Source organism: Chryseobacterium defluvii, from assembly GCF_014204415.1.
Lineage (GTDB): Bacteria > Bacteroidota > Bacteroidia > Flavobacteriales > Weeksellaceae > Chryseobacterium > Chryseobacterium defluvii_A.
Genome location: NZ_JACHLE010000001.1, coordinates 1,787,815 through 1,841,232 on the forward strand (window position 1 = coordinate 1,787,815; position 53,418 = coordinate 1,841,232).

51 protein-coding genes, 1 tRNA gene and 1 riboswitch (1 of these 53 only partly in view) are annotated in these 53,418 nt (G+C 38.0%); of the genes, 23 read left to right on the forward strand and 29 right to left on the reverse strand.

The window, feature by feature from the left end:
- The 6 genes from HNP38_RS08165 to dusB form a co-directional block, all read left to right on the forward strand.
- A protein-coding gene (locus HNP38_RS08165; RefSeq protein ID WP_228460985.1) for a hypothetical protein crosses the window boundary here: on the forward strand, positions 1 to 1,411 show its final stretch. It extends 1,835 nt beyond the left edge of the window; only the last 1,411 of its 3,246 coding nucleotides appear in the window; its start codon lies beyond the left edge, outside the window; it ends in the stop codon at positions 1,409 to 1,411.
- Between the two features lie 21 nt (positions 1,412 to 1,432).
- A riboswitch (TPP riboswitch) is annotated at positions 1,433 to 1,521 on the forward strand.
- Between the two features lie 73 nt (positions 1,522 to 1,594).
- Positions 1,595 to 2,320, forward strand: coding sequence for a class I SAM-dependent methyltransferase (locus HNP38_RS08170; RefSeq protein ID WP_184187316.1), 726 nt, complete (start codon positions 1,595 to 1,597; stop codon positions 2,318 to 2,320).
- Positions 2,317 to 3,366, forward strand: a complete 1,050-nt coding sequence (locus HNP38_RS08175; RefSeq protein WP_184187318.1) for an AIR synthase family protein — start codon at positions 2,317 to 2,319, stop codon at positions 3,364 to 3,366. The genes HNP38_RS08170 and HNP38_RS08175 overlap by 4 nt, the downstream gene beginning before the upstream one ends.
- A complete protein-coding gene (locus HNP38_RS08180) occupies positions 3,366 to 3,995 on the forward strand; it encodes a thiamine phosphate synthase (protein ID WP_184187321.1) in 630 nt (209 codons plus the stop codon). Before HNP38_RS08175 ends, HNP38_RS08180 begins: the two co-directional genes overlap by 1 nt.
- Positions 3,996 to 3,997: 2 nt before the next feature.
- Positions 3,998 to 4,264 (forward strand): Trm112 family protein, encoded by a 267-nt coding sequence (locus HNP38_RS08185; protein ID WP_184187324.1) that lies wholly within the window; start codon positions 3,998 to 4,000, stop codon positions 4,262 to 4,264.
- 62 nt (positions 4,265 to 4,326) lie between these two features.
- Entirely contained in the window at positions 4,327 to 5,325 is a 999-nt protein-coding gene (gene dusB, locus HNP38_RS08190; RefSeq protein ID WP_184187327.1) for a tRNA dihydrouridine synthase DusB, read from the forward strand.
- A gap of 50 nt (positions 5,326 to 5,375) precedes the next feature.
- Here the strand turns inward: dusB and deoC are convergent, their stop codons facing one another.
- The 5 genes from deoC to HNP38_RS08215 all read right to left on the reverse strand — a co-directional run bounded on the left by deoC (position 5,376) and on the right by HNP38_RS08215 (position 9,876).
- Positions 5,376 to 6,122, reverse strand: coding sequence for a deoxyribose-phosphate aldolase (deoC, locus tag HNP38_RS08195; protein WP_184187692.1), 747 nt, complete (start codon positions 6,120 to 6,122; stop codon positions 5,376 to 5,378).
- Between the two features lie 3 nt (positions 6,123 to 6,125).
- Positions 6,126 to 6,596, reverse strand: a complete 471-nt coding sequence (locus HNP38_RS08200; RefSeq protein ID WP_184187329.1) for an Lrp/AsnC family transcriptional regulator — start codon at positions 6,594 to 6,596, stop codon at positions 6,126 to 6,128.
- A 36-nt stretch (positions 6,597 to 6,632) separates the two neighbouring features.
- Positions 6,633 to 7,565 carry an endonuclease gene (locus HNP38_RS08205; protein ID WP_184187332.1) on the reverse strand — a complete coding sequence of 311 codons (933 nt, stop codon included), beginning with the start codon at positions 7,563 to 7,565 and terminating at the stop codon, positions 6,633 to 6,635.
- 380 nt (positions 7,566 to 7,945) lie between these two features.
- Positions 7,946 to 8,617: a tRNA (guanosine(37)-N1)-methyltransferase TrmD gene (gene trmD / locus HNP38_RS08210; RefSeq protein WP_184187335.1), complete on the reverse strand. Its 672-nt coding sequence runs from the start codon at positions 8,615 to 8,617 to the stop codon at positions 7,946 to 7,948.
- Positions 8,614 to 9,876 (reverse strand): NAD(P)/FAD-dependent oxidoreductase, encoded by a 1,263-nt coding sequence (locus tag HNP38_RS08215; RefSeq protein ID WP_184187338.1) that lies wholly within the window; start codon positions 9,874 to 9,876, stop codon positions 8,614 to 8,616. Before HNP38_RS08215 ends, trmD begins: the two co-directional genes overlap by 4 nt.
- Positions 9,877 to 9,941: 65 nt before the next feature.
- Here HNP38_RS08215 and HNP38_RS08220 point away from each other — a divergent pair, with 65 nt between their 5' ends.
- Positions 9,942 to 10,805 (forward strand): glycoside hydrolase family 25 protein, encoded by an 864-nt coding sequence (locus HNP38_RS08220; protein WP_184187341.1) that lies wholly within the window; start codon positions 9,942 to 9,944, stop codon positions 10,803 to 10,805.
- Here the strand turns inward: HNP38_RS08220 and HNP38_RS08225 are convergent, their stop codons facing one another.
- The 3 genes from HNP38_RS08225 to HNP38_RS08235 form a co-directional block, all read right to left on the reverse strand.
- On the reverse strand, positions 10,806 to 11,936 hold the full coding sequence (locus HNP38_RS08225) for an 8-amino-7-oxononanoate synthase (protein ID WP_184187344.1): 1,131 nt from the start codon (positions 11,934 to 11,936) through the stop codon (positions 10,806 to 10,808).
- A 45-nt stretch (positions 11,937 to 11,981) separates the two neighbouring features.
- Positions 11,982 to 12,500, reverse strand: a complete 519-nt coding sequence (locus tag HNP38_RS08230) for a DUF1761 domain-containing protein (RefSeq protein WP_317166713.1) — start codon at positions 12,498 to 12,500, stop codon at positions 11,982 to 11,984.
- 152 nt (positions 12,501 to 12,652) lie between these two features.
- On the reverse strand, positions 12,653 to 13,279 hold the full coding sequence (locus HNP38_RS08235) for a hypothetical protein (RefSeq protein ID WP_184187347.1): 627 nt from the start codon (positions 13,277 to 13,279) through the stop codon (positions 12,653 to 12,655).
- Between the two features lie 108 nt (positions 13,280 to 13,387).
- Between HNP38_RS08235 and HNP38_RS08240 the strand changes: the two genes are divergently transcribed.
- Positions 13,388 to 15,286 carry an ABC-F family ATP-binding cassette domain-containing protein gene (locus HNP38_RS08240; protein WP_184187350.1) on the forward strand — a complete coding sequence of 633 codons (1,899 nt, stop codon included), beginning with the start codon at positions 13,388 to 13,390 and terminating at the stop codon, positions 15,284 to 15,286.
- Between the two features lie 178 nt (positions 15,287 to 15,464).
- Here the strand turns inward: HNP38_RS08240 and HNP38_RS08245 are convergent, their stop codons facing one another.
- Positions 15,465 to 16,523: a Gfo/Idh/MocA family oxidoreductase gene (locus HNP38_RS08245; RefSeq protein WP_184187353.1), complete on the reverse strand. Its 1,059-nt coding sequence runs from the start codon at positions 16,521 to 16,523 to the stop codon at positions 15,465 to 15,467.
- A 185-nt stretch (positions 16,524 to 16,708) separates the two neighbouring features.
- Between HNP38_RS08245 and HNP38_RS08250 the strand changes: the two genes are divergently transcribed.
- From HNP38_RS08250 to HNP38_RS08260, 3 genes are all read left to right on the forward strand, one after another.
- Entirely contained in the window at positions 16,709 to 19,033 is a 2,325-nt protein-coding gene (locus tag HNP38_RS08250; RefSeq protein ID WP_184187356.1) for a TonB-dependent siderophore receptor, read from the forward strand.
- A gap of 86 nt (positions 19,034 to 19,119) precedes the next feature.
- On the forward strand, positions 19,120 to 19,635 hold the full coding sequence (locus HNP38_RS08255) for a hypothetical protein (RefSeq protein ID WP_184187359.1): 516 nt from the start codon (positions 19,120 to 19,122) through the stop codon (positions 19,633 to 19,635).
- Positions 19,636 to 19,798: 163 nt separating this feature from the next.
- Entirely contained in the window at positions 19,799 to 20,389 is a 591-nt protein-coding gene (locus tag HNP38_RS08260) for a hypothetical protein (RefSeq protein ID WP_184187362.1), read from the forward strand.
- A 94-nt stretch (positions 20,390 to 20,483) separates the two neighbouring features.
- Here HNP38_RS08260 and HNP38_RS08265 read toward each other — a convergent pair whose 3' ends face one another.
- Positions 20,484 to 21,119 carry a peroxiredoxin gene (locus HNP38_RS08265; RefSeq protein ID WP_184187365.1) on the reverse strand — a complete coding sequence of 212 codons (636 nt, stop codon included), beginning with the start codon at positions 21,117 to 21,119 and terminating at the stop codon, positions 20,484 to 20,486.
- Between the two features lie 101 nt (positions 21,120 to 21,220).
- On the opposite strand from HNP38_RS08265, the gene HNP38_RS08270 reads away from it, so the two are divergent.
- Positions 21,221 to 22,105 (forward strand): mechanosensitive ion channel family protein, encoded by an 885-nt coding sequence (locus HNP38_RS08270; RefSeq protein ID WP_184187368.1) that lies wholly within the window; start codon positions 21,221 to 21,223, stop codon positions 22,103 to 22,105.
- A 36-nt stretch (positions 22,106 to 22,141) separates the two neighbouring features.
- On the opposite strand, the gene HNP38_RS08275 is transcribed toward HNP38_RS08270, so the two are convergent.
- The 5 genes from HNP38_RS08275 to HNP38_RS08295 all read right to left on the reverse strand — a co-directional run bounded on the left by HNP38_RS08275 (position 22,142) and on the right by HNP38_RS08295 (position 26,793).
- Positions 22,142 to 22,639 carry a hypothetical protein gene (locus HNP38_RS08275; protein WP_184187371.1) on the reverse strand — a complete coding sequence of 166 codons (498 nt, stop codon included), beginning with the start codon at positions 22,637 to 22,639 and terminating at the stop codon, positions 22,142 to 22,144.
- Between the two features lie 268 nt (positions 22,640 to 22,907).
- Positions 22,908 to 24,098, reverse strand: a complete 1,191-nt coding sequence (sucC, locus tag HNP38_RS08280; RefSeq protein ID WP_184187374.1) for an ADP-forming succinate--CoA ligase subunit beta — start codon at positions 24,096 to 24,098, stop codon at positions 22,908 to 22,910.
- A gap of 246 nt (positions 24,099 to 24,344) precedes the next feature.
- Complete coding sequence (locus HNP38_RS08285; RefSeq protein ID WP_184187377.1) at positions 24,345 to 24,731, reverse strand: DUF423 domain-containing protein; 387 nt, start codon at positions 24,729 to 24,731, stop codon at positions 24,345 to 24,347.
- 1 nt (position 24,732) lies between these two features.
- On the reverse strand, positions 24,733 to 25,446 hold the full coding sequence (locus tag HNP38_RS08290) for a hypothetical protein (RefSeq protein WP_184187380.1): 714 nt from the start codon (positions 25,444 to 25,446) through the stop codon (positions 24,733 to 24,735).
- 18 nt (positions 25,447 to 25,464) lie between these two features.
- Positions 25,465 to 26,793 carry a hydroxymethylglutaryl-CoA reductase, degradative gene (locus HNP38_RS08295; RefSeq protein ID WP_184187384.1) on the reverse strand — a complete coding sequence of 443 codons (1,329 nt, stop codon included), beginning with the start codon at positions 26,791 to 26,793 and terminating at the stop codon, positions 25,465 to 25,467.
- A gap of 182 nt (positions 26,794 to 26,975) precedes the next feature.
- Here HNP38_RS08295 and HNP38_RS08300 point away from each other — a divergent pair, with 182 nt between their 5' ends.
- The 6 genes from HNP38_RS08300 (at position 26,976) to recA (ending at position 33,419) form a co-directional block, all read left to right on the forward strand.
- Positions 26,976 to 27,854, forward strand: a complete 879-nt coding sequence (locus tag HNP38_RS08300; protein ID WP_184187387.1) for a DUF4846 domain-containing protein — start codon at positions 26,976 to 26,978, stop codon at positions 27,852 to 27,854.
- An 81-nt stretch (positions 27,855 to 27,935) separates the two neighbouring features.
- Positions 27,936 to 28,922: a 6-phosphofructokinase gene (gene pfkA / locus HNP38_RS08305; RefSeq protein ID WP_184187390.1), complete on the forward strand. Its 987-nt coding sequence runs from the start codon at positions 27,936 to 27,938 to the stop codon at positions 28,920 to 28,922.
- Positions 28,923 to 28,953: 31 nt separating this feature from the next.
- Entirely contained in the window at positions 28,954 to 29,958 is a 1,005-nt protein-coding gene (gene gap / locus HNP38_RS08310; RefSeq protein ID WP_184187408.1) for a type I glyceraldehyde-3-phosphate dehydrogenase, read from the forward strand.
- Positions 29,959 to 30,319: 361 nt separating this feature from the next.
- Entirely contained in the window at positions 30,320 to 31,096 is a 777-nt protein-coding gene (locus tag HNP38_RS08315) for a response regulator transcription factor (protein WP_184187411.1), read from the forward strand.
- 59 nt (positions 31,097 to 31,155) lie between these two features.
- Positions 31,156 to 32,352 carry an oxygenase MpaB family protein gene (locus HNP38_RS08320; RefSeq protein ID WP_194299334.1) on the forward strand — a complete coding sequence of 399 codons (1,197 nt, stop codon included), beginning with the start codon at positions 31,156 to 31,158 and terminating at the stop codon, positions 32,350 to 32,352.
- A gap of 68 nt (positions 32,353 to 32,420) precedes the next feature.
- Positions 32,421 to 33,419: a recombinase RecA gene (gene recA / locus HNP38_RS08325; protein WP_184187414.1), complete on the forward strand. Its 999-nt coding sequence runs from the start codon at positions 32,421 to 32,423 to the stop codon at positions 33,417 to 33,419.
- 73 nt (positions 33,420 to 33,492) lie between these two features.
- Here recA and HNP38_RS08330 read toward each other — a convergent pair whose 3' ends face one another.
- Entirely contained in the window at positions 33,493 to 33,804 is a 312-nt protein-coding gene (locus HNP38_RS08330) for a hypothetical protein (RefSeq protein WP_184187417.1), read from the reverse strand.
- Positions 33,805 to 33,813: 9 nt separating this feature from the next.
- Positions 33,814 to 34,512, reverse strand: a complete 699-nt coding sequence (locus HNP38_RS08335) for a hypothetical protein (RefSeq protein ID WP_184187420.1) — start codon at positions 34,510 to 34,512, stop codon at positions 33,814 to 33,816.
- Between the two features lie 148 nt (positions 34,513 to 34,660).
- On the opposite strand from HNP38_RS08335, the gene HNP38_RS08340 reads away from it, so the two are divergent.
- Positions 34,661 to 35,041: a helix-turn-helix transcriptional regulator gene (locus HNP38_RS08340; RefSeq protein ID WP_184187423.1), complete on the forward strand. Its 381-nt coding sequence runs from the start codon at positions 34,661 to 34,663 to the stop codon at positions 35,039 to 35,041.
- Positions 35,042 to 35,044: 3 nt separating this feature from the next.
- Here the strand turns inward: HNP38_RS08340 and HNP38_RS08345 are convergent, their stop codons facing one another.
- Positions 35,045 to 35,341, reverse strand: coding sequence for an MGMT family protein (locus tag HNP38_RS08345; RefSeq protein ID WP_184187426.1), 297 nt, complete (start codon positions 35,339 to 35,341; stop codon positions 35,045 to 35,047).
- Between the two features lie 100 nt (positions 35,342 to 35,441).
- Between HNP38_RS08345 and HNP38_RS08350 the strand changes: the two genes are divergently transcribed.
- Entirely contained in the window at positions 35,442 to 35,588 is a 147-nt protein-coding gene (locus tag HNP38_RS08350) for a hypothetical protein (protein ID WP_184187429.1), read from the forward strand.
- Positions 35,589 to 35,822: 234 nt separating this feature from the next.
- Here the strand turns inward: HNP38_RS08350 and HNP38_RS08355 are convergent, their stop codons facing one another.
- The 4 genes from HNP38_RS08355 to HNP38_RS08370 are packed head-to-tail and all read right to left on the reverse strand — an operon-like array spanning position 35,823 to position 38,936.
- On the reverse strand, positions 35,823 to 36,797 hold the full coding sequence (locus HNP38_RS08355) for a deoxyhypusine synthase family protein (protein ID WP_184187432.1): 975 nt from the start codon (positions 36,795 to 36,797) through the stop codon (positions 35,823 to 35,825).
- Positions 36,798 to 36,825: 28 nt separating this feature from the next.
- Positions 36,826 to 37,470 (reverse strand): hypothetical protein, encoded by a 645-nt coding sequence (locus HNP38_RS08360; protein WP_184187435.1) that lies wholly within the window; start codon positions 37,468 to 37,470, stop codon positions 36,826 to 36,828.
- Positions 37,471 to 37,516: 46 nt separating this feature from the next.
- The gene (gene arfB, locus HNP38_RS08365; RefSeq protein ID WP_184187438.1) at positions 37,517 to 37,909 is read right to left on the reverse strand and encodes an alternative ribosome rescue aminoacyl-tRNA hydrolase ArfB; all 393 of its coding nucleotides are present in this window, start codon (positions 37,907 to 37,909) and stop codon (positions 37,517 to 37,519) included.
- Positions 37,910 to 37,919: 10 nt separating this feature from the next.
- The gene (locus HNP38_RS08370) at positions 37,920 to 38,936 is read right to left on the reverse strand and encodes an AMP-binding protein (protein ID WP_184187441.1); all 1,017 of its coding nucleotides are present in this window, start codon (positions 38,934 to 38,936) and stop codon (positions 37,920 to 37,922) included.
- A 100-nt stretch (positions 38,937 to 39,036) separates the two neighbouring features.
- Here HNP38_RS08370 and HNP38_RS08375 point away from each other — a divergent pair.
- A tRNA-Gln gene (locus HNP38_RS08375) sits at positions 39,037 to 39,107 on the forward strand.
- A 139-nt stretch (positions 39,108 to 39,246) separates the two neighbouring features.
- Here the strand turns inward: HNP38_RS08375 and HNP38_RS08380 are convergent.
- The 3 genes from HNP38_RS08380 to HNP38_RS08390 all read right to left on the reverse strand — a co-directional run bounded on the left by HNP38_RS08380 (position 39,247) and on the right by HNP38_RS08390 (position 41,116).
- A complete protein-coding gene (locus tag HNP38_RS08380) occupies positions 39,247 to 39,570 on the reverse strand; it encodes a hypothetical protein (protein ID WP_184187444.1) in 324 nt (107 codons plus the stop codon).
- Between the two features lie 43 nt (positions 39,571 to 39,613).
- Positions 39,614 to 40,411 carry a GLPGLI family protein gene (locus HNP38_RS08385; protein WP_184187447.1) on the reverse strand — a complete coding sequence of 266 codons (798 nt, stop codon included), beginning with the start codon at positions 40,409 to 40,411 and terminating at the stop codon, positions 39,614 to 39,616.
- Between the two features lie 408 nt (positions 40,412 to 40,819).
- Positions 40,820 to 41,116: a helix-turn-helix domain-containing protein gene (locus tag HNP38_RS08390; protein WP_184187450.1), complete on the reverse strand. Its 297-nt coding sequence runs from the start codon at positions 41,114 to 41,116 to the stop codon at positions 40,820 to 40,822.
- 195 nt (positions 41,117 to 41,311) lie between these two features.
- Here HNP38_RS08390 and ccoN point away from each other — a divergent pair, with 195 nt between their 5' ends.
- Both ccoN and HNP38_RS08400 read left to right on the forward strand, forming a co-directional pair.
- Positions 41,312 to 43,591, forward strand: coding sequence for a cytochrome-c oxidase, cbb3-type subunit I (gene ccoN, locus HNP38_RS08395; protein WP_184187453.1), 2,280 nt, complete (start codon positions 41,312 to 41,314; stop codon positions 43,589 to 43,591).
- A gap of 18 nt (positions 43,592 to 43,609) precedes the next feature.
- Positions 43,610 to 44,497, forward strand: a complete 888-nt coding sequence (locus tag HNP38_RS08400; RefSeq protein ID WP_184187456.1) for a c-type cytochrome — start codon at positions 43,610 to 43,612, stop codon at positions 44,495 to 44,497.
- Between the two features lie 1,024 nt (positions 44,498 to 45,521).
- Here the strand turns inward: HNP38_RS08400 and HNP38_RS08405 are convergent.
- The 4 genes from HNP38_RS08405 to HNP38_RS08420 form a co-directional block, all read right to left on the reverse strand.
- Complete coding sequence (locus HNP38_RS08405) at positions 45,522 to 49,034, reverse strand: DUF6443 domain-containing protein (RefSeq protein ID WP_184187459.1); 3,513 nt, start codon at positions 49,032 to 49,034, stop codon at positions 45,522 to 45,524.
- Between the two features lie 10 nt (positions 49,035 to 49,044).
- Entirely contained in the window at positions 49,045 to 50,016 is a 972-nt protein-coding gene (locus HNP38_RS08410; protein ID WP_184187461.1) for a hypothetical protein, read from the reverse strand.
- A 12-nt stretch (positions 50,017 to 50,028) separates the two neighbouring features.
- On the reverse strand, positions 50,029 to 53,127 hold the full coding sequence (locus HNP38_RS08415) for a hypothetical protein (RefSeq protein ID WP_184187464.1): 3,099 nt from the start codon (positions 53,125 to 53,127) through the stop codon (positions 50,029 to 50,031).
- 12 nt (positions 53,128 to 53,139) lie between these two features.
- Positions 53,140 to 53,418: T9SS type A sorting domain-containing protein (locus HNP38_RS08420; protein ID WP_184187468.1), on the reverse strand; the 279-nt coding region annotated here is incomplete at its 5' end.

Below are 53,418 nucleotides of genomic sequence, written 5' to 3' on the forward strand. Positions count from 1 at the left end.
TAAAAAAGGAAGCTGGGCCATTGGCGGAAGTATGGAGCACAATGAAAAGAAATACAATGACACTCAATTGATGGACGTCACCAGTTTCAGCTGGAAAGAAGTGTTTGTACAAAAGAAGATCGGTGACAGTACCAGAACCAAATTACTGGCTAAGGTTTATATGCGGGATAATGACTCCGTACGTGACAACAGGCTTCAGAATATGAATAATATCCTGGGGATCATGGCAGAAAGCCAGATCATCAAAACTGAAAAAACCACTTTAAATGCCTTGGTACATTACAGGAAGTTCTTTTATCAGAATACTGATGCAGACCTGAACAGGAATAATGATTTTGTAGTCGGAAACATCCTTTATAACCAGCAGCTTTTCCGAAACGGGATGCGTTTGCAGGCGTTCTATGAATTAGGGAACGGGCAGGAAGCCCAAAGAGAATTCCAGTACATTAAGGTTACGGACGGACTGGGTGTTTATAAATGGACCGATTATAATGGTGACGGAATTCAGCAGATCGATGAATTTGAGATTGCAGAATATTCGGATCTGGCCCAGTATATAAGAGTTTATACTAACTCTGTACGCTATCTTCCTTCCAATAAAAATAAATTGCAACTGGCCTTATTTGTAAACCCGTCAATCGTTTTCAATTCTGAAAATGCATTTTTAAAGCGATGGAATTTCAATATATCATTAAATTCACAAAATTCCTTCTTCAAAAAAGATAAAGTTCTGGTCATCAATCCTTTTGAGAAAAACGAAGACCAGATCCTTAAAAACCAGAACATTTTAGCTTCTGTACAGTTCAGTCCTACCGAAAAATCCGGATGGAACGGGAATTACCGGTTCATTGCCAATGACAACCTTATCAATGCCAATTTCAGTAATGAAGAAAGGGAACAGACTTCCCATTTCCTGAATGTCGGATACTGGTTTAATAAAGAATTCAGGATAGACTGGGAAAATTCTGTTCATGATATTCAAAACTCATCACAACTATTCCAGACAAGGGATTACCGCTTAAGTAATTTTGAAACCAAACCAAAAGCCACCTATAAGTTCACAGATGCCATTCAGGCGGAGCTTTCTTCCGCATATCGTATGAAGCAAAGAACAGACGGAGAGGAACGCCTTAAAGCGTTTGATATCACAGGAACCATCCAATGGGAACGTAAAAAAACTTCCATCAGGGGGAATTTTTCATTCATCAATAACGATTTCACTGGAAATAATTTCAGCATTGTAGGGAACCAGATGCTCGACGGTCTGAAACCCGGAAAAAACCAGGTATGGAGCGTGTTCATCCAGCAGGCCATCAATTCTTTCCTGCAACTGAATTTAAATTATGAAGGAAGGAATTCCGGGGACAGGACGATAAATATCGGCAGCATGCAGGTGAAGGCCAGCTTCTAAATTTTTCTTATATTTGTAATGAATTAATACACGGGGTGCCGAAAGGCTGAGATCATACCCGATGACCTGATTTGGATAATGCCAACGTAGGGATGTTCGCTTAAAATGCTTTCATTTTATGCTTTATTCGTTGGGCTGTATACCTATGGTCAACATTGAATAATCTGATAAATGCATATAAAAATGAAAGTACAGAAATTTTCCGGAGAACTTATCCCCCAACAACAGCAGAACTGGCAGGGAAGACCCGAATGGTTCTTCAACAGGGAGCATACCGACACCTATGAATTATGGTATGAAGGCCGGTACAAGCGTGCCGAGATCTGGCAGAAAAAAGTGATGGAACAGCTTGTTTCCGGAGACAAACGGGTAAAAACATTATTGGAATTCGGCTGTGGCACCACCCGGTTTACGAGATGGTGGAAAAATATAGGAATAGAAGCGACAGGCGGAGACATCTCCCCTCTTATGCTTTCCCAGGCTATTCATTTGTTTGATGGCGACCTGGTGATGGCAGATTCACACTTCATGCCTTTCAAAGATCATACTTTTGACTCACTGGCATTCATTACCACATTTGAATACTATAAAGATCCTGTAAAAGTGATCAGGGAGGCAGCCCGTGTTGCCAGATATGGGATAGCCATGGGAATGATGAACAGGAATTCTCCTAAAGTGGCCAGAAGAAGGGTTCAGCAGCTATTCGGAAAAAATCCTTTTTATGTCACCGCAACTTTTTACACCCCAAAAATGCTCACGGAAATCATTGAAAAAGCATTAGCGGGAAGACAGTATACTATTGAGTGGACCTGCACCGGACTTCCGAAATGGTTTCCGGTACAGCAATGGAATGTTCCAATCGGGGATTTCTTCGGTTTATATATCCAATTAAATGATGTAGAGTCATGAGCAACCCATTAGGAAAAATCGGGCACTCGGTGGTTGAACGGTTTATTCAGGAGAAATGCGGCAGAAAAAGAAAAGAGGTAAGCACAGGCCCACAGTTCGGGGTAGATGTTTCCGTCGTAGACCTACCTAACGGGCACGCGATGGTTTTAACCAGTGATCCCTTATCACTGATCCCATCTCTTGGCCTGGAAGAATCCGCATGGCTTTCCGTTCATCTGATAGCCAATGATATGGCAACAACAGGTTTTGCACCCATGTATGGCCAGTTTATATTAAATCTTCCTACCTGGTTATCTGAAAATGATTTTAAGATCTATTGGAGTTACATTCACAAATTCTGTAAAGACATCGGAGTGAGCATTACGGGCGGACATACAGGTTTTATTGAAGGTCAGAACTCAACAATTGCCGGAGGCGGAACTTTTATTACCATTGCTCCCAAAGATAAGATCCTGATCTCAAAGCTGGCAAAACCGGGTAACTCCATTCTCGTTACAAAAGAATGTGCCATATCTTCCACAGCCATTTTAGCCATGAGCTTTCCTGAAACGGTAAAGAACGAAACAGGAAAAGAATTATATGAATCTGCCTGTTCTTCTTTTTATCGGACATCATCTTTGAAAGACGCATTAATAGCCGCACAGGAAGACAATTCCGGAGTTACGGCGATGCATGATGTGACAGAGGGTGGTGTCTTGGGGGCAATTTATGAATTGGTTACTGCCTCCGGCCACGGTGCCGTTATTGATAATGGAAAGCTTCCGGTGGGTGAGGTTCAGTCCGCGGTATGCCATCTGTTTTCTTTAGACCCAAGATACTGCATTGGGGCAGGTTCTATGATCATAAGCTGTGAAAAAGAAAAAGCTCCGGAAATCATTTCCCGATTGGCTCAAAATAATATTCCTTGTACGGAAGTCGGAAAGATCACCGAAAAAGATCAGGGAATAAAACTGGTGAGTGAAGAAAAAGTAAATGATCTGATGTATAGAAAAGAAGATCCTTACTGGAAGGCTTTCTTTAATGCATACCGCAAAGGCTGGAAATAATGAGAACACCTGCTATACAACCCGGCATTTATCTGATCATTGATCCATCGATGAATGAAGACGTGCTATTCAATAAATTAGAAGTAATAGTCAAAGAAAATATTTCTGCCATACAAGTTTGGGATCATTTTCAAGATGAGCAATCCGTTGAAGGATTTCTTTTAAAAATTTGTCAGATAGCCCGGCCTTTTGATATTCCTGTCCTTATCAACAATCAATGGAAATATTTAACGAAGATGCCTTTGCATGGGGTACATTTTGATGAAGCTCCGGAAAATTATGAGGACATAAGGAAGATGATTAACAGGGCCTTTATTACGGGGCTTACCTGCAATAATCATTTATCCCAGATCCGGTGGGCATCGGAAAATAATTTCGATTATATTTCTTTTTGCTCCCTGTTTCCTTCTGCTACGGCCAACAGCTGTGAGTTGGTAAACTTTGAAACGGTACAGCAGGCTAAAACTGTCTTTAAAGGCTCTGTCTTCTTAGCCGGAGGAATCATTCCTGGCAATATGCCATTGCTGGAGGAACTGGATTATGACGGGATCGCCATCGTATCCGGAATCATGGGTTCGGAAAACCCTGCTGAGGCAATTAGAAATTACATACAACAATTAAAAAAGTAAAAATGAGAATTAAAACCATAGAAAAATTATGCTGTCCGTTCGACAGATCGGATTTAGAATTAACCATCATCTCAAAGGATGTAACGGAAAATATTACTGAAGGGCTGCTCATCTGTACTTGCTGCAACAGGGTATATCCCATTATGAGAGGAATTCCGGTAATGTCCCCTGATGAATACCGGGAATTTAAACTTGAAAAACCGATTCTTGAGCGCTGGCAAAAGTACCTGAATGGCAAAAAGGTGGAAAATTTCAGGCTTATTTCTTAGCAGATAACCACAATAGAAAATATCAGTCTGATCAAAAGTTTAGAAATTCGTAAATTTGCACCATGATAAAAATAGGCAATATAGAACTGCCGGAATTTCCGCTTTTGCTGGCTCCCATGGAAGATGTAAGCGATCCTCCGTTCAGGCGCCTGTGCAAGATGCATGGTGCAGATCTGATGTATTCGGAATTTATTTCTTCTGAAGGGCTGATCCGTGATGCGATCAAAAGCCGAAAAAAATTAGATATTTTCGATTATGAACGACCTGTCGGGATCCAGATCTTTGGTGGAGATGAGGAAGCGATGGCCATGTCTGCAAGAATTGTGGAGACTGTAAATCCTGACCTGGTAGACATCAATTTCGGGTGTCCTGTAAAAAAAGTGGTTTGCAAAGGGGCCGGAGCCGGAGTTTTAAAGGATATTGATCTTATGGTACGCCTTACGAAAGCTGTTGTAAGCTCTACTCATTTACCTGTAACGGTGAAAACCCGTCTGGGATGGGACACCAATTCCATTAATATTGATGAAGTAGCTGAACGTCTGCAGGAAACAGGGATCAAAGCTTTAACTATCCATGCCAGAACACGTTCTCAGATGTATAAAGGTGAAGCGGATTGGGAACATATATCCAGAATCAAGCAAAATCCCAATATTGAGATCCCGATCTTCGGGAACGGAGATATAGATTCTCCTGAAAAAGCATTGAAGTATAAACAAAAGTATGCGTGTGACGGTATTATGATCGGCCGTGCGGCTATAGGATATCCTTGGATCTTTAATGAGATCAAGCATTTCTTTGAGACCGGAGAGCATCTGCCGGAACCGGTTATCTCAGACAGATTATTGGCAGTTCGCCAGCATGCCGAATGGAGTGCCGAATGGAAAGGGGAAAGACTGGGCTTAATTGAAATGAGACAGCATTACAGCAATTATTTCCGGGGAGTTCCGCATTTTAAGGAATTCAGGAAAAAATTCCTGGAAGTTTTTACGCTGCAAGAGATGGATGCCCTGATCACCGAAACCCAGGAATTTTACAACGAATATCAGCAGGAACAAGTATAAAAATAGCCATCAGATCTGATGGCTATTTTCTTTATGATTACATATCGTTTTTAATATTCTTCTGAAGAAGACTGTTTTTTGATCAAGGCTAATGCAGAGGAAGTTCCTATTCTTTTAACTCCCATATTGACCATTTTTTCTGCATCTTCGGGAGTTCTTACTCCTCCTGCCGCTTTTACGGGAAGTTTCCCGGCATTATCCAACATGATCTTTATACCTTCAAATGTTGCTCCGTTAGGTTTTCCACCGACAGTTTCAAAAAAGCCAGTTGAAGATTTCACAAAAATACGGGACAATTCATTTTCTGAAAAATGTTTTTCTGCCCATCCTGATATATTTTTGGTAATATCAGCAATTTGTTCATCGGCAAGGGCAGCAATTTCAATGATCCATTTGGCAACCTTATCATTTTGCATACATAGCTGTGTACATTTCACAAATTCTTCTTGCACTGTATCCAGATTTCCTTTGAGGTAAGCCTGATAATTGATCACAAAATCCAGCTCATCAGCTCCGTCTTCAATTGCTTTTGAAGCTTCTGCCAGTTTTTGATCAACAGTATAGGTTCCTTCATGAAATCCTATAACAGTACCTACTGCAACATCTGATTTTTTTTCCTGAAGATACTTTTTAATTTCGGATACATAATCCGGACGGATCATTACTGCAAAAACACCATTCTCAATAGCTTCCTGAGCAAGTTCCTTATCTTTTTGTAAAGTTTCTCCTTCTGAAAGACCTGATTGTAAAGGTGTTTTCAAATAGGTTGAATCCAGATATCGAGCAATATTCATGATGTTTTATACTTTCAGCTGTCTGTTAATGCCTTGCTCCAAAGATATGAAAGTTTCTGTTCTCGTCACTCCTTTTAATTTCTGAAGTTTATTAAGTATCTGCATCAGGTGATCATTATCCTTACAAAGAACTTTCAGAAAAATAGTATAATTTCCTGTTGTGTAATGAGCTTCAACTACTTCGTTGATCTCTTTCAATGATTTTACCACATCCGAGTAATGGCTGGGCTGATCCAGAAATACTCCAATGTATGACGTGACCTTATATCCTATCTTTTTCGGATTCAGAAAAGAAATTGAATTTTCTATAACTCCTGCATGTTCCAGTTTCTTTATCCTCTGGTGAACAGCTGTAGTTGAAATTCCGACGTTCTTTGAGATGTGAGCTAAAGAGGTTTTGGCATTATCCATAAGCATATAGATAATCTCCTTGTCAATCGAATCTAAATGATAGTAAGTGTTACTTGAATTTTTCATCTTCTACTTTTTTAATTATTCATGTTTTTACATTTTCTATAAACTTTTAAATTTTACAAAAACCGGAAAATGATCGCTGTAACCTCCCAAATACCGGGTACCGGCATAAGTTCTGAAAGGCCTGCCTTCGAATTTCCTGTTCCGGCTGCTGATTTTTTCAGAATTAAATACCTGAGCATTCTGAAAAGACAAATGCATATTATCAAATAACGACCTTGATAATATAATTTGGTCAAACAGCAGTCCAGATTTGTAATGAAAAGTAGAATATTTCCTTGTAGAAAACAACTCCTGGAAAGGGTTCTCTAAAACCTTCCGGCGGTTATCGTCGTAGAGAATTTTTACTAAATTTTCATCATCTGGGTTTTCGTTGAAATCACCACACAAGATAACATGTTCTTTATCTCCATTGACAATATTCAAAATTTTACCCCGAATTTCTTCGAGTATAAAGGCTCTTTTTGGCTTATTAACATCTTTTTCTCGCTTAGAGGGAAGATGGGCGATAAAGACATTAATAATTTCCCCTTTATATTTTACTTTTGAATAGAGTATATCCCTAGTTGTATCGTAATTTTCTATATTTTCATCTATGATCTCGAAAAAGAAGGTAATAGTTTCTGAACTTATTACTTCTATCTTATTCCTGTCATATAACATTGCAACATCTACCTTTCTTTCATCCATAGAACTATAATGAATAATTCCATACTCTGAATTAAAAGGTTCCATGCTAACCAGCTCTTCCAAAACTTTCCTTCCGGATACTTCGGACAACCCGATCATAAATGGCAGAACTCCATTTTCCTCCTTCATCAATTGAAAAACGTGTGAAATCTTAAAAAGCTTGTTCTTATATTTTCTCTCATCCCAATTTCTCAGCCCCGAAATGGCAGGGTCTAATTTATGAATTGGTTTTGGATCCGGCAAAAATAAATTTTCAACATTGTAAAAACTGAACAGCTCCATTAATTACACAATTCTATACTAAAATTCACATTATAATTTCAGAATGTAAATTTATTATTTTTTTTTTAATATGATTAGTTTATTTACAATATATTGAAGTTAATTTTATATTCAATATATACATGTTTTATTAACAATAATAGTTAAATTCATTTAGGAAATTAATATTTTAAATAGTTTCAGCATACAATATATCAACCTTAAATTAAAAATAAAACATAAAAAATGAAATTATCTAAAAAAAAAACATTAAAATAAATTTTAATAGTCAAATTTTAATATTTTTCTTAAAACACCACAATTATCACTCTCTATTTAAAAATTATTCTCCAAAATGGGAAGAAAAAAAATACGACCTAATTAAATAGTCTCAATAAAATTTAAAGTAAATCGGGACGCTTTTCTCTGGTAATCCTTACAGCCTCATCATGACGCCATTCTTCAATTTGTGCAAAATTTCCGCTTAGTAATACTTTAGGTACCTCCAATCCTTTATAACTTTCCGGTCTCGTATAAATAGGGGGAGATAAAAGGTCGTCCTGAAAACTGTCCGTCAGGGCACTTTGCTCATCATTCAAAACTCCCGGGATCAGCCTGATCACACTGTCTGCCAGCACACATGCCGCCAATTCTCCGCCTGTAAGTACATAATCCCCTATGGATATTTCTCTGGTAATATGAAGTTCCCTTACTCTCTGGTCAATTCCTTTATAATGTCCGCATAAAAAGATCAGATTATTTTTTATGGAAAGGGTATTTGCTATTTTTTGATTCAAAGTAACTCCGTCCGGGGTCAGATAGATCACCTCATCATAATCTCTGTGGGATTTGAGCTCAGAAATACAGCGATCCAGCGGTTCTACCATCATAACCATTCCCGCCCCACCTCCATAGGGTTCATCATCCACCTGTCTGTGCTTGTTGATCGCCCAGTCTCTCAGGTGGTGAAAATGCACTTCCGCCAGCCCCTTATCCATTGCTCTTTTTAAAATAGAGGTTTTGAACGGACTTTCCATCAGCTCCGGCAATACACTTATTATATCAATTCTCATTGTAATGTTCCGTTTTTCTTATTAGGTAAAATAATCAATCGCAAAGATGAATCTTTATTAAAATAGCTCCACATCCAATTGAAAAAAATGGCAAGCTTGTTTCTTACGCTCAGAATAAGCATCAGGTGTAAGAACATCCAGAAATACCACGCCAGAAAGCCCTGAAATTTAAAGAACGGAAGATCTACAACCGCCCGGTGTTTCCCGATAGTGGCCAGAGACCCTTTATCATCATATTCATACTCCATCCACTCACCCATACTTTTCTTCAGGAGGTTTCTCCCCAGATTTTTGGCCTGATTGATCGCCACGTTGGCTACCTGCGGATGTCCCTGCGGATATTTCGGGGTCTCCATATAGGCAATATCCCCCACAGCAAAAATATTATCGTATCCTTTTACTTTATTATACCGGTCTACAATATACCGGTTCTTCATTAATTTTTCTTCAGAAAAACCATCTACAACATTTCCGGTAACTCCTGCTGCCCAGATCACATTATTGGAAGGAATTCCTTTTCCGCTTTTCATATATACCCTGTCTCCGTCATAATCCGTTACATATTCCCCACTCAAAAAGGTCACACCCAGCTCTTTGAGGTATTTTTCGGATTTTTCCTGAGCTTCAGGACTCATTACGGCAAGAGGTTTTTCTGTAGAGCTTACCAGGATTATTTTTAGATGGTCAAAATTCATATACGGATAATCCCTCGGCAGGATCTCTTTTTTCATTTCCGCGAAAGCCCCTGCCAGCTCCACACCGGTAGGCCCGCTTCCTACAATTACAATATTCCAGTTACCATCATCACTTCGGCTTTTTTCAATAATCAGCTTTTCAAAGGTCATCAAAACGTGATTCCTGATGCTTATGGCTTCCTGGGTATTTTTCATTCCGAAAGCCCGTCCTTCAAGATCCCGGTTGCCAAAGAAGTTCGTTTTACATCCTGTAGCAATCACCAGCTTGTCATAGCTAAACTCTGCATCATCGGTAATCACTTTATTATGAACGGGATCAATTTCCTTAACCTCTGTAAGCCGAAACTGCGTGTTCCTTGAACGCTGAAAGATTTTCCTGAACGGGAAGGATATATTGGAAGGTTCGATCCTTCCGCACGCTACCTGGTAAAAAAGAGGCTGGAACATATGGTGGTTAACCCTATCGAGAAGTATTACCTTTTTATTCTTGTTATTCAATGTTTTTGCCAGCTGTAACCCGGCAAAACCACCTCCTATAATAATAATTTTTTCACGTGTTTCCATATTACACAAATTTACTGAATTTATTTAGCATTTTAGTTCCTAAAAAGCTAGTTTTGCAAAACTTTATGACGAAAAAAAAGTACTCCAAAGGAACAGCCAGAAGCATCCATCAGAACAGGCGGAAGAATTATTTTTTCCGTCGGAAAGTGGTATTGGCAGTTTTAATTATCGCCCTTATCGGAACTGGCTTATATTTAAGACAATCTATAAGTTATTATTACGCATTATACTTCAATAAATTCACCCATAAAAAACTTCATAATTCTGAAAAGGAAGCACTCAGAATTCAAAAGATACTTTCTGCCAACCTGGATAAAACCTATGGTCTTGATATCTCCCATTATCAAAACAAAGAAGATATTAAATGGGACAGCCTAAGCATAGGCAACAAAACCATCTCTTTAAAGTTTGTTGTTATGCGAGCCACCATGGGAAACCGGAGCGCAGACAAACATTTTGATGATTTCTGGAAACAGGCAAAAAAGCACAACCTGATCAGGGGTGCCTATCATTTCTACCGGGCCGATGAAGATCCGGTGATGCAGGCCAATAATTTTCTGGAAAATGTAAAACTGGAGAGCGGCGACCTGCCTCCCGTTCTGGATATTGAAAAGATCCCGAAAAGAAAAACCAATAAAAAATTAATTGAAGACCTGAAGATCTGGTGTAAGATCATTGAGGAAACTTACGGTGAGAAACCTATCATTTATACTTATTATCATTATTACAATGATTATTTAAAAGGGGAATTTGAAGGTTACCCTCTCTGGCTGGCCAATTATAATGATGTACCGTCCCCTACCCCCGATGATCGCTGGAGCTTCTGGCAGTTTACTGAAAACGGAATTGTACACGGGATCAATACTAAGGTAGACCTGAATATTTACAATGGAAATTCGTGGTCTTTAAAAAGACTGACCTTGGATTAATCATTTAAAAGGCTTTCTTTGTATCCATTCCGTTTTTGGGTTCAATGACGGGAATATCCTGTCCATAAACCGATTCAACAATCCGTTTTTATGTCTGATCAATCCGAAAATGTCAACAGGTTCGGCACCTATCGTGGATTTGATTTCCAATGCTGTTCTCCCGAAAATAATTCTCCTGAAACGATGATCAATCCCAAATCGTACTATATCCAGAAGCATATTCAGATACAACTGCTTTTCCTTTTGCAACTCTTTATTATATCCTAAAAAATAGGTATCGATGTCATCATTATTAAGGATCAAGGTATAAAAACCGGTAAGCTTTCCATTCAGGAAATATCCGAAGACTTTAAAATTCTGATCCAGGTTCTCTTTCATCTTTTCAAAATGATTTTCGGCCAGGAAAAATGTATTAAAAGGGGCATTTTCAGCCACATTCTGATACAGGATATTAATTTCTTTATGATATTTCCTGATCTCATCAAGCTGCAGCTCTTGCTTCTCAATTCCTTCTGATTTTTTCCTTGCTGACTTTGCCCGGGTCCTGTATTTGGTAGAAAAAGCATCCAGATAATCATTAAAACCTACCCAGCTTTCTTTTAAATTCAAAATCATATTGGGCTGAACAGAAAATCTGAAATAAGAATGGTAATTCCTTCCCTTAAAATGATTGACAAAATCAGCCTGATAATCTTTATAGATGATCAATGCTGTTTTCCTTACCTCCTTTTGCATTTTATACACCGCATCATCTAAAAGAACAAGGATCTGCTCCCTGGTAGCTTTTGACGGATCAAAATAAAACCCGTTTTGCCCGGTCAGCATATTATTTCCCAGGATCATAACATCTCCACTGAATTTTCTTGCTAAAAAATTCCGCATACTACACCAAACCTGATTCTTTTGAAAAGTCGAATGATACTGAAAATCCAGATACTGAAATAATGCTCCGCCTATTAATTTCTCATCTTCAAAAAAAGCGGCATAACAGCAACGCATATTATCCGGTGCAGACCTTTCTAAAGCATCAAAATACTCTCTGGACAGCATGATGTTATGGTCCCCGATGACAGTATTCCAATTTAAGGGTAAGCTGGAAGCACTGTTATATATCTTTATTCTGTACAACATAAAAAAGGCTACAAATGTAGCCTTATCTGTTTAAATTATCAGTATTTATTTCTGTGTTACCCAATGAAAGCCATTCATTTCATACCAACCGCAAACAATACCTCCCATGATCGTTAATGAGATTGCCCAGTAAGCAACATTAATAAAAATATATTTCCATGACCTTCTTTCGAATAAGGAATTAATGGTGAATAAGGGAAAAACAAGGAAAAGTGCAGTAATGAAACCATGCAAGGCACCATGCCCGAAAGAGCGGTATGCCATCCCGTAATCTTTCATGAATTCAAAATAAGACTGTTTTGCATTAGCATCGTCTCCACCTATCATCCCTGAAGCTCCATACTGGTGTATGGTTACAAACTGCATGAAAAAAGCAATCAAAAAAGATAAGATGATCGTGAAAACGAAGATCATTCCTACATTTGCTCCCTTCATTTTATCTTCCGTCATCCCGGATTCTCTCATCCAGGCACTTCCTAAAAATTTTGGATTATACCAAACGAACCCTATGACAAGGGGAACTAAAGCGGCTACAAAAATAGCCAGAAAATTAAATTGCAACATAGTTTAATTATTTATAACAAGCATGCCAAATCTACATTAAAAAATATTACAAAACGTATAAAAACACAATTTTTATACTTCATTATTAAAAATATATCACAAGATCATTTGTTTTTGTTCTGAATTCCATATTATAAATTTATAGTACAGACTTAAAATAAAGAATGGAAAATTTTCTGAAAAAGTTCAAAAGTCTTTACCGGTTCAGTGATAAAACCATAGATAATCTGAGGAATTGCGGGTAAGAATTCCAGTGCCAAAGCAAATACCGGAACAAGCAGGTAAAGCAATATGGGAAACCTGAGCTTCATCGGATTTTTTTTGATCATGGTGTTCCAGATGATCCTGATACGGTCTCTGTCATTCCACAAGATCAGAAAGCACAGAAAAAAATAAAACATAAATCTTTTGGTAAAGCCTGCCGCCAGACTTTCAGGCATAAAGCTGATATCCATTAACAAAATATTAGCTGCCACAGGAATAAAAAATACAACCCCTAAGATAGCAGTCCTGTCAAAAAGAAGAAGCACTCCCGTAACAAGCTGCAAAATACCCACGACTGTATTGAAAGGCTCATGCCCGAATAAATACCACATCACCCTGAATAAAGAAAGATCCTTAATAGGCGTAGCCATTTCCTGAGGGGAAATCCCGAACTGACCTACCGTTAGTTTACCAAAACCATAACTGAAAAAAGTAAAAGCTAATAAAAACCTTGCAACAAGGATAAAATATTCCCAATATCTTTCTTTTGGGACAGAGCGTAATTTTGTTATCATGTTAATTTATTTTGGGGTATTGTATGTATCATTTATAAAAACAATCTTATTACATTTTCGTATTTTTGCGCGTCAATTCAAAACTCAAATTCAAACCATTAAATTCCAATGAATTACGTTTCTGTCGAAAATCTTACCAAAACCTATGGCATCAAAGTTTTGTTCGAAAATGTCTCTTTTCATATCAATGAAGGTGACAAAATTGCCATTGTTGCCAAAAACGGAAGCGGAAAATCCACTCTCCTAAAAATTTTAATGGGAAAAGAAATCGCTGACAGCGGAACCGTAAATATCAATAAGGATATTCAGGTGGTATTATTTGATCAGGAGATCGATTATAACCCGGATCTTACTATTGATGAGTTTATGATGACATTGGATTCGGAGCCTATTCAGGCATTGAAAAACTACCATCAGTCTTTACTTTCTACAGATAATGCTTTCATTGAAAAAGCTTTGGCTGAAATGGAAGCCCATAAAGCATGGGATCTGGAGAATGAAATGAAGCAGATCCTTTCCCAGCTTAAGATCACAGACCTTCAGGCCAAAATGGGAACCCTTTCCGGAGGCCAGATCAAACGCGTTGCACTGGCCAAGCTGCTGACGGAAACCCGGGCAGAACACCGCCACACGCTTTTAATTATGGACGAACCCACCAACCACCTGGATGTGGACATGGTGGAATGGCTTGAAAATTACTTAAATAAAGCCAAAATCACCCTGTTACTGGTAACCCACGACAGGTATTTCCTCGATAGCGTCTGCGACATGATCTGGGAAATGGAAGATCAGAATCTATATGTTCACAATGGTTCTTACGCCACCTACCTCGAAAATAAAATGATCCGTGAGGAAAACCTGAACGCCACCATAGATAAAGCAAACAACCTTTACAGAAAAGAGCTGGAATGGATGCGCAGACAGCCTAAAGCAAGAACTACCAAATCCAAAAGCAGGATCGATGCATTTTACGAAACCGAAAAAGTAGCCAAAACAGATACCCGGCAACAGGGGCTTGAGCTGGATTTTGAAATGAAGCGTTTAGGCAAAAAAATTCTTGAACTTAAGCATATTGATAAAAGTTTCGGGGATAAGCTTTTATTGAAAGATTTCAGTTATCAGTTCCAGCGGGGTGAAAAAGTGGGGATCGTAGGAAAAAACGGGGCAGGAAAATCCACACTTCTGAATATCATTCAAGGGCTGGAAAAGGCCGATAAAGGTGAAATTGAAACCGGTGAAACGATATCTTTTGGGTATTTTTCTCAGAAAGGACTGCAATACAAGGAGGATGAAAGAGTAATCGATTTTATTAAAGAAATTGCCGAGTTTTATCCTTTGGCTAACGGAAAAAGCTTATCCGCATCACAGTTTTTAAGATTATTCCTTTTTGATGACCAGACCCAGTACTCTCCTATCTCAAAGCTATCCGGAGGAGAAAAGAGAAGGCTGCATTTGCTGCATATTCTTTATCAGAACCCTAATTTCCTGATCTTTGATGAACCTACCAATGATCTGGACCTTCCTACCCTGACCGTTCTTGAAAGCTTTTTACAGCAGTTCCAGGGCTCACTGATCATTGTTTCCCATGACCGTTACTTTATGGATAAGATTGTAGACCATATTTTAGCCTTTGAAGGAAGCGGAAAAATAAAAGATTTCACAGGAAATTTCTCTGAATACCGTGAAGCAAAAAGCCGTGAGGATGCTCTGGAAAAAAGCACGGCAGCAAAAACAGAACCTGTAAAAGAGAACATCGTTGTTTCTGATGAACCCACTAGTTCTAAAAAACGAAAACTTACTTTTAAAGAACAGAGGGAACTGGAAACCATTGAAAAGGAAATGCCTGAGCTGGAAGAACAACGCACTAGGATCCTGGATCAGCTCAATAATGAAACGGATTATGAAAAAGTGGCAAAATTATCGGATGAACTGGAAACCGTTTCGGGAAAACTGGAAGATCATGAAATGAGATGGCTTGAGCTTCAGGAGATTTTAGGAGAGGCTTAATTTTGAATTAAATATTGGTACTTCGACTCCGCTCAGCATGACGAGAAATGATTGATAAAAGATAATTGATGACCGATAAATTTTGACAGATCCTTCATTAAAATCTATAATTTCACTTTTGTTATGCTGAGCACGGACTAAATGTCTTCGAACGCCGTTTACGAAGCATCCGAATATCCTAAACCAAATTTACGATCCTTCCCTCTTTGGCACTTTCCAACGCCGCATCAATGATCTTCATATTCTGCATAACCTCCATTCCCGGAGACGGCAGCGGATATCCGAAAACAATATATTCATAGATCTGCTGATAATAGTCCATATAATTTCCCGGCTCACTTAAAGTCAAAATCCTTTCCGTTTCTGTATTTTCATTGATAAAATTGAGGATTCCGTCTGCATCCTTGAGAGGAAGTGCCCAGTCTTTGCCATACAACGGCAGTGCTCCGGCAACAAGCTCAGCCTCCTGATTATCCGACCTTTCCTGTAAAAAACTCCCCTTATTCCCGTGTATGGTATAAGCGTAATGCGCTTCTTTGCTGAAAACCGAAGATTTCAATCTTACTCTCAGATTGTCTTTGTAAAACAAAAGAATTTCAAAATAGTCATTGGCAAATTCGTTTCCTTTCATTGAAAATACATCTGCGAAGAGTTTTTCAGGAAAACCAAAAAACCGTACAGCCTGATCCACCAAATGGGCTCCCAGGTCATGAAGTGATCCCGAACCTGCCTGCTGTGGATTTTCCTTATGCTGCTTTCCACCGGGTTCTGTACGGAACCTGTCAAAACGGATCTCTGTTTCCTTGATGGTTCCCAAAATCCCCTCATTAAGAACCTTTTCAACCTGTAGAAAATCGCGGTCGAATCTCCTGTTTTGATAGACACTAAGAAAGAGCCCCTTTTCTTCTGCCAGTTCTACCAATTCTTCAGCCTCCTGAACATTGACCGTAAAGGGTTTTTCAACAATTACATTCTTTCCGGTCTCAAGTGCCATTTTAGCATATTCGAAATGAGTCTGAACAGGAGTATTCACAACTACAACTTCAATATCGGCATTTTGAAGCATCTCTTCTACTGAACGGTAAATTTTAGCATCCGGATATTTCTCCCGGGATTCTTCTTTGCTTCTCTCGGTTACTGCCGACAGAAAGAAGCCGGGATGCTCTTTCAGAAAAGGAGCATGAAAAACTTTACCACTCATCCCAAACGCACAAAGTCCTACTTTTACCAATTGCATATGCTGTATTTTAAGACAAATATATCTATAAAATTTTCATTACCCTTCCCTATAGTTCTAATAAATACTATCCTTAATTATAAATATGACAAAAATCAGAGTATTTATTTTTAATTATTCTAAATAATATAAAATGAATACCTACTTTTGCGCCATTATTTAAATCCACTCTAAATAAAAGTATAATGAAAAGACAAATCATTTCCCTAGGATTTTTAATGGTTTCCATATCTCTAAGTGCACAACTGAAGCACACCGAATCAGATACCATTAGAATACAGACTATAGAGGACGTTAACCTTTACAAAACAGGAAATCCCAACAAGGCCAGGCTATCCTCTGCCAAGTCCAACCTTACGGTAATGGAAACCCCGCAACCGGTTGCCATTGTTACTCATGAGATCATTGAACAGCAGCAGGCAAAGCAGTTGAGTGATGTTTTACAAAACGTGAACGGGATATACGTTACTTCTTCAAGAGGAAATTCACAGGACAGTTTCGGGGGCCGTGGTTTTATTTTAGGGAATGATAATATTTTCAAGAACGGAGCCAGAATAAACAGCGGAGTATTCCCTGAAGTGAGCGGTTTGGAAAGAGTTGAAGTATTAAAAGGGGCTAATGCAATGCTTTATGGAAATACGGCTGCCGGCGGTGTGATCAATATGATCACTAAAAAACCGAAATTTAATTTTGGTGGAAGCATCGGGTTAAATGGCGGAAGCTGGAATTCATATAAGCCTACGGTAGATATTTACGGACCTCTTTCTAAAAATGTAGCTTTCAGGGTTAACGGAACGTATGAATATGCCGAAAGCTTCAGGGATGTGGTACAGTCTGAAAAGTATTATTTCAATCCGTCTTTCCTGTTTAACTTAGGAGAAAAGTCTCAATTGATCGTAGAAGCTGATTATCTTAAAAATGATTTTACTCCGGATTTCGGGATCGGTTCTGTAACCAATCCTGATGGCAGCTATATACTGAATAAGAATTTCTTACCCAGAAATGCCTTTGTAGGTACTGACTGGCAATTTCAAAATGTAGAGCAGTTGTCTACTAATATTACTTTTAATCACCAGTTCAGTGAGAGATGGATTTTAAATGCCGTGGCATCTTATCAGAACTATACCCGTGACTATTTTTCCACTGAAAGGGTACAATGGAGTTATGACAATAATAACCGGCTAAACTGGAAAAGACCACTCAACAGAACTTACAATGAACAAAATTATACTTCATTACAGGTGAATCTGAATGGAGACTTCAATACCGGAAAAATCAATCATAAGGTCTTATTTGGTGCTGATGCGGATTACGGGCTGGCTGATGCCTATACTTATTACGATCCTACTATATCCGATCCTAAAAAAGCCACCTATGGAACCTCTTATCTTTATGGAACCAATGGGAACAGCAATGGCATTCTTTATCTTGATGATCCGTCAACCTGGGCCAGTGGAGCCATACCGCAATCTGCAAGACTTGAACGCACCAGAATTCCAACCCGAAGAATTGGGGTATATGCACAGGATTTTTTAAGCCTGACCAAAGAATTTAAGGTTATAGCAGGTTTAAGATGGTCTTATATAGAAAACAGGGAAACTGAAAAGGTAAACTTCAGGGGCGACAATATAGTTCTGCCAACCAATACAGCCACTTCAGATGTTGCTCTGTCTCCTAAAGTGGGTATCATCTATATGCCAAATGATAATTTATCCGTTTTTGCTACTTATACGAACTCTTTCGCAACAAATACGGGTTATACTTCTGATGGAATCGGAACCCTGGATACATCAGGAACCGGTGCACAGGTTCTAAACAGGGTGAATAATTTACCAAAAGAAGGGATCAGACCAACTACTATTGATCAGTATGAGATCGGGGCTAAGAAAAACTTATGGAATAATGCTTTAGCCGTTAACCTTTCTTTATATCAGATCTTGTATAATAACTATTATCAGACTTACTGGTATCAGGATGCCAGCGGAGTGATCCAGACCCCGGACGCCAATCTGAAAGAATTTGCCGGAAAAATGAGAAGCCGGGGTGTGGAATTGGATATTACAGGTAATCCTAATGAAAATATTTCCATCATTGCAGGAGTTTCCTACAATAATTCTGTTTATTTAGATACCCCGGAAAAAGGGTATATTGAAAAGCAAAGACTGGTAAGAACTCCGGCAACGACAGCCAATGCCTCTGTCTTCTATACATTCACGAATTATATCAAAGGCCTGAAAGTGGGCGCAGGAGTATACTATATAGGTGACAGGATCGCCGGCTGGAATGATACAAAATCTACCAATACCAGCAGAAAAGGAGTAAGCAGGATGTTTGAGCTGGAGGATTACACTACCGTTTCGCTTTCTCTTGGATATGAATGGAAGAAATTCTCAATTCAGGGAAGAGTGGGTAACCTGCTCGATGTTGTTAACTACAACGTGCATGAAAACTATTCGGTAAATCCTATTACCCCTAGAAATTATTATTTCACACTGACCTATAAACTTTAAAAACCTCTCTAATAATAATTTTTCTATAAAGTGGAAATTGCTTTTTTAGCAGTTTCCACTTTTGAAATTTAAACCGAACTACTGATATGGATAAAATAAAAGACACCCGAAGCTTTATGAGAATCACCCATCGGTATCTGGGATATTTCCTTGCAGGAATTATGGCCGTATATGCGGTAAGCGGTGTTTTACTCATCTACAGGGATACGGATTTCTTAAAAAAGGAGAAAAAATACGACAAGATTGTTGACAAAAAACTCTCTGAAAAGGAACTGGGCAAAGAATTAAAAATAAAAGGTCTTGAAGTGGAGAAAACAGAAGGCAATATGCTGCACTTTAAGCAGGGGGTTTACAATTCAGCTACAGGAGAAGCAAAATATACAAAAAAAGAGCTCCCTTTCGTTCTGGACAAGATGACTAAGCTACATAAATCTCAATCCAAAGAGCCTCTGTCTCCTTTAAATGCTTTTTTTGGAGTATCTCTGTTTTTTTTCGTGATTTCAAGCTTTTGGATGTTCAATCCTAAAACCAAAGCTTTCAAACGTGGAATGATATTTACTATTGCCGGGCTGGTGATTTCAATTATATTATTGTTCATCTAAGCACCCCAATACTATTAAATACAATGCAAAAATAATCGAATATCTTTCATTGAGCATTCCGCCCGTCCTGATCAAAATTCACCTAACAATGAATATTCTGGCACATTTATTGTTTTTTACCTGCTTTACAGATGATAAACATTCAAAATTAAAATTATAAATTATGAAAAAACTAATTTTATCAGGACTAATGGCAGTCACAGCATTAGCTTCAACAATGAATGCCCAGATTCAAAAAGGCAACTGGCTGGTAGGAAGCAGCCTGGTGACCAGTAATTTTGGATTAAACACAGGCGGCGGTTATAATATTGCCTTACAGCCAAAAGGCGCTTACTTTATTAAGGATAATGTAGCTGTCGGAGGATATGTAAACTTAGGGATCAGCAAAGTGACCAATGGAAGCCCTACAAGATTTGATTATGCTGTAGGCGGTTTAGGACGTTATTATCTATCTCCGGGAGAAAAAGGAGTGGATAATTTACTAAATCACGGCAGATGGTTCTTTGAAGGAAACGTGGGTATAGGAGGTTCTTCAGTGGAAAACGGGAACTCTACCACAGGTTTGGACTTTGGTGCAGGCCCAGGGTATTCATACTTCATCACACCTAACATCGGACTTGAAGGACTTGTAAAATACAATGGTGTTACCGGATTTGGCAACGAGGGCCTAACCTCTACTCTTACATTCAATGTAGGTTTCAGTATTTATTTACCGACTTCAAAAGCTAAACAGGTGATCAGCGAAGTAAAATAAAATCACTTACACTTCATATAGATTGAAAGCGCCCCGAAATATTTCGGGGCGCTTTCCGTACAAATTAAAACTAAACTATAAAAAATCAAATAAATCACGTATTGGGCTGAGGGGTATATCTCAGATAGGGCTTGATCTCTGAAACACCTTTTGGAAATATTTTCCTTGCGTCTTCCGTAGATATTGCGGGTGGTATGATTACATCTTCCCCATATTTCCAGTTAACAGGAGTGGCCACTTTATATGAATCTACCAACTGTAATGAATCCAAAACCCGAAGGATCTCGTCAAAATTCCTTCCGGTTGAAGCCGGATAAGTAATGATCAATCTTACTTTTTTCTCAGGATCTATGATCAGCAGTGAACGGACGGTGGCCGTTGCTGAAGCATTCGGATGAATAAAATCATACAGTTCCGAGATCTTTCTGTCTTTATCTGCAATAATGGGAAACTGCACATTCGTACCCTGAGTTTCATTGATATCTTTTATCCAGTTTTGGTGGTCTTCTACTTCATCCACACTCAGTGCAATTACTTTTGTATCTCTTTTATCAAATTCGGATTTCAGTTTTGAGGTCAGCCCTAATTCGGTGGTACACACCGGAGTATAATCTGCAGGATGTGAGAACAAAATCCCCCAGGAATCTCCCAGGTAACTGTAAAAATCTATATCCCCCGCAGTGGAAACTGCCTGAAAGTTGGGTGCCGTATCTCCTAGTTTTATTGACATTGTATTATCCTTTTATTAGTCTACAAATTTAGTAGACTTTTTGAAACTGGCAAAATTTTTGTAGAAAATTTTATATATTTAACCTAAAATAAAAGAAGTTGATGCAGAAAAATGGTTTAAACTATATTGATCTTGTCTATAAAGTTTTGGAAAACTGGTATGTAAAATTTGCGGAACTTACCCCAAAATTAATTGTAGGGGTCTTGGTTTTCTCTTTCTTCCTTATAACGAGTAAATATCTAAGCCAGGTTGCAGTAAAGTTATTTCACAATCTCTTTCCTAAAAGCAAACAGAGTGAGTCTGTAGTTACTTTAATTTCTATATTCAGGTTCCTGATCATGCTGATGGGAACGTTCATTGCTCTGGAAATTATGGGTTTCAGCGGCTTCCTTTGGAAATTTATCGGAAGTCTGGGAGTTGCCGGGGTTATTGCCGGGGTGGCATTAAAGGATCTTGTATCCAGCATATTTTCAGGAATGCTTATCGGCATCGACAAAGCTTTCAAAGTGGGAGATTATGTCACCATAGGCTCAAATTCCGGAACCGTACAGGAAATTGGCTTTCTTACGACAAAAATAATTACTGATGACGGGAAAAAGGTGTATATCCCCAATCAGGTTATTTTCAGTGCCCCTTTTTCCAATATTACAGCTTCACCTCAAAGAAGAATTATTTTAAATTTTGAAATTCCTGCAGATCAGGATATCAATAAGGCTCAAAAGGGAATTCTGGAAGAGATCAAGAAAATGGAAAATACTGACAGGCCGGACGCCATAGAAGTATTGCTTACGGATCTGAAACAGGGGGCTTTCAATATCCAGGTGAAATTCTGGATCACCATCGGAGGTAACATGACTCATATAAAAAGCGACGCCTTTATGAAGATTAAACAAAGGCTTGATAATGACGGCATTCAGCTTGAAACCCCAACCAGCATAAGCATCACCAACGAGGAGAACAATACAGCCGGTAATCAGGATAAATAAAACAAACCCACTTCCATAAGTGGGTTTTTATTGTAGTTATTTTTTATCCTTAGTTTTTAGATCAACATTCTCTTTTTCCTTTGGAATGGCAGCAACAGAATCGTCTTCTATTTTCATTTCTCCCAATACATAATCATGATTTGGAGGATTAGATGTATCTGTTTCCGAAACTACCACTCCAGTTGTTGTATAGCAACTTTCATCCTTAGGTTTTGAACAACCTGTCAAAAATAAAATGAAAGAGAATATTGCTAAAGGAATCCCGGAGCTTTGAAATCCAGATGGAACATACTTGAAGAACTTGTTTTTCAATTGCTCAGATTGATCCTTTTTCCTGTTTAACTGATGATTATAAAATCTTCCACAGATATTTTCACTTTGCTTTTCTTCAATGATCTCTTGAATTTCCTGAGGTTGTTTTTGAGTGAAATCAATAACACATTTATTACAAACGGAACAAAATCTCCCCTTTTCCCGAGGAGACATCAGTTCCCAGTTTTCAGAGCAGGGATTTGGGATGCACAGGTTTCTCATATTATTTAAGAATAAATTTAACCTCAAAAGTTTTTATAGCACTTTAGTTTATATAAGCTACTTATTAAATGTGCAATGAAGAGCGCATAAGTCTTTGAAAATCTTTATTGTCTTTCCATGTGATCTTGATTTTTTCAACCTATTAAGCTTTAAAATAACTTATGTGTTTAAAGTGTCTGAAATAAAAACTTTTGTCATTTTTGTGGTTAAAAAGAAAAAACCGTTCCAAAAATGAAACGGTTTTAAATTTTATATGAAAATCTTAGTCTTAAGCTAAAACTTCTTTTACTTTGTTGGCTGCCTCTTCTAAAGTAATTGCAGAGTGAACCGGAAGGCCGGACTCATCAATTAACTTCTTAGCTTCAACAGCATTGGTTCCCTGTAGTCTTACGATCAACGGAACCGGAAGGCTGCCCATAGCTTTGTAAGCATCCACAACTCCCTGAGCCACTCTGTCGCATCTTACGATACCTCCGAAAATGTTGATCAGGATCGCTTTTACGTTCGGATCTCTTAAAATGATCCCGAAAGCAGTTTGTACTCTCTGGGCATCTGCTGTACCTCCCACATCAAGGAAGTTAGCAGGATTACCACCGGATAATTTGATGATATCCATGGTTGCCATTGCAAGACCGGCTCCGTTCACCATACAGGCAACATTTCCGTCCAGTTTCACGAAGTTAAGGCCTGCTTCACCTGCTTCCACATCCATCGGGTCTTCTTCTCTCGTATCTCTAAGTTCAGCTAAATCCTTGTGACGGAATAAAGAGTTGTCATCTAAAGTTACTTTAGCGTCTACCGCGATAATTTTGTTATCAGAAGTTTTCAATACCGGGTTGATCTCAAATAAAGAAGCATCAATTCCTGTATAAGCGTTATATAGACTCGTGATGAATTTTGTAAATTCTTTGAAAGCATTTCCTTCAAGACCTAGGTTGAAAGCAATTTTTCTAGCTTGGAAACCCTGTAATCCCAAAGCAGGATCAATGATCTCTTTGTGGATCAAATGAGGAGTAACTTCAGCCACATGCTCAATATCCATTCCACCTTCTGTAGAATATACTACTGTATTTTTACCTTCGGCTCTATCTAAAAGAATAGACACATAGAATTCTTTAGTTTCAGATTCTCCCGGATAATATACATCCTCAGCAACCAAAACAGAGTGTACTTTTTTACCTTCAGCAGAAGTTTGCGGAGTGATCAGCTGCATTCCGATGATGTTTTGTGCATTTTCTTTAAGTTTATCCATATTTGGAGAAAACTTTACACCACCACCTTTACCACGTCCACCTGCATGGATCTGTGCTTTTACTACCCAGCCCTGAGCTCCGGTTTCAGCAGTCAGTTTTTCAGCAGCTGCTACGGCTTCGTCTACATTATTCGCTACGAAACCACGTTGTATGGCTACTCCGTACTTTGATAAAATCTCTTTTGATTGATACTCGTGAAGATTCATATTATTTTTATTATTTTATTTTAAAATTTAAAGGTTGACAAATTTACTAAAAAGACGCGGAAGTTCAAGTTTATTGACTTAAAAATTAAAAGGGCCTTTCTATTTTTAAAAACATTTTTTTCAAACCATTAAGATTGCTGAAGATTTTAAGTTCGATTTAGCAAATATCGAAAACATTCAAAGCTTCATTTAACTTCGCGTATGAACATAATTTTTAATGGATTAAAGACCTTATACGGTTTATACCTACAATTTATTCTTGGCAAAATAAAGGATAAGCATTCCCCAGCTTAAGATCATCAGTAGTCCACCAAGCGGTGTAATCGGGCCCAGGAATTTCAGGTTCACTCCCCAGTAATCCTGGAAGCTCAGGAAATAGATACTTACGGAAAACAAAATGGTTCCTATGATCATCAGCCAGGAGATCCATTTTTCGGAGCCCGTTTCAAATCTCAGGATATATCCCGCGATGAGAAGAAAGAATGCGGCGTACATCTGATACCTCACACCTGTTTCAAAGCTTTCCAGCTTTTCCACGGATAATATTTTTTTAAACGCATGCGCACCGAAGGCTCCAAGAATTACGGATAATAAACCGTAAACAGCCCCCAAAATTAAAGTAATTGTTTTCATTTTATTCAAATTTCATTTTTAATGGCAATGCAAACCGGCTTAAGACATTTTCGCCTTTGTATTGTGCCGGAGGATATTTCTTTTTCATTGCATACAATGACAAAATTGATACTAAATTAAATTCCTGATCATTCCCTTTAGCCTGTATCTTTTTTAGAGATCCGTCCGTATCCAGAATAAAGGTTAATTTCGCTTCCAACATATCATCTCTTTCTACAAAATATGAAGTATCAAAAAAATTTGAAAAATCTTTTCTCATGAGTGCAATATTTTCTATATCAACATACATGTCTTTCTCTTCATCTTTGGTTAATTTGATGATATCATAGTTCTTATACCTCGGATCTTTCTGCAATTTCTGTACATTCACTGTAGAATCTTTAGGAGAAATGGGAAATTTCCTTCCAATAATCGGAGTTTCTTTTTCTACATTTTCCAGAAGATTTTCTAAATTCTCTATTTTAGTTTTCTGAAAAACCTGTCTTTTTGATTCGAATTGAGCAAAATCTTGATTGTATTTTTCATTGAGATTTAAATTCTCCCTGTATTTTCTCTTATCATATTTTTTTAAGAATTTATCATGATATACTTGGCAGCTATCATCATATTTACTGTAAATCTGATTTATTTCCTTTTTGATATTGATCTTATCTGTTTGAGCATAACCGCTTGCACTAAATATAATAGCAATAAGGAGTAAAAATATTTTTTTCATCAATTGGTCTTTGTTATCTTATTTATTTCTCAACCTGTTAAATTCATTTATAACCTCGTGATGGCTCACCGTTTTATCCTTAAAATAACTGACAAAATATTGCTTCTCCTCTTCCGTAGCTCTCATTTGGTTCAGAATATTCAGCAAGTGCATTTTCATATGGCCTTTCTGAATACCTGTTGTTACCAAAGAACGTAAGGCGGCAAAGTTCTGAGCTAGTCCGGAAACCGCCAGAATGCTCATCAGTTCCTGAGCAGAAGGTTTCCCAAGCAAAGCCAGAGAAAATTTTACCAGTGGATGCAGATTAGTTAAACCGCCTACAACCCCTACAGAGATCGGAAGATCAATCCAGAATCTGAAAATGCCGTTATCCGTTGTACAATGAGTTAAAGATCTGTATTGCCCATCCTTTGCAGCATACGCATGGGCACAGGCTTCCGTAGCCCTGAAATCATTACCGGTAGCGATCACCACGGCATCTACTCCGTTCATCACTCCTTTGTTATGGGTAGTGGCGCGGAAAGGTTCAATCTCTGCGATATTCACTGCCTGCCTGAACTTCCAGGCAAATTCTTCGGGAGAAATTCCGCTGTCGTCCTTCAGATCCTCCATATTGCAAGAAACTTCAGCTCTTACGATACAATCCGGGGTAAAATTGGAAAGGATATTCATCACGATCTGCAAAGATTCTTTCTCTTCATGCGTAAAGTCTTCATCTGCTGCCACCTCTTCTCTCAGCGTCCTTCCGAATTGCTCAAGACATGAGTTGATAAAATTAGCCCCCATGGAATCTACCGTATCAAAACTTGCTTTAAGCTGATAATAATGAGGCATTTCAGCCGTCTTATCGATCAGCCTGATATTCAGGATGCCCCCGCCACGCTTTCTCATGTTGGCCGTAATATCCTCCGTAGCCTCAAATAATTTTTTCTTCAGTTTAAAATTAAAGAAATGCTGAAGCTTGTGGGATTCCACATTGAATATAAAATGGGTATGGCCTAATTTTTTAGTATTGATAATGGTGGTTTTAAACCCTCCTTTATCGATCCAGAATTTTGCTGCTTTAGAAGCTGCTGCGACAACAGAACTTTCTTCTACAGCCATGGGAAGTGCCAGTAATTTTCCGTCGATCAGAAAATTCGGGGCAATCCCGTACGGCATATAAAAATTGGAAATCGTATTTTCAGAAAACTCTTCATGAAGTTTCTGAAGTTCAGCATTGTCATTCCAGTATTGTTTTAATATATTTTGATATTCCTGATCTCCTTCAAGATATTCATTAACGAGCCAGTCGATTTTTCCCTGTTTGGTAAGTTTGGAAAAACCTTCAATTGGTTGATGATTCATATGGATATGTTTATTTTTTATATATCATATGCAATCGCAAATTCGCAATTTCATAGTATAACTTTAATGAACCGTAAATATAATGATTTTGAAGCGTTATTCTGTTGATAACTTTCTTTAAAAAAAGTGATTTTTCTCAATTTTTGAAATTATTTTTGGATTAAAATCCGAATAAAACATTTATGAGAAAAATATTTTACAGCTTACTTGTTTTAGCAATTATTTCAGGCTGTAATAAAGCTAAAAACTCCGCCCGCTTTTTACCGAAACCTGATCAATATGAACATTCAATTACAGAAAATGTTTTAAAGATCAACAAAGATAAAAATACGGTCAAGGAAAGATTTTCCGCTCCTGAAGGTTATGAATGGATCGAAGAAAAGCCGGATTCTTTCGGATATTTTATTGAGAATTTCAAATTAAAACCTTACGGAAGCAGGATTTTAAAATATGACACAACCCCGATTTCTACACAGACTCTTCATGAAGCCGTTTTTGATATTGATACCGGAAATAAAGATCTGCAGCAATGTGCAGATGCCGTTATCCGTCTAAGAGCCGAATATTTGTATAAAACTAAAAAGTATGATGAGATCGGCTTTCATTTTACCAGTGGAGACCTGGTCAGGTGGAATGATTATAAGAATGGAATCAGGGCTTTTGTTACCGGTAATTCTGTAAGTCTAAGAAAAGCTGCAGATTTTGAGGATTCTTACCGGAATTTCAGGAATTATTTAGACCTGATCTTCAATTATGCAGGAACCATTTCGCTGAATAAAGAAACAAAACCGGTCACTAAAAATACGGACTTAAAAACCGGGGATATCCTGATTACTCCCGGAAGTCCCGGACATGTCGTTTTTATTGCCGGGGTATGTAAAGATAAAGAAGGTAAAAGGTTGTTCCTGTTAGGAGAAGGGTTTACACCGGCCCAATCAATTCACATTATTTCTAATCCCTTTGAGCCGGGCATTACTCCCTGGTATAGTTTGGATGTGGGCGATATTGAAACAAAAACCGCACGATACATTTTTCAGCCTACCAATTTTAGACGTTTTTAATCATTGATATTCAAAACTATTATAAAGTTCTGCCGTTATCTGAACTTGTTTTTGTAAATTTGTGTTCGAAATTTTTATTAGATGAAAGAAAGTGCTGTAAAGAAAATTGCAGTTTTTACTTCAGGGGGGGATGCTCCGGGTATGAATGCAGCATTAAGAGCGGTAGTGAGAACCGCAAATTACTATAAAATAGAATGTTACGGAGTAAGAGAGGGATATAACGGCCTTATTCATGATGATTTCCTGAAAATGGGCCCCCGTTCCGTAAAAAATATAATCAATCAGGGCGGAACTATTCTGAAATCTGCCAGATCCATGGAATTCAAAACCAAAGAAGGACGTCAGAAAGCATATGATAACTGTGTAAAGCACGGAATCGATGCTTTGGTTTGCATCGGCGGAGACGGAACTTTTACGGGAGCAAAAATCTTTAATGAGGAATACGGCATCAGGGTAATTGGTGTTCCGGGAACTATTGACAATGATATTTTCGGTACTGATAATACTATTGGCTATGATACGGCCTTAAATACCGCTATGGAAGCTATTGACAAGATCCGTGACACGGCAACTTCCCACAACAGGGTTTTCTTTGTTGAAGTAATGGGGCGTGACGCAGGATTCATTGCTTTAAACAGCGGACTCGCAACCGGAGCCCTGGATATTCTGATCCCTGAAAAAAAAGACAGTATGTCTGACCTGTTCGCCAATTTCAGAAAAGCGGAAAAAACAGGAAAAGCTTCAAGTGTGGTAGTAGTAGCAGAAGGAGAAAAACTTGGGAATATATATGATCTTGCCAAAGAAACCAAGGCAGAATTTCCGGAGTACGACATCCGTGTGGCCATTTTAGGACACATTCAGAGAGGTGGCTCTCCAAGCTGTGCAGACAGGGTGCTGGCAAGCAGGCTGGGTTATGGAGCCGTAATAGGACTGATGGAAGGAAAAACCAATGTAATGGCGGGAATGCGTTCCAACGCCTTGGTATATACCCCAATTGAAGAAGCCATTAAAAAACATAACGAGATCAATAAAGACCTTTTACTGATTTCAGAAATTTTAGCAATCTAAATTTATTTTTTATAAACAAAAACAAACTATTATGTCAACAATTAAAGTAGGTATCAACGGGTTTGGTAGAATCGGACGTCTTGTTTTCAGAGCAATGACTGAAAGAGATAACATTGAAGTTGTAGGGATCAATGACCTGATCAATGCAGAATACATGGCTTACATGTTAAAATATGATTCTGTACACGGTATTTTCCCGGGTGAGGTATCTGTAGAAGGTAACGACCTTGTGGTAAACGGTAAAAAGATCAGAGTAACTGCTGAGAAAGACCCCAACAATCTGAAGTGGAATGAAGTAGGTGCCGAGTACATCGTAGAATCTACAGGTCTATTTTTAGATAAGGAAAGTGCTGCAGGACACCTGAATGCCGGTGCCAAAAAAGTAATTCTTTCTGCTCCTTCTAAAGATGATACTCCTATGTTTGTTATGGGAGTAAACCACACAGAACTTACAGATGATATCAAGATTTTGTCAAATGCGTCTTGTACTACGAACTGTTTAGCTCCTTTAGCTAAAGTTATTCATGATAACTTCGGGATCGTTGAAGGTTTAATGACAACCGTTCACGCCACTACAGCTACTCAAAAAACGGTAGACGGTCCTTCAATGAAAGACTGGAGAGGAGGAAGAGCAGCCCTGAACAATATCATCCCTTCTTCTACAGGTGCTGCTAAAGCAGTAGGAAAAGTAATTCCTTCATTAAACGGAAAGTTGACTGGTATGTCTTTCAGAGTACCTACAGTGGATGTTTCCGTAGTTGACCTTACGGTAAGATTAGAGAAAGCTACTTCTTACGAAGAGATCTGTGCTGCCCTTAAAAAGGCTTCTGAAGGAGAATTGAAAGGTATTTTAGGGTATACTGAAGATGCTGTGGTTTCTCAGGATTTCGTAGGAGATAAGAGAACTTCTATTTTCGACAAAGATGCGGGGATCATGCTTTCTCCTAACTTTGTAAAACTTGTTTCATGGTATGACAATGAAATGGGATACTCTAATAAGTTAGCTGATATGCTTGTGCATGCTGCTTCTTTATAATAAGCAACAAACAATTAACAGAATAATAAAACCTTCCGGGAATTCCGGAAGGTTTTTTACATCTCCCTTAAAAAAGTAAAAAAATGCCTCCCAAAGTTTGAGAGGCTTTCAGTTTATCATTTCAAACAGCTAATAAAAAATTATAAACTTATTCTATTTCCTTTCTAATAATTAGAATAACATTTTGCTTTTTGAGCCTATTTCTATAAAACAGCTATTCATGTAAAAATAAATTTCATAAATTGAGTTTTCACAGTTATTAGCTACTACAAATTTTGGAATTTTATTAAAATAAAAAAATCGCCCTTTTGTAGTATTTTCTCAGGAAATTTTAATTATTTTTAGTTCAAAACTAAATCCGATGGGAAATTCAGAGAAAAAGCATCCTCTAATTGAAGTTTGGAATTCATACCCCGGTATGACGAAGGAAGACAGAGAAATATTGAATAAACCTCCTATTGAACGCATTATCGGTGAGATGTTCGCCATCGGGAAATTCTATTATTATGCATTGAACCTTACCAATAGTACCCTCTCCCACCATCATGAGAATATCCTGAAACTTCATGGACTGAAAAAATACCCGGAAAATTTAAAAGAAGTTATTGATCTCACTCATCCTGATGATATCGGTTTTGTAATGAAAGCCGAGCAGATCGTTATTGAAAAAATGCTGGAAATAGGTCTGTCTCATCAATTATATCTGAAATCCAGCTATTGCTTCAGAATGAAAACAGCCAACGGTAATTATGAATTATTTCATCATCAGGCTATTCCTACCATGGAAGATGAAAACGGGCATCTGATACAATCCATCAACATCCATACAAATATCCATCATATTACCAAAGAAAACCCTTATACCGTCCTGGTTTCCGGAATAGGCCCCAGAAATGATTTCCACCAGGTAAAACTGGATAATTGCTTACCTGCTCACCCTCTTCCTGAAGGCCTTACCAAAAGAGAAACCGAAATCTTATCCCATATAGCCAAAGGCTATTCCGGAGCAGAGATCGCCCAGCTGCTGATCGTGTCTGAGCATACTATTCGCACCCATCGGAAAAATATTCTGCGGAAAACCAATTCAAGGAACAGCAAAGAACTTTTGAAAAAAGCTTTTGAATGGGGGCTTATTTAAATCCAAACTGATAAATCTCACCAGCAGATTCCGGCCTAAAACTTGTAATTTTATCCTCCATGGAACATATAACTCTACAGCCACGGTTTAAAGATTCACCTCATTTTAAAAATTTTTGGGAAAAAGGTAACGGAAAACAGCTTATCGAACTTTCCGGAGCAGAAGTCAGCTTTGATAATTTTGAGAAATTTGCCCATTACTATGATCACATAGATAATGCCGGTGATGAAGTGGTAAAAGAGGTTTATTTTACTAAAAAATTCCATGAAGCTTCAAAAGAGATCGAACACTACATCCGCAATGGAGTTACCGAGCAGGACAATGTTCCGGAAAGCATAAAAAAACTTTTCTTCCAAACACAAAGAAAACCTGAATGGCTGGACAAGGAACTGCTGAAAAACGGAGCTGAACTTTGCATGAGAAGCGGCCTGGATGCCCTGATTTCCTTAAGAGACTATTGCCTGATCGGAGGTTATGATTATGCTTACCTCAACAAACCGCTGATCGCAACGGAAGCTCTAAAAAAAGGAGCTGTAAAGCGTCTTTCTGAAACACTGGATTTTTGGGTAAACGCTACCCGGTATGATGCACTGGAGATTCATGCCAAAGGATATGAATTTGCCATTAAAACCCGCCTCATCCACTCCTACGCCAGGCTTTCCATTAAGAAACATTATAAAAACTGGGATTCTGAAAACTGGGGCGAACCTATTAATTCATGGGATATGATGGCCACTTATATAGGATTTAGCCTGGTTTTCCTTCATAGCCTGCTCAAACTGGGAAATACTTTCACAGTACAGGAAGAGCAGGGCGTTTTTCACCTTTGGAAGTATGTTGGGTATTTGTTAGGTATCCCCGAAGCTTTATTGTCCGATAACAAAAAACAGGCCACGGAATACTTTTATTTATGGACCTCTGTTCAGCCTCCATCGGATCAGGATTCTGTTTTACTGGCTCATTCCCTGCTGAATGAATCATTGGAAAACCCGATATTGAAATTTCAGTTCCAGAGAAAAAATTTACGCTATTTGCACATCTGCTGCACATGGTTCTTACTGGACGATGATGCCTGTAAAAGACTGCAGATTCCCGATGTCTCCAACAAAAACGGTTTTCCTAAAACCAAAAGGCTTTTCAATACAATATACAATACAATAGTAAGCCGGGAAGCCAGAATAAAGGCTGGAAATAAAAGGCACTTAAAGGTTCTGGAAGATTATTTGAACGTGACAAAAGGGTCTAATTTTCATTAAATTTCAAATTAATAATATTAGTTTTTGATATTTAATTTCCTTATTTTTGAGAAAATTATTTAACAGAGATGAGCAACATTGACGATAAGAAAAAAGCACTCGCACTGGTGCTTGACAAATTAGATAAAACCTACGGAAAAGGGACGGTAATGACTTTGGGAGATGATTCCGTAGACCATACCATTGAGGTTATTCCTTCCGGATCTTTAGGATTAGACATCGCATTAGGAGTTGGAGGATATCCGAGAGGAAGGATCATTGAAATTTATGGTCCTGAATCTTCAGGAAAAACAACTTTAACACTTCACGCGATTGCCGAAGCTCAAAAAGCAGGAGGAATTGCAGCATTCATTGATGCGGAACATGCTTTCGACAGAACCTATGCTTCAAAGCTTGGAATTGATCTGGAAAACCTGATCATCTCCCAGCCGGATAACGGGGAGCAGGCCCTGGAAATTGCCGATAACCTTATCCGTTCCGGAGCGATCGACATTGTGGTTATTGACTCCGTAGCGGCACTTACCCCGAAAGCTGAGATCGAAGGCGAAATGGGAGATTCCAAAATGGGCCTTCATGCAAGGCTGATGTCTCAGGCATTGAGAAAACTGACAGCTACAATCTCCAGAACAAAATGTACCGTGATCTTCATCAACCAGCTGAGAGAAAAGATTGGGGTAATGTTCGGAAACCCTGAAACAACTACCGGAGGTAATGCTCTAAAGTTCTACGCATCGGTAAGAATTGATATCAGAAAGGCAAGCGCACCGATCAAGCAGGGAGATGAAGCTATCGGAAGCCGCGTAAAAGTGAAAATTGTTAAAAACAAAGTAGCCCCGCCGTTCAAACAGGCTGAATTCGACATTATGTATGGAGAAGGGGTTTCCAAAACAGGGGAAATTCTTGATCAGGCTGTAGAATTAGGAATTGTGAAGAAAAGCGGTTCATGGTTCAGCTATGAAGATACGAAACTAGGCCAGGGACGTGATGCCGTAAAAGATGTTTTAAAAGACAATCCTGAACTTGCCGAAGAGCTTGAAAATAAAATTAAAGAGCATCTAAAAGGCTGATTAATTATAAAATAAATAACAATAAAGGCGGTCAGTTGACCGCCTTTATGTTATTGAACCATATTACAGAGTGCTACTCTATACTTTCGTTATCTTTTTTACGCCACTCCAGCATAGCATAAATGAGCAGCACAACCAGAAGTCCCATCTGGACAAAAAAGTATTTATCCTCTTTATCAAACGCCTGAATCACACCCAATATCAGTAAAAAAATATATAGTACCAGATCATTTTTCTTATTTCCCCTCCAGGCCAGAAAAGCAAAGACGGCAAGTGTGATAAAATAAATAATCTGGAAGATTAAATACGCCTGATCACCTTTAATAAATACCGGTGCGAGAAATAGTATCCCCAATAAGACAATATATATATAATTGAATTTCATAATTTAGATTTAAGGTGTTCCTCCGGCATGAACGCAATCATGATAATCTTCATCCGCATCCGAATTACAGGCGATCATTACCGCAGTAGCTGCCGCAGCTCCAATAACCGTACTGGCTCCAAAGGATACAAATCCGCTGACTGCTGCAAAGCTCATTGTAATGGCGTAATTCCTCATACATCTGTTAGATGCTTTTACATAATTGGCATGACAGTTGGCTTTTGACATTATTCCTGATTCTTCATGATACCCGATTTGAGAATCGATTTCAGCAGTGATGAGCCTTGCCCTGTCTTCTTCATTATACGAGGAATAGAAATCCTTATTGCTCTTTATAAATGCCTCCGTATGCAAGCTCAGTTCCTTATATAAGGAGACCAGCTCTTCTGCATGGGTCACATTGGCATTTCTGTAAAGCTGTTCCAATTCTTCGTTGGTTTTCACATTTCCTAAGCCAGCCTGGATCGCAGAATAATTAATATTCACTTCTTCATCCAGAAGGGTTTTGATTTCGGCATCAATAGCCAGCTGATTAGCTACAAACCCCTTTAATGTATGGGATTCGGAAGCTGATCTCCCAGCAGTTGAGCTGCTGTTAATTTCTGTTTTCATCATTTGTGGATCGCTCTGTGAAGATAATTCTTCATTAGTGCAAGACTGAAAGATCATGAACAGGGATACCCCTGCTATGAATAGTTTTTTTTTCATTTGTTTTGTTTTTTACGTGTTAACAATCCAAAACTATAAAAACTAATATTCCCTAAAGATAGAATTTTAATGCATATTTATTGTAATTTTCTTGTACACTAATTGTACAAATTGTACTTTTAACTGCACATTTAGTAAAAACGCAGACATGCAAAAAGAGAAACTACGCTCCATAAGAAAGAAGAAAGGATATACGCAGCAGCAAATTGCCGATGTGATTGCTACAGATGTATCCAATTATAGCAGAAAAGAAAGCGGCGACGTCAGGATCATTAAAGAGGAATGGGAAAAGATTGCTAATTTTCTGGAAATTCCCATGGAAGAAATATATGAGGATGAGGAGGCACAAATTGTTGTCAATAATGATCATCCTGTATTTAATGACAGTTCAGCATCGGGTGTCTATCAATACAACAATACTTCTATTCCTTTTTCCATTGTTGAAAACCTTCAGGAGTATATTTCTTTATTAAAAGAAGAAATAAAGGATCTTCAGGAGGAAATAAGATCCCTGAAAAGTAAGAAATAACCCTTATAACTCTTCCAAAGGATCCCAGAAAAGCTTTTTAAAATTTTTGATCCTGAAATTTTCAATCACAATCCCTTCTGCTTCCAGTTTCGGCCGAAATTCCGGAACTGATAAAGTCCCGGAGCCAGAAATCACACGGTGGGCGGGAACATCTTTCGGGCATCCGCCCATAGCCTTCCCTACATGACGGGAATGATTGGGATATCCTACCGCTTTTGCAATGGCACCATAAGTAGAAACACGGCCTTTCGGGATAAGCCTTGTCACTTCATATACCTGCTGTTTAAAAATTTCGTCCATACATCTAAGTTAGCTTTTTAGGGAGAGATATCAAAATGTTTTGCATCATTTTTGGACTCTGCTTTAACTACTTGCATCTTTCTCATTAAAATATAAAGTTATGAAAAAATCCTTCTTCCGCTTATTGAATACTATCAATAAAGCAGTGCTGCCAAAACTCAGCAATAAAGATCCTAATACATTAACCAAAATTCAGAAAGGGATCCTGGCTTACCGATATTTTGTCCTGATTAATTCTTTGGATTAGTCTATCGCTGATTTAGCAGATTACGCAGATTTTTAATTCTAACTAAAAAACGTCAGAAAATCTGGAACATCTATAAGTGAAGCATAGCTTTATTTTCATTTCTCATCATGTTTGATATAAAGAACATTTAAATTTTATAAATCTCCGAAAACCATCCGAAGTTCCATAAAAAAACGCCTCAGAATAACACTGAAGCGTTTGTATAATTCGCTAAACCTGCGATAAATTTATATTTTAAGCATTTTCCAAAATGTAAGAGAACATCAGTGGTGCACAGATCGTGGCATCACTCTCAACGATAAATTTCGGTGTAGTGATATCCAGCTTACCCCATGTGATCTTCTCATTCGGAACTGCCCCTGAATAGGATCCGTAAGAAGTCGTAGAATCCGAGATCTGGCAGAAATAAGACCAGAACGGGATATCATGCATTTCCATATCCTGATACAGCATCGGTACTACACAGATCGGGAAATCACCTGCAATACCCCCTCCGATCTGGAAAAAGCCCACTCCTTTCCCGGCACAGTTTTTAGTATACCAGTCTGCAAGATAGGTCATGTATTCAATTCCTGATTTCATGGTGGTTGCTTTCAGCTCTCCTTTGATGCAGTAAGAAGCAAAAATATTTCCCATAGTAGAATCTTCCCATCCCGGAACTACGATCGGAAGGTTTTTCTCCGCCGCAGCGATCATCCATGAGTTTTCTCTCGGAATCTCATAATATTGCTCCAAAACTCCGGAAAGGATCATTTTATACATATATTCATGCGGGAAGTATCTTTCACCCTTTGCTTCTGCGTCTTTCCAGATATCAACAATATGCTTCTGTAACCTTCTGAAGGCTTCTTCTTCAGGAATACAGGTATCAGTTACTCTGTTTAAACCTCTTTCTAAAAGATCCCATTCTTCCTGCGGAGTAAGATCTCTGTAATGAGGTACTCTTTCATAATGAGAATGCGCTACCAGATTCATAAGGTCCTCCTCCAGGTTGGCCCCTGTACAGGAAATAAAGTCTACTTTCCCCTGACGGATCATTTCAGCAAGAATTTTTCCAAGCTCTGCCGTTGACATTGCACCAGCCAGGGTGATCATCATTTTTCCGCCGTCTTTCAGGTGAGCAACATATCCTTTGGAAGCATCTACCAATGCTGCTGCATTAAAGTGCAGATAATATTTTTCTATGAATTCAGTAATCGGTTTATTCATTATTTTTTGATTTTTGCAAAGATAAAATTTAAAAACGGAATGTGGCAGCTGCTCCTAAAGAAACTCTGCTTAATCCCTCTTTTTCGTCTCCGAACTCTACAGTAGTCCCATTAAATTTCATTTCAGTAAGTGTCCCTGCCGTAAATCCTAATTTAGGCCCGATGAAAAAGTTTTTGGATACTGCATACTGATAAGCTATATTAGCTTCCATCCCTAAATTTGAGCCTGTTCCTTTTACCGTCCCTGTTTTTGTGGTATAAGTAATGACCCCTAATGCCAGATCATAAAACAGCTTATGCTTTGTTTCCTGATTAAAATTTGAATACATAAAAGCAGGTCCAAAGAAAGAAATATGATCTTTTGTGTTCACTGTTTCCGCCATCAGTTGCCCATTCAGATCCTGAACGGTAATTCTTCCGTCACTTGAGGCACTGTAATTGGAATATTTCAGACCAAGTCCGATATTGCTTTTCAGATGGTAATAAGCAGAGATATCAAAATTCACTCCGCTTTTTAATCCTTTGATATACTCTTTAGTCTCATTAGAGATCCCGGACGGTGTTTTAGCAGTTCTCCAGGCATATCCAACTGACGGAATGATTGAAAATTTCTGTTGTGCAGAAAATGTAATAGAAACAGCAAATGTTCCCAGAAATAATAGTTTTCTTATCATGGTTTAAAATTTTGGGCAAAAATAGCCATTTTATCTGAGAAGAGGATTAAAATTTGAAACGTCTGTTTTCCTTTTTTTCCGAGAGTTTCTTTTTGGTATCCAGCCTGTTCTGCTTCTGGGTTTTTGACGGTTGGGTAGCCAGCCTTTTCTTTGGAATAATCAGGGCTTTGTTTACGATATCCAGGATCTTTTCAATAGCCTTATTTTTATTCATCAGTTGTGTCCTGTTTTCGGAAACAGTCAGGAACAAAAAACCTTCGGCATTGATCCTGTTCTTTAATTTGTTCTGAATTAAATTTTTCTCATCTTCATTAAAAAATTCTGAGCCAGCAATATTCCACATTACAGTAACAGAGGTTTCCACTTTATTTACGTTTTGCCCTCCTGCCCCGCTGCTTCGGGAAGTTTTAAAGTTTAGTTCTTTTGAGAAGTTTTTCATTTTAATGAATTCAAAATTCTGTATCAATAAGGCCGAGCAATTCTCTTCTGCTCACTTTTCCGTTGGGAGTCCTCGGGATTCTTTCAATAAATAGAATTTCTTTTGGCTTATAAATTTTTTTTTCAAATGAGATTCCCGATATTTTTTCAATTATTTCCTCCGATCTCTCTCCTTCTATCACCAATATCAATTTCTGACCCAAAATCTCATCTTTTACCCCTAAAAACACAGCTTCATTCGGGATTTCCTTTTTTATTGAAGCTTCCAGCATTTCCGGGAATATTTTGACTCCCCCGGAATTGATTATATTGTCTATTCTCCCTAAAAATCTGAACCGGTTATCATTTTTAAGGTCAACTAAATCATTAGTCTGAAGGACATCGGCATTCACATCAGGGAAAAAAATTCTCAGACAGCCCCTTTCATCCTCAGATAAAGAGACATTCTTAAAGGCTGTGAAATCATCTTCCTGCCGGGGGGCCAACTGCTTTAATGCAATATGGGAAAGTGTTTCGGACATTCCATAAGTTTCATAAATGCACGTCGTCTGCCCTGAAATTCTTTTTTTCAGATTTTCCGATACTGCTGCACCACCAATAATGAGATTTCTGACCAGATGGATTTTATCCAATGAATTTTCTACCTGCAACGGGGTCATGGCACAGAAATCTATTTCCTCATCCAGATTTTCAAGTGGCTTTAAAGAAGGCTGTGCGATCATTAATCTTAATTTCCTCTCGATAGAGCGAACGATCATCATTTTTCCTGAAATATATTCTACGGGAAGACATAATAAGGCCGTATCTCCTTCTTTTAATCCCAGGAAATCACAGGTCATTATCGCAGAATTGATCATTCTTTTTTTCTCAATATCTAATATCTTCGGTGCTCCTGTGGAACCGGAAGTCTGAACCTTTACGCTGCCAGAATCCGAAAACCATTCTTCTAAAAATGTTTTGATTTTTTTTTCAAAATCTGTTTCAAATTCTAAATTATTAATATTGAGTTTATTGAAGTTTATAAGCATAATGAGCCTGAATAAAAAGTGGAGTAAATTTAAAAAAAAGTTTAAAAAGTTCTTGTAGATAAAGAAAAAAGCTTTAAATTTGCACCACTGAAACAAACAAAGACCCATGGTGTAGCGGTAACACTACTGATTTTGGTTCAGTCATCTGGGGTTCGAATCCCTGTGGGTCTACAAACCGTCCTTATTTAAGGATGGTTTTTTTATTTATATACACTTTCATCAGTTCTTATATGATAATAAACGGCAAAAGAAGATAAAAAAATAGGGCCTCTTACAATAAGAGGCCCTATCCATTAAAAACAGTACATCATTAATTAAGCTCGAACGCCGGGCCAGGATAGCCACAATGATCATAAGAATAGTTTACCGCATAAGCCAGATCCTGAATAAACTCCTGTGTCCCGTCTGCATGACTGGATGCAAAATAAACATTGACCTCACCACAAGGCGTATCGATTGTTACTGTCCACCACTGCTTTAATAAAGCAACCTTCTCTTTCTTCTGTTCATTTGGTTTTTCCTTTACTTCGGCAGAAACTTCTTTCTTTATTGTTGTGTCTTCTTTTGCGTCTGTTCCCTTAGCGAAAGAAAAGACTGACAAAGCTATAGCTCCTGCTACAAATAGTTTTTTCATGGTTTTTAAATTAAGTTGTATAAAATGTGTATATTTTTTAATTCTAGTCGAGGAAGACATTGATCTTCTTTATTTTCTCATCAATCTTCTTATTCAGATCATTCCCGTTCTGGTCCGTAACCTGAATATTATGATTGTTAAAACCGGTAGGGTCCTGCAAATAATGAGATCTCATCTTCAAAAACTGACCTTTTGATTTTAATTCAATAGCTCTTCCATAATCAATAGGTTCCATAACTGCATCTGATTTTTTGATATCAGTTGCATAAATCTCTATTGTTTTATTCTTATTGTAAACTTCAAGGATCAAGCCGGTAAGCCCTTTAAACCTAAACGGTCCATCCTGAATGGGTATGTCTCTCGCAAACCATGCGTAAAAGGTATCATGGGTATCAGTAATGGTTTTTGCTAACTGACATTTAAATCCTTTAATTTCTTTAGTTTCCTGCAATACTTCCCATTTCAGTTCAGGCTCTTCAAATTGATAGATATCTTTAGCAACAGGAAGACTGACAGATAATTTTTCTCTGATCTTATGAACACTTCCTCTTACTTTTGGAAATTTTGGCATCCCTGCTGTATTGCTGATGGTCCAGTTTTTCTTGTTACCTGTATTTTTATTTAATGCGTCATAAAAGTTTTTTGCATCTTTATTATAGTAAACAGACTCCTCCTTATTACAAAATAGGGTAAACTCCATCACGGCAGCATTTTTCCTGTTCGTACTATCCGATATCTGTTTCATTTCATAATTGATTTCCATTACAGCCTTTGCATTCTGAGCAGAAAACGAAATGAAACTGATGATAAAAATTAAAGTATAAATTAATTTTTGTTTCATATAATTTTACAATTAAACAAGGCGCCCTAAAAACCTCTTAATTCATTAATCAAGGAAGTCTAACAACTATATAAACCCCGATCATCACTAACAATATTTGTCTTTGGCAAAGCTATTTTAAAAAAAATTAAAAAAAAATAAGTCAAAAAAATATGACTACAAAAAAGCACAAAGGAATTGAATTTAATGCATAATAAATTTATCGTAAGGGCCTATCAGTCCTACTTTAAATGGGTAAAAAAAATTGAGAACTGGGTGAATTTTATTATGGAAAATTTTTACTTCCCATAAAAACAAATTTCATTAAAAAATGAAAAGCAATAAATGTTTTCCACCAGATGGAATAAAGAATTGATGAATTCTTCAGAAATTGTAATCTTGATAGCTACCGGATATCATCATGCAAATTCACTCCAAATAATTATCCGGAATCGGTATATTATTCTGTTTCATATAGCTGATAAGTTCATGGTATTTTCCTTCATAGTTATCTGCAGAGCACTGATGGGCAATGCCGCAAATATCTGAAGGCTTCACATCCAGAATATCAGAAATTTTCTTCAATGTTTCCAGGCTGATCTTCACCTTAGAGTTCTCAATATCAGAATAAGCTTTTTGAGAGATTCCCATTTCAAAAGCCATATACTCCTGTGTAAGATCCCTGCTTCTTCTGATTTTTCTGATATTTTGGCCACACACTTTCATAATATTGGTTTTAGTAGTTTTCGGTATAGTTTAGAAGGATATCTACTAGCCTCTAACAAAGTTAATAAATACCTTTGGCATAAGATTATACACATTACATGATATTTGTTTCATAACCGGATTATGCCTTAGAACATTATTCATAAGGCAGGATCAAAAGAAAGGCAAATGTCATCCGTACAACACAATTGGATTATGGAGACGCAAAAATTTAATTATGACAATACCATTGTCAGAGCATTCTTGTATGCTACTATCATATTCGGGCTTATAGGGTTTCTTTTGGGCCTCACTGCGGCATTAATGCTTTTCTATCCTGAACTTCCTGAGTTCTTATTCGGAACAGATGATACTACTATTCAGAGTTTAAGAAGCGGTAATATTCAGGGGCTTATCAATACACAGGGAGCGATGGGATTCGGGAGAATAAGGATGCTGCATACGAGTGCCGTGATCTTCGCTTTTGTATGTAATTCATTCTTCTGTGGTGCTTATTACAGTATGCAAAGGTTATTAAAAACAAGAATGTACAGCGATACCTTATCCTGGCTTCATTTCTGGACATGGCAGATCATGATCATAAGTGTGGTGATCACATTCTTAATGGGTATCAATACTTCTAAGGAATATGCTGAGCATGAATGGCCAATCGATATCTTAATCGCATTCTCATGGATCATCTTCGGGATCAATATGTTCCTCACCATTGCCAAAAGAAGGGTAAGACACCTGTATGTGGCCATCTGGTTCTATATCGGAACCTGGATCGCCGTGGCAATGCTTCATATCTTCAATAACCTTGAGGTTCCCCTATCCTTCACAGGATGGAAATCATACTCTGTATATGCAGGAGTGAAAGATGCCATCGTACAATGGTGGTATGGACACAATGCAGTAGCTTTCGTATTAACAACACCAGTATTAGGTTTGATGTATTATTTCTTACCGAAAGCTGCTGACAGACCGGTATTCTCCTATAAACTGTCCATCATTCACTTCTGGTCGCTTATCTTCGTATATCTTTGGGCTGGTCCTCACCACCTTCAGTATACCTCGCTTCCTGCATGGGCTCAAGCAGTTGGAACAGGGTTCTCGATCATGCTTATCGCTCCGTCATGGGGAGGAATGCTAAACGGTCTTCTTACTTTAAGGGGAGCCTGGGATAAAGTAAGGGAAAATCCTATCTTAAAGTTCTTCGTAGTGGCTGTTACCTGCTATGGCATGGCGACATTTGAAGGACCGCTTTTAGCAACAAAATCTTTAAATAAGATCGGACATTATACCGATTGGGTAATAGGGCATGTACACATTGGTGCTCTCGGATGGAATGGTTTCATGGCGTTCGGAATTGTGTATTATCTGATCCCCGTGATGTGGAGAACTAAACTTTGGTCTGTAAAATTAGCTAACTGGCATTTCTGGTTAGGTACTTTGGGGATCATCTTCTATGCTGTTCCGATGTATATTTCAGGATTCACTCAGGGGTTAATGTGGAAGCAGTTCAATCCGGACGGAACCCTGGTATGGAAAAACTGGCTGGATACGGTAACCGCCATTCTTCCTTATTTCAAAATGAGATTCCTTGGAGGGTTATTCTATCTTTCGGGAGCTATCTTAATGGTGATCAATGTTTACAAAACAGTGAAGGCCGGTTCATTCCAGAAGGAAGTTCCCGCAGAAGCTCCTGCATTGGCTAATATCAGCAACCAGCGTAAAGAAGGGGAAGGCATACATCTCTGGCTGGAAAGAACTCCAAAACTGCTTTCCATTCTGGCTTTCGTAATTGTTTCAATTGGAGGACTTGTGGAAATCATCCCCACCCTTATGGTAAAAAGCAATCTTCCACAGATAACAGCAGTAAAACCATATACTCCTTTAGAATTGGAAGGTAGAGACCTTTATATCCGTGAAGGCTGTAATTCCTGCCACTCCCAGATGATAAGACCTTTCCGGGATGAAGTAGTACGGTTCGAGGGTAAAAACGGGCAGTATTCAAAAGCCGGAGAGTTTGTATATGACAGGCCATTTTTATGGGGATCTAAGAGAACGGGGCCGGATTTACAAAGAGAAGGTGGCAGAAATCCGGATTCATGGCACTTCAAGCATATGTACAATCCAAGGATTACTTCTGCAGGTTCCATCATGCCCCGTTTTCCGTGGCTGATCACCAATAAGCTGGACCGTACTAAAATGACAGATAAAATGAAACTGATGAAAAATTCATTTGACGTACCATATACCAAAGCTGAAATAGACTCTGCGGACCAATGGGCAAACGGCCAATCCGGAGCTATTGTGAAAAGAATTTACGCAGAGGCCACTGATGTGAAAGAACAGATGGAAAAAGAAAAAGCAGTTAAAGGATATTCATTTGTCCCACTGGAACAAAGAGAAATTGTAGCAATGATCGCCTACCTGCAAAGACTGGGCACAGATATCAAAACAACCAACATCCAAACTGCCAGCGCAGAATAACCATTTAATCAAAATGAAATGAAAACGAGAACCCCGGTTTCAGTATACATTATCGTCACCATAGGCCTGACCATCATGGCATTTGAAATGTTCAGTCAGGATGGAAATTATTTCTCTTCTCCCTACTTCTGGGTATTATTATTAATTACCACGATATTGCTTCTCATCATGAACTCCATCGGGGACCTGGTCGAAAATGAAAATTTCCACAGGCTCACAAATGATGAGAAAAAGCAATACCTAGAGGAGAAAAAAGTCCCTTATTTTCAGAAACTCTGGAATTCTGCCTTTAAGAAGCAGCCTGCAACTGAAGAAAAGGATCTTATCATCGATCACGGTTTTGATGGGATTACCGAGCTTGACAATTCTCTTCCGAAATGGTGGATCGGCTTATTCTGGTTCGGTTGTATATTCTGTACTGTATACATGATTGCTTTTGCATTCACAGATTATGCCCATCCGGACTCGGAATATGAGGCAGAAACCAAAGCCATGCTGGCTTCCATAGCCGAATTTGAAAAGAATTCGCCTGCCATTGATCTGGAAAATGCAAAGTACAGTGCCGATAACATTGCAGAAGGAGAGCAACTCTTCAAAACTAACTGTGTGACCTGTCACGCAGAAGGAGGAAAAGGAGGCATCGGACCCAATCTTACGGACGGGTACTGGATCAACATCAAAGAAAAAAGCCTGTTTAAAAATGTTTTTTGGATGCTTGAAAACGGCTCTCCCAACAACCCAACGATGAGGCCTTTTATTAAGGAAGGAACAATAACGGGAAGGGATGCTGAGAAAATTGCAGCCTATGTGTATCACATCAATCAGGAAATCGTTCCTGTTACACAAGCTAAAGGAGGTGCAGCTCCACAAGGGAAGCCCATACAATGGGAAAGTGTAACTGAATAATAGACCATATTATGCTTCCTTTAAAAAATTGACTAATATTTGAAATTTTCATTTTTTGCAAAACCTTTTTATACAGAAAAATGATCAATAAAGGAGGTTTGTGTACAAAAAATAAATCCGGACTTTGGCTGTTTTCATCAACTATTCACTTGACTTTATTAAAAATTCCATAATAGACAGCCAAAGCGGGATTTTTGTATTTGGAACGGATAACTTTTAAATTCGTTTTTTAAATGTATCTATAACACTATTTACTTGATCAATCTACGGCAGAAATTTAAATACCTCCTTCTCCTTGTAAAGCTGCAAGAACCACTGTCTCAATTATGATCTATATCAATTATTTCATTATACTGGTATTTTTCAATGTGGAATTCACAAAGGTTTATACTTATAAAAAAGGGTATAGAATCCCTTCTTGCAGTCATGCGAAATGGAGTGATGCGAAGTTGTATGAGAAGAGTCAAAGACATTCAAAAAGATGGCAGGGAATTAATTCGTAAAAAATTGTTTTGGAAGACAAAACCGAACTCGAACAGACCAGACTGATACAACAACTCGAAAATAAAAACAAGCAAACTATTTCCAACTCATGAAAAAAAATATTCACTGCCAAAGATTTAAAAACTTCTTTAAAAAAAACGCGTCCACTCTGTAAATATAAAAACCTCACAAAATATGAGGCTTTTTATCTATTGTACACAAAGGAAGACATTCACATCAATGTGTAAAGGCATTATTTTCTAAACAATTTTATTACAAAATTGTATATTTTCAAGCCCAAATATATATAACAAAATTGTATTATAAAAAACAATATAATATACAAAGGAAATGTAATAATAAATACAAATAATGATTTTAACCCAGTAACCTTTTCATCATTTAGCGTAGAAGATGTCCATCCTAAAGCATTAAAAATAAAGCCAATAATAAACATGGGTATTAAAATTCCAATAGTAGAACCTTTAACAATATTTACTATTTCTTTTACATTTAGGTTCAAGTTATTTAGTTTCATTTTTTATTTATTTTTTATCTTGTCTTTTACGTCGTTAATTTTCTCCTGAATATAGTTTTGAACAAATGTCCCAACCATTCCCGCAGTATTTACAGCCCCTTGTATAGCTTCTCCTGCATTTATTTCCACACCTACGTGAACTGCTTTGAATATTTTTATTTCACCTCCTATTTTAAAATCTGATAAATCCAAAGAAATATCTCCGCTTGTAATCTTTCCTTCAACTTTCCCTCCTTCAGCACTACCATTAAAAGCAGGCTTACCATCCTTAATAGTTGCTTCTCCTTCCAGTGAAATTGCGGCTGCACTCCCCTCCACTTTAGCCTTTTTTAGTCCTAAAGATCCTTCTACAGCTAATCCTTCAGCTTTAATGTTAGCAGAGGGCTTTTTTACACTTACAGATCCTTCAACTTTAGCAACAGCTCCTCCTAAATGCCCTTTTAGTGGGCCCAAAGTAAATCCCACATCTCCTCCCAAAGCTCCAAGTTTTGGTTTAATCGAAAACGTATGATTAAAAACATTACTGAAGTTTTTCTTTGCTTCTGCAGCATAGTTTTGAACTTTTTTATCAGAAACAGCTCTTAACCTAGCGTCTTGCTTTTTATTTAAATCATTTGCATTTTCAAGCCCCTCTATTTCTCTTCCATGAACAGGTTGATTAGATGAAAATTGATATGGAGTATAATCTTCATATTTTTCTGAAAGTGGATCTATGTTAAAAAACCTTCCAACATCAGGCATATAATTCCTCCATTTAAAACTGTACCAGCCTGTCTCCTGTAATTCCTGCCCTTGATATTTATACTGATATGCTGGATTCCCCGCAAGTTGGTTGTATCCCTCATGCTTCAACCCAAATGGATAATAATTATTCTCTTCAATGATCTCTGTTCCCGAGCTACCACCCATATAGCTCAGCCTTACATTTCCTAAATGGTCTGTATAATTGTAAATATACTTATTATTTTCAAAATTATAATACCCTTCTGCTGTCGGAATGAATTTTAGTACATTATTCTCATACTGGAAGCCTCCTAAATAGTCTGTGGTCTTAGAGCCTAAGATCTTTCTAACCTTAACGCCGTCTGCCCTGTAGGTATAGGTGGTATTTCCCTGTAAAGCTGTAACCTGCTTAGGTAAATTCAGATAGTTGTAGGTAATGGAAATTCCTTTATCCGGCTGGGTGGTCATATTTCCGTTGAGATCATAGCCTATGGCTGTTCCCGTAATTCCTGAGGCCAGTGGGTATCCGCTCAAGGCATTCCCTGTCCCTTTTTCTTTAAGGTAGGATAAGATGTTGCTCTGCTCACTGTTTCCATAGAAATACTCCAGATCATCCATAACTTCAGGGGCGGTATAGCCCGGAAGCTGTTTTCCTCTTCTGAGCAGGGTCTTGATATTCCCGTTCAGATCATAGGTTAATTGCTCATAGTATTCTCCTCTGTCCAGATTCATGGCATCCCAGAAACGGCCTTCTTTCAACCTGTTCAGTGGATCGTATTGATAGGAATAATTCCTTAACACGGCATCGGTTTGGGAGGTCCAGGATACCTGGGATATATTTCCGTTGTACTTAGCGGTACCGCTGTATTGGCTATTAGGGTTGTTATATTTCAGTTCGTAGGCAAAGAGCTTATTCACCAGGTTAACGGGGTCATTTATTTTTGTAAGCCAGCCTCTGATATTATAAGCGTATTTTACACTTTGCAGCGGACTGGCGGAGGTATTTCCTACATTCTTGGTCTGGAGCTGTCCCAGATCATTGTACAAGTTTTCTGCCAAAAGCTCCTGAGTTCCGCCATTGACCTGATGCCATTGTCTTACCACTCTTTCCTGATGGTCATACTCAAAGGTTTCTTTAATGCTTACTTCGGGATCGTTAGCACTTCTCTTATGATAAGTATAGGTATGATCGGGGTTCCCTGAAAACTTCAGGGAGCTTTCTGTTTTAGTATAGCCTCCTAAATGGTTAATTGAATGGGCACCAACTGCTCTTCCTCTGGTATCATACCAGGTATAGCTTTTCGTCCAGCTGTCGTCTTCGATATTTTTCACATAGGAAGCGGTTGCCAGGCTTTTGGTACTGATCGGGGAATTCTGGGAGTCCTGTGACAATACATTCTGACCCTGTACCTGTGCGGGTATGACCGGCGACCCCTGTGGGTAGGTATCATAATAATTGACGCTCAGAAGTTTTGAAAGAGCTGTGGGGTAAGAGGTATTGCTGTATTCAATGGTCATTCCGCTAAGGGTCAGGCTTCCGCCCCGTGTTTCATAGGAATTGTTTACAGGCAGGTTATCTACCTGATTCTGTATGCTCTGCCTTGATGCTGCATCCCGTGAGATCCCTGTATATACTACTCTTCCGAACGGGTCATATTTGGTAAAGATCCAGGCTTCATTGTCTATATAATTGGGGATCCCGTTTTTAAGGTTGGCATCACGGGAAAGGATGATCTGGTCTTTTTTATTGTAGACCATCTGCACCCAGCCTTTTCCGGGAAGTTTTTTCTCCACCAGCCTATTTTTTCCGTCATACCTGTATTGATAGCAAAGGTTATCAAGCAGGGTCGAAGATATTGAGGTAACTGAAGCTTTTGGAGGAATGACAAAGGCCAGCTGATCATATTCATTATAGATGTAATAGGTATCAACGTTTTCAGTGGGATTTAATATTTTTCTTACCAGGATGGTTTGTCCTTTTCCGTTCTTAAATTCTATGCTTTCATTACCGTCTTCATCTTTTACAGAGTTTTTATAGAGCTGGCCGGCTGCATAATTTCCTGTTGTGCTTACATTGGATTTGGTAGCTCCGCTCTCCCATATGGTTGTGGTGATATACTTTTTCACTTCCCCCGCTGCATTGGCATCGTATCCGTATACAACGGGTTTGCCCTGCCAGTCTGTTCCCGGGTTTGTCTGGCCCAGAAGCCTGTCAAGGGGAGAGTTTTCCAGGTTTTTATGGGAATATGGATAGGAATCATTGATCCCATTGGACTGGTAATAGGTATTGGCACTATTTTCTACACCACCCTGAATGTTCCCGTTCTGAGAGGTCATGGGAACAGGAAGCCAATTGTCTGCCTGTCTGCCAAATCCGTCATAAGGAATATGGGTCACCAAGTCTTTCCCGGATGGGGTAGATTTAATGCTGACTGACTGTTTTGGTCTTCCCAGGCCATCAAAAAACTGCACATTCTGTATCTGCTGAAGGCTGCCGTCTGAGGTGGTGGTGGGAACCAGATATTCTCTTGTATAGATATAGTTCTCTGTATTGGCTATACTGGTCGAGTAGTTGACACTGATGGGAGTATAGGGATTGTTTCCTGTGGTGGAAGTTCCCAGATAAGCCCTAAAGCCTCCATTGGCAGAATTGAAGCTGAAACCCGGAAGCAAACGGATGCTTTGGGGATCTGATACTTCGGTATTAGCTGCAGGAGGGGAGTTAAGGACGATCTGCCCATAATGATGGATACTCCAAACCAATAATATGCTTAGATATATTTTTTTATCCATGATATTAAAATTAATTTGCAGTATGTTTTTCTTTTAAAATAAGCTTTTTGAGCTGTTCGATTTCGGAGTGCTGATTTTTGATCTCTTTGTTTTCTTTTTCTAACTGCTGTATTCTTTCCTGCTGGTTCTTTAACTGCTTGTTTTGTTCTATGGTGTATAGGGTAAGCTCTTCTATTTTTTGTAACAGCTGGATCTGAAATTCTCCTATGTTCACGCCTTCTTTTTCCATTTGTTTTGCGGAGGCTATTTCCGGAAGGTGTTTTTTCTGCTTAATGTGTTTTTCTATATCTTCTAATTTGGGCAGATTGTAATCTTCTTCAAATACGAAATCTGCTGTAGGGGTATGGGTCACCTTGACTTCTTTTGCCTCAAACTTGCCCTGAAGGGACGCGTTTCCTGTATCTCCTGACAAAACAAATGCTTTTCCCCATTCCCATGCACCGCCTGCACCGCCATAGGCCAGACGAAGGGTTTTACTGCCATCATCAGGGGTCTGGAAAATCCATGCGTTGGAGCCACCGCTTATAATATCCTGAAACTGGGCATTACCGGCAACATCAAGTGTATAAGCCGGAGTGGCAACACCTATTCCTGTATTCCCGTTCTTGAGAATGGTAAATCTTTCAATAATGCTTGTACTGCCTGCTCCGTCATTAACGGCAATGGAGAATTTTGAGCCGTTGGTATTGCCGGACTCTTCGCTGGAATATATTCTTGCTTTAGGGGAATTGAGGTATCCGGCGAATTCCAGCATAGGATAAAGAGGGCTTGCTGACATGGCACTGCCGCCATTGGTTGAAATGGTCAGTTTGGCTCCGTTTGAATTTCCTACTTCTAATGTTGAGTTGGGAGAATAGGTTCCTATACCTACATTATTGGATAAAGGAGTAGTCGTAGCATTGACTGCATTACCCGGTGTATAGAGCTGTGCAGAAATAAAATAGGCTGATAGAATGCTGAGTAAAATTGTTATTTTCTTCATGATCTGTATTTTTTATTGTTTATAATTGTATTTGAATTCTTTTAATATATTTCCGGTAAGGCTGTTTTCTCTGATCTCTTTGAGTCTGTTGAATATATCATAAATATATACTTCCCTTAATCCTGATGGAGGGGTGATGCTTTTTACCCCGATAAGTGGATCATAGGTGTAAGTAGTAATCTGATAGCCGGATAGTGTGGAATTGCTTCTGAATGCATCTAAAGCAGCAACTAAGGCCTGCTCGGAGCTGTTTGTTCCCTGGGAGGCATCGGTATTGGATGTACTGACAATACTATCTATGAGCGATTGCTGAATATCGGATAATTTAGCTCCCTCTATCTTAGCAATGGGCTGGGTTTGATCATAGCCCCAGATAATCGTTATAACGACCCCGTCTTTCATCGTGTACTGCTGTACGTTACCCTTACTATCATATTTATCATACATGACTTCCGTGGAAGAAGCGGTGGTGTTTTGAAGGTCATAGGAGATTACAGAGGTCGGTAATACCAAGCCTCCTGTGGTGACAGTAGGAAGGGATGTAGGATAAACCGTTTCCACTTTTGATAAGGTTTTGGTAGTACTTCCAATAGTTTGTGTAGTCAATGTTTCCATCGGAATACCGATCATGTTCTTATCAATCATCAACTGGTTGCCTTTTTCATGGGCATATTGATAGGTGGTCTCTATAATTTTTCCATCAGTATCTGTATTTTTAAGCTTTGATAGATTTAAACCGTTACCAGATTGGTAAAAATATTCTGATTTGGATGTTATTAAATTATTATTCAAAATATCATCTTTGATAGTTTTGCTTGGTGAGAATGAACCGCCAAATAACTTAAAGAAGTATTTTGTTCTTAATCTATCTGCCACATAAGTGACAAAATTAGTTGGAATAATCTCTGATATATCTATAAATTCAGTATTTGAGGATTTCAATTTCGTGAAATCCTGATCATATATTTCCTGCTTATATAATTTTCCTCTTTTATAATTATTTGAACGATACGGAAGGTTTATATTTCCAATATTAGCCGGATAATAGTTAACATTAATACCACTCAAATTATTGTCAACTGATTTATATTCGGGGCTATCCGGATACATTTTATAATCTGTGAAATAATATTTTGTGAATCCTTTATTATTTTCAATTTCTGTAACTTCAGAATATTGAACGGGAAATGAATTCATAGCAGTTTCGATAAAGTTATCCGAATAGGCATTTAATTCTTCATAAGTACTAGAAGAAGTTTGCGTTTTTACATAGATTAAATTACGATAATAATTGGATAAAATTCCACTTGATTTAATATTAGGTCCAGATGGAGAGTAATTACTGATATATTTATATTCTTTGGTTCCTATTTGGCTACCGTCATTAGAATAGTTAATAATTTTACTAATACGTCCTCCACCTACAGACCCTTCATACGGTACCAGTATATTTTTAAACTGTGAGGCAGAATTTCTGTCAATTTTATCATTGTATTTATGAGGCTCATAAATAAACTCACTTTTTCCTTTGGTGGGATAAATTATTGTCTTAAGAAGTGCCATCGAACATAATGCAGGTTCTGGATCTCTTGTATTATCCGTAATGGTATAATCACCCGTATTTTTATTCAACGTAAAATTAGGAATCATATTCATTCTGGGCCTATTGTTGTAATACCCCCAATAGTCAATTAACCCGGTATTTTCATCAGGCAGTGTATTTTTATTATAATAATCAAAATTATATTCCTGTAAAAAATCCAGCGACAGGGGTTCTTTTCTAAACATTCTTATTTTGTCCAGAAAAAAATAATCTTTGTAACGATAATAATCTAAATTAATTTCTTTAATAACCTTTGTTCCTGCGGTATTATAAAAAGAAATACTTTCCAGTTTCAGAGAGGGAATTGTAGAAGTCAAATATTTATCATATCTCTCAAAATCAAATGTTACTATTGTTTTACCGTTTAAGAGAACTGAACTGGGAAGGCTTTTTTTAGTAGCTGAATAGCTTGTTGTAGCCGAATTGGAAGACGAACTGGTATTTCCCCAATAAATGGTTCCGTCATATAATAAATTACCGCTACTGGTATTATAATTACTATTTGTACTATTAATTTCTTGTTTAAAAACAACATTATGATCAAACATTAATAAGAAAGGTTCTTGTAAATTCATAATGCTGCCAGTATTAGATCTGCAAAAATTCCTGTCAGCTGTATTTGGCACAGCAATACGATATTTGATTTCTAAAATATTAGAATTAGGATATTCGATTTTGAATAAATTCCAGGAGGTAATCGTAAAACCATTTTCTGATACATTTTCTGATAATAAATTATAAGAAATTTCCAGATTTTCATAGTTTCCTCCGAAATAATACTTTATTCCTTTTTCATCTGTGATTATTATTGTAGTGGGTTTAGTCAAACATTTAGAACCATTTGTTAATACCGGATGAAGAGGCTGCTTGGAAGACAGTTGTGAAATATCAATTTTCAGATTTTTATTATCTGAAATAATAATGGGCTTCATATCATTTCCAATAAAGAAATATCCATTGTTTCCCATAAAATTAAAATTAAACTTATCCGGTTCGATTTCAAAGCTATCGGCTCCTGTTTTAATACCTATTCCTCCATTTCCATTAGAGAGCATATTATAATTTTGATTATAGATGTCACTATTTGTTTTATTGGATGTTTTAACCCCTTCTAAATGTCCATATAACTTATTTGATGATTGGGGCCAATCTGAAAAAAAATCATCGGGAAGTCCTCTTACTTCCCTGCTGATTGATCCACCGATGTCTAATGACCAGTCTAATCCAACATAGTTGGATTTTTTTGCAGGTATAAATCCTGTTCCATAATACCGCAATCCTATATTATAGTTATTGCCATCATAAAGATCCCCATAGCTAAAAAGATCAACATCATAAGCAACACTTCCCGTGTTTAAACTAACCGGGATGTTCCCAAATTTTTCGATAGTATAGGTTTGAGGTGATTTTATGACAGGTATATTAGTCTGTCCAAAATAGAATGGAGCAGCTAATATAAAAAATAAGAATGCTGTTATTTTATTATTTATATTCATTCGTTTCTTCATTATTCTGTGTTTTTACTTTTTAATAATCTTAGCACTTACTGATTGGTTGGTATCGGTCTTGATGCTCACCAGATAGGCTCCCTGGATTAATGTTTGAGTGTTAATCCTGGTTACTTTGTTCTTGGTCCTGGTTTGTTGAAGGAGTTTACCACTCATATCATACAACAATATATCCGCTTCCTTGAATTCATATCCGATTTCTACGTAGGTGTAATCCTGTACAGGGTTGGGATAAACCCTGATCTCCTGTTTCTCAATCAATTGATCTACCTGACTGTCTCCAAGCTTAAC

Coding starts and splice junctions, on each gene's coding strand:
- HNP38_RS08270 (WP_184187368.1), top strand. CDS start 21,221: ATGCAGAAAAATGGTTTAAACTATATTGATCTTGTCTATAAAGTTTTG.
- HNP38_RS08335 (WP_184187420.1), bottom strand. CDS start 34,512: ATGAAAAAAAAACTATTCATAGCAGGGGTATCCCTGTTCATGATCTTT.
- HNP38_RS08175 (WP_184187318.1), top strand. CDS start 2,317: ATGAGCAACCCATTAGGAAAAATCGGGCACTCGGTGGTTGAACGGTTT.
- gap (WP_184187408.1), top strand. CDS start 28,954: ATGTCAACAATTAAAGTAGGTATCAACGGGTTTGGTAGAATCGGACGT.
- HNP38_RS08225 (WP_184187344.1), bottom strand. CDS start 11,936: ATGTTGTACAGAATAAAGATATATAACAGTGCTTCCAGCTTACCCTTA.
- ccoN (WP_184187453.1), top strand. CDS start 41,312: ATGGAGACGCAAAAATTTAATTATGACAATACCATTGTCAGAGCATTC.
- HNP38_RS08185 (WP_184187324.1), top strand. CDS start 3,998: ATGAGAATTAAAACCATAGAAAAATTATGCTGTCCGTTCGACAGATCG.
- pfkA (WP_184187390.1), top strand. CDS start 27,936: ATGAAAGAAAGTGCTGTAAAGAAAATTGCAGTTTTTACTTCAGGGGGG.
- HNP38_RS08345 (WP_184187426.1), bottom strand. CDS start 35,341: ATGGACGAAATTTTTAAACAGCAGGTATATGAAGTGACAAGGCTTATC.
- HNP38_RS08235 (WP_184187347.1), bottom strand. CDS start 13,279: ATGATAACAAAATTACGCTCTGTCCCAAAAGAAAGATATTGGGAATAT.
- HNP38_RS08215 (WP_184187338.1), bottom strand. CDS start 9,876: ATGGAAACACGTGAAAAAATTATTATTATAGGAGGTGGTTTTGCCGGG.
- HNP38_RS08170 (WP_184187316.1), top strand. CDS start 1,595: ATGAAAGTACAGAAATTTTCCGGAGAACTTATCCCCCAACAACAGCAG.
- HNP38_RS08260 (WP_184187362.1), top strand. CDS start 19,799: ATGAAAAAACTAATTTTATCAGGACTAATGGCAGTCACAGCATTAGCT.
- HNP38_RS08200 (WP_184187329.1), bottom strand. CDS start 6,596: ATGAAAAATTCAAGTAACACTTACTATCATTTAGATTCGATTGACAAG.
- HNP38_RS08400 (WP_184187456.1), top strand. CDS start 43,610: ATGAAAACGAGAACCCCGGTTTCAGTATACATTATCGTCACCATAGGC.
- HNP38_RS08355 (WP_184187432.1), bottom strand. CDS start 36,797: ATGAATAAACCGATTACTGAATTCATAGAAAAATATTATCTGCACTTT.
- HNP38_RS08385 (WP_184187447.1), bottom strand. CDS start 40,411: ATGAAACAAAAATTAATTTATACTTTAATTTTTATCATCAGTTTCATT.
- sucC (WP_184187374.1), bottom strand. CDS start 24,098: ATGAATCTTCACGAGTATCAATCAAAAGAGATTTTATCAAAGTACGGA.
- HNP38_RS08205 (WP_184187332.1), bottom strand. CDS start 7,565: ATGGAGCTGTTCAGTTTTTACAATGTTGAAAATTTATTTTTGCCGGAT.
- HNP38_RS08315 (WP_184187411.1), top strand. CDS start 30,320: ATGGGAAATTCAGAGAAAAAGCATCCTCTAATTGAAGTTTGGAATTCA.
- HNP38_RS08275 (WP_184187371.1), bottom strand. CDS start 22,639: ATGAGAAACCTGTGCATCCCAAATCCCTGCTCTGAAAACTGGGAACTG.
- HNP38_RS08415 (WP_184187464.1), bottom strand. CDS start 53,127: ATGAAGAAACGAATGAATATAAATAATAAAATAACAGCATTCTTATTT.
- HNP38_RS08295 (WP_184187384.1), bottom strand. CDS start 26,793: ATGAATCATCAACCAATTGAAGGTTTTTCCAAACTTACCAAACAGGGA.
- arfB (WP_184187438.1), bottom strand. CDS start 37,909: ATGAAAAACTTCTCAAAAGAACTAAACTTTAAAACTTCCCGAAGCAGC.
- dusB (WP_184187327.1), top strand. CDS start 4,327: ATGATAAAAATAGGCAATATAGAACTGCCGGAATTTCCGCTTTTGCTG.
- HNP38_RS08330 (WP_184187417.1), bottom strand. CDS start 33,804: ATGAAATTCAATTATATATATATTGTCTTATTGGGGATACTATTTCTC.
- HNP38_RS08410 (WP_184187461.1), bottom strand. CDS start 50,016: ATGAAGAAAATAACAATTTTACTCAGCATTCTATCAGCCTATTTTATT.
- HNP38_RS08245 (WP_184187353.1), bottom strand. CDS start 16,523: ATGCAATTGGTAAAAGTAGGACTTTGTGCGTTTGGGATGAGTGGTAAA.
- HNP38_RS08180 (WP_184187321.1), top strand. CDS start 3,366: ATGAGAACACCTGCTATACAACCCGGCATTTATCTGATCATTGATCCA.
- HNP38_RS08240 (WP_184187350.1), top strand. CDS start 13,388: ATGAATTACGTTTCTGTCGAAAATCTTACCAAAACCTATGGCATCAAA.
- HNP38_RS08265 (WP_184187365.1), bottom strand. CDS start 21,119: ATGTCAATAAAACTAGGAGATACGGCACCCAACTTTCAGGCAGTTTCC.
- HNP38_RS08220 (WP_184187341.1), top strand. CDS start 9,942: ATGACGAAAAAAAAGTACTCCAAAGGAACAGCCAGAAGCATCCATCAG.
- HNP38_RS08390 (WP_184187450.1), bottom strand. CDS start 41,116: ATGAAAGTGTGTGGCCAAAATATCAGAAAAATCAGAAGAAGCAGGGAT.
- HNP38_RS08405 (WP_184187459.1), bottom strand. CDS start 49,034: ATGGATAAAAAAATATATCTAAGCATATTATTGGTTTGGAGTATCCAT.
- HNP38_RS08250 (WP_184187356.1), top strand. CDS start 16,709: ATGAAAAGACAAATCATTTCCCTAGGATTTTTAATGGTTTCCATATCT.
- recA (WP_184187414.1), top strand. CDS start 32,421: ATGAGCAACATTGACGATAAGAAAAAAGCACTCGCACTGGTGCTTGAC.
- HNP38_RS08255 (WP_184187359.1), top strand. CDS start 19,120: ATGGATAAAATAAAAGACACCCGAAGCTTTATGAGAATCACCCATCGG.
- HNP38_RS08290 (WP_184187380.1), bottom strand. CDS start 25,446: ATGAAAAAAATATTTTTACTCCTTATTGCTATTATATTTAGTGCAAGC.
- HNP38_RS08370 (WP_184187441.1), bottom strand. CDS start 38,936: ATGCTTATAAACTTCAATAAACTCAATATTAATAATTTAGAATTTGAA.
- trmD (WP_184187335.1), bottom strand. CDS start 8,617: ATGAGAATTGATATAATAAGTGTATTGCCGGAGCTGATGGAAAGTCCG.
- HNP38_RS08340 (WP_184187423.1), top strand. CDS start 34,661: ATGCAAAAAGAGAAACTACGCTCCATAAGAAAGAAGAAAGGATATACG.
- HNP38_RS08380 (WP_184187444.1), bottom strand. CDS start 39,570: ATGAAAAAACTATTTGTAGCAGGAGCTATAGCTTTGTCAGTCTTTTCT.
- HNP38_RS08230 (WP_317166713.1), bottom strand. CDS start 12,500: ATGTTGCAATTTAATTTTCTGGCTATTTTTGTAGCCGCTTTAGTTCCC.
- HNP38_RS08360 (WP_184187435.1), bottom strand. CDS start 37,470: ATGATAAGAAAACTATTATTTCTGGGAACATTTGCTGTTTCTATTACA.
- HNP38_RS08300 (WP_184187387.1), top strand. CDS start 26,976: ATGAGAAAAATATTTTACAGCTTACTTGTTTTAGCAATTATTTCAGGC.
- HNP38_RS08320 (WP_194299334.1), top strand. CDS start 31,156: ATGGAACATATAACTCTACAGCCACGGTTTAAAGATTCACCTCATTTT.
- HNP38_RS08350 (WP_184187429.1), top strand. CDS start 35,442: ATGAAAAAATCCTTCTTCCGCTTATTGAATACTATCAATAAAGCAGTG.
- HNP38_RS08285 (WP_184187377.1), bottom strand. CDS start 24,731: ATGAAAACAATTACTTTAATTTTGGGGGCTGTTTACGGTTTATTATCC.